Below are 53,946 nucleotides of genomic sequence, written 5' to 3' on the forward strand. Positions count from 1 at the left end.
GCGCAACGCCGGGGAGCGCTACACCTACGACCCCGACCGGTTCGACGACACCCCGGCCGCGCCCGCCGCGCCGCCGGTGAGCACCAGGAAGAAGGCCACGGTGCCCGCGCAGGCAACCGCGCAGGCGTCGGAGCCGGTGCCCGTCGCCGTCGAACCGGCAAAGCCGGGCCTGTCGGCGACCGGGAAGAAGGTCGTGGCGTTCCTCCAGCAGCACGGCAAGCCGGTCTCCCCGGCGATCATCGCCAAGAGCTTGGGGATGCCCGGCCCGCAGGTACGCACCGCGCTCAAGCGGATGAAGGACGACCCGACCATCCCGGTCGTCAACGTCGGCCACGGGGCGTGGGTTCACGAGGACCACGCCGCCGACTACATGGCCGCCGCCTAACCCCGCCCGCCCCACACCACGGTGAAGGCCGGCCCCGTACACACGGGGGCCGGCCTTCGCCGTGACCCCCCAACCCACCCTGGAGCCCCGCGTGAACACCGAGCAGCACCTGGTCGGCCAGGCGGCCGCCCACCCCACCCGCACCCCGGCCGTTCCCACCGCGATCTGGCAGCCCGCCGCGCCGGCCACCGCCCCGGCACCGGCTCTGACGCTCTACCAGGTGCCGGTGCCCGGCGCCGTCCAGGTCCAGTTGCCCGACGGCCGTATCGCCTGGGGCCGCCCGGTCGACCACCACCTGGACCCCGTGCCCGCCCAGGCCGCCCCGACCGAGGCGATGCCAGGCTGGGCCAAGGCGGTCTCCCTCATCGCCGGAAGCCTCACCGTCATGGCCCTGGGCAGCGCCACCGCGCTCCGGATCGCCGCCCCCGCCCTCGGAGGACTCGTGGACCTGCTCGACATGCTGTGGAAGGTCGCCCTGACCCTCGCGGTCATCCTTTTCGGCCTCTGCCTCACCGGCCGGTTCCTCTTCGCCGCCGCGCGCCGTACGGACACCGCCACCCCGGCCGACCAGCAGCAGCCGATGGTGTTCGCCCCGCAGATCGACACCGGCGGCACCCGGGTGTTCGGCCGCAGCGGCGACGTCAACATCCAGTTCGGCGACCGCAACCGGCCCCCGCCCCACATCGTCCCCGCACCACGGGGCCCGGGGCGGAGACCGGGCAGGCCGCCCGGCCCACCACCACCTGCCACGAAGGAGTTCATCCCTTGCCCCCCACCAGTCCTGCGGAGATCCGGTACTGCGAGCACGCCGCCCGCGTCATCCGCATCGAAGCGCCCGCCATCACCGAGCTCCTCGCCGCGATGGCCCACCTCGACAAAGCCCTCGCCGCCGACCCCGACCACACCACCAGCCACTACACCCCGCAGAACCGGCAGCACCTCGTCCCCGACTGGATCCACGGCAACGCCGACCAGATCCGCGCCCGGCTGGACGCCCTCACCAGCCGCTACCCCCGCCCCGACACCCCGCCCGCCTCCTGACCCGTCCGCACACCCTCACCGCACCGTCCGATCACCAATCCCCCTCGAAGGAGAGCAGTCGCTTTGGCGAAAGCCGCACCCAAGGTCATAGGCGTTCTGACCGCGCCCGCCCCGCCCACCTGGTGGGGCGCCAACCGCCCGCCTCCACCGACGCCGCGTCCCGCGAGGAGCAGCCGAGACCGGCCCACACCGCACCCGACACCCGCCCCACCACCCCGGAAGGCACCCGCCCATGAAGACGTCCACCCTCGCGGTCCTCGGCTGGCTCCGGGACCGCGCCGACGACATCAGCAGCGCGTTCACGCTCGGCTGGTCGCACACCGCCCTGTGGCTCAAGGCCGCCGCGGTCATCGGCGGCCTCGCCACGGCGGCCCTCTTGCTCGGCTGGGCCGGCGGCCTGGGCCTCCAGGCGGCCCACGCCCTGCCCTGGCCGACGCAGAAGGTTGCCGATCCCACCGGGCTGCTCGCCACGGTCGACCAGCCCGTACGGGACTACCTGAACACCCATACCGCGCAGCTGCCCGTCACCGCGACCACCGCTTACGCCCTGTGGCAGGCCATCGGGGTGCTCGCCCTGGTCCTCGGCTTCTTCCGCTCCAGCGGCGGCCGGATCCTCTGGCTCCTGTGGGGCGCCTTCACCGTCGCCGCGGTCTTCACCGCCACCCCGGCCCCGGGCCGGGAAGTTGCCGCCGCCATCGCCGCATTGGGCTGGGCCGGACTGAGCCTGCTCGCGCTGCGCGGGATCAGCCTCTCCCCGACCGCCCTCATCCACGTCCACGTGCCTGCCCCGCAGGCCCCGCCCGCACCGCAGATCCACGCCACCATCCACGTCCCCCACCAGGCCCCCGCACCGCCCGCCCTCAAGCCGTTCGACCCCCAGCAGCCCCCCTCCCTCAACTAACTCCGGTCGCTCCGCCTGGCCCTCGCCCACCCCACCCCGGGGCCGGGCGAGAGCCGGACAGGCCGACCGGCCTGAGCCCCACACCGAGAACCACCCCACGAACTGACCCGAGCTGGAGGAACCCATGGCACGCACCCGGCCCGTCGTCCACTACATGGCGACCCGCCCCGACGGCACCGTCCCGCCCACCGACGTGTACCTCGCCCGCTACTACCGCGACCAGGGCGAGACGATCCCGACCGTGAACCTCGCCGACCACATCGGCGAGACCATCGACCACCCCAGCCCCGGCCGGAAGTGGTACACCGACAAGCCGTTCGGCTACTTCCACATGTACTCCCGGCCCGGCGAGATCCTGGAGCGCATCGAGGACGGCTGGCCGGTGCGGTTGTTCGTCGTGGAGCCACTCGGTGAGACCGGCAACTGGGGCGGCGACTTCTACCCGTACTGGCTGATGTCCCAGCAGATCCGCGTCGTCAGGGAAGCCGAGGCGTGGCGTGCGTTCGGGCACCGCGGCTTACAGGTCCTGGCGGGTCTCGCCAAGCTGCCCGACCTGGGCCGGCAGTGGGCCGCGGAGTGGGCCGCCGACCCCGAGGGCACGCGCCGCATGTACGAGGCGTGGCAGAAGCGGGTGGACCGCACCCGGGCACTGACCTCCTGGGCGTCCTGCCGGGCCCAGTACTCCCGGCGCGAGGCCGGCCTCCAGGCAGCTGACCAGCTCGCCGGGGACGCCGCCGCGCAGGCCGCGACCGCAGCCGGTGCCGAGCCGGACACCGTCGCCATGATCCGGCTGCGGGCCCGCTGCCTGATCGCCGGACAGCTGATGTTCGACCGGATCCGCGCTGACGAGTACGAACAGTCGATCCGCGGCCTGCTGCTCGGTGACGGACTCGGCACCCCGGCCTCCATCCCTGCCTGACCTCCGCTCACCCCTGCCCGGCCCTCGCTCACCCCCGCCCGGGGGCTTGGGCAAGGGCCGGGCAGGCCACCCGGTCACCGCTACACCCCACGCCCCGTCCGTCGCTTCCCGCGCCGGCGGGGCGCAGCACTGCCCGCACACCCTCACCCGCCCGAACACGAAGGAGCCCAGCCGTGGCACTCATCGACCTGTTCACCCGCAGGCCCGCCGCACCCGCAGCACCGGCGGAAGACCCCGCGCCGAGGGCGTGGCCGGAGATCGGCGAGACGTGGAAGCCCGAAGGTCTGCCCGTCGCCGAGCGGTACTACAACCAGGCCCATGCCGTTGTTCTCGTCGCCAGCACCGGACAGGACCCCTACGGCACCACCTACTACCTGGTCGCCTGCCTGGGGTGTCACTTCCTGAGCACCCGCACCAAGTACCTCGACTCGCACATCCGCTACTCGCTGGGAAAGGCCGCGGAGACCGCCAACGCTCACGCGGGCACCTGCCGGGCGCTGCCCCGCGAGCTCCCGGCCCGCCCCGAGGAGAGCGCGGCCCGCCACCTTCTGTACTCCTGGGTGCTCGCCATGCCGCGCCGCCGGGACCCGCACCAGTACACCGACATTGACCTCAGCGACTTCGACTCCGGCCGCCTCGAGCTCCAGCGCACCAACGAGTGGATCCAGACCGAGCTGACCGCGCTCACGATCGAGCAGAGCGACCTCCTGACCGCCCGGCCCGACGAGCACACCGGCACCGTCCGTTTCCGGATCCTGCCCCAGCCGCACTGACCGGCCGCCCGCCGTACGAACCGCGGACACCGTCCGCACCGTGCCACCCCGCCCCGCCGACGCTCTTCCGTCGGCGGGGCGCCCCTCTGCCCGCCTTTCCGGAGGTCCCGTGTCCGTCCGACGCACCCTCAAGCAGGCCCTGGCCGCCCTCGCCTCTCCCGGCTGGTCCCGCGCCCACACCGACCCCGAGCAGCTGCACCAGGTGCTCGCCGAGCAGACTGCGGCCGCCAACCGTGCGGCTGCCCACCACGCCACCGGCGCCGCCCAGCTGAACGTCGACGAGCTGCACGTCCAGCCCGGCCTCCTGGAGGTCCGCCGCAGCGTCCTGACCGACGTCCACTACCTGGAGGGCCTGCTGATCGGCGCCCGCCACCGGAGCCTGGACACCGAGCTCATCGAGCGCCTGGCCGCCGCCGTCGACACCGGCCACGAACTGACTGTGCTCCTCGCCGACGCCACCCGCACCACCATCACCGCCCCGAGGACGTCATGAGTGCGACCGACCGCGAGGCGATGGTCCGCTACGACCAGCTGGTCACCCGCGTGTACGAGGAGCGGCGCATGCCGGCCGGAACCCGCGACCTGGTCCTCGCGCTCGGCTGGGCAACCCTCCGCGATCCCCGCCGCCACCACCCCGAGGAAGGCGTCTGGGCACGCACCCGCGACATCCTCAACGCCGACGACCAGCGCATGTGGCAGCTCCTCGCCGACGACGTGCCCCGCTACGAACACGACTGGCACGCCGAGCCCCGTGGCTGCCAGGCCCCCATGGTCCGCGCGGACCGGCTGTGCGGGCGCAGCACCGTCACCGGGTTCTGCGAGTTCGACCCGCACACCGGGTGGGCACGGTTCTGGGGGTTCTGCGGCAGACCACGGTGCCGCGCCTACGGCGAGCCGATCGCCGAACGGGCCCACCACAGCGCCACCAAGCGCCCCGAACCGATCCCGAACACCGGCGGCCTCCTCCCCCTGTTCTTCACCTGGAACTGGGAGGCCAGGTACGCCAAGGCCATGAACGTCATCAAGCGCAACCCCTCGTGGAAACCGCCCTCGTACGGCCTGTCAGCAGACGAGTGGCCCCCCATCCCGGGCAACGCCCCGGTCAAGGCATTCCCCAAGCTGCGCCTGGTCGTCTCCGACGGCCGCCCCCTTACCCCGACACCCCGCTGACCCCCGCACTCCAAACCCAGCTGCGCCCGACCGGAACACATCCGGCCGGGCGCAGCTGCTTCTCCCTGGAGGTTCCTTCGTGCTCATTCCCCGCCCGCGCCGCCGGATCGGCCGGCCCCGCCCGCAGCGCCCCGGCCCCCGCTACCCGCTGCCCCAGCGCCGCCTCCCCGGTACCTGGAACCGGTGATGCCGCGCACCCGCCGCAAGCGCCCTCGCAAAGTGGCGCGGGTGCCGCGCAGCGACGCGGCCCTGCCCGAGTTTGATCGTGGCGCCGTACCCGAGGGACTTGTCACCCGGCGTGCTCTTCGGGAGATGGGACTGAGCCCCGGCGACAACGAGGGCCCGGTCGCGATCCTGCGCTGCCGACTGTGCGCGACCCGGCCGACCTGGTCGTGCCGCCATCCGACCCGGGGCTTCCTCCTCCGGGTCGACCTGGCCCGCCCCAAGCGCGTCCCGACGCTGGCTCAGGAGCTCGCGCTGGACCGTGCGATGGCCGCCAGGAGCACCTGCTCCCGGTGCTCGCGCCGGTACTACTACTGCCTCCCCTTACGCACCGTGGGCTGCTGCGACCCCTGCGCCCGCGGATACGAGCCCACTCCCGGCACCTACGTCCTCACCACCACCACGCCGGTCACGCACCGGCTGGCCGCCTGAACACCCGCCTTGAGAAGGAGCGATCACACGATGACCGAGACCCTCATCCCGCCCGTCACCGGCTCCCCGCTGGCCGTTCTCTTCGACATCGTCGCCACCACCGCCCGCCTCACCCTGGAGGAAGAGCGGGACGGGGCGGAGACCGCGGCCGCCGACCACGTCTACGCCGCCTACCCCGACACCCTGGGCCGGGTAGTGGACCACGACGCGTGGACCGGCTACCCCGCCCTGCGCAACCACACCCTCCAGCCCAGCGCCGTGGCTCACCTCGGTGGCGGGCTGTGGCTGCACCACACCATCACCGCCGACGCCGACTACCGCGACGTCCTCACCCTCCTCGTGCCCTGCACCTGCCGCTACGGCTACGTCCCCTCGCTCCTCGAGGACGAGAACGACCTCCAGGAGCTCCTGGAGGAACTGCGCCCCACCGGCGGCCACGCCGTCCACCGCGGCGACACCGGCGGCCCGTACTGCGCCAGCACCCCGGCGGACTCGAGCAGCTGCGCACACCAGCCCGCTTGCTGATGGCGGCTGTACGCCGACCGGCACCGCATCCACCTCACGCCCGTCGCCCGCCGCTCCTGCCCCGACTGCCGGGGCGCGGGCGGCTGGTGGACCGGCGGTCCGTTCCCGGAGATGGAGGCGTGCGGCTGCTGGTCCGAGCGGCGCGAGCTCCGCATCCGGCTCCTGCCCGTCCCGGACCCGCCCGACGAGCCGCCGTTCTGAAACGACTTCCGCCCCGGCCGCACAGGCCGGGGCGGGAGCCGCACACGGGGCCGACCGCAGCATCGGCAAAGAGCCGGCCGCCCCGCTCCCATCACCCGAATCTGAGATCAGGAGAGACCCAGCATGACGCATCGCCCCGCCACCTTCGCCGCCCTGCTCGGACTGGCCCGCGCCGCCAGCGCCATCGGAGATTTTTGGATGCAGGACGATTTCTGCGCCCGCGTGAAGGGCGCCTCGGATGACCACCCGGTCACCTACGAGGACCCGGCCACGAAGGAGAAGACGACCCACGGCACGGCCGATGGCCGCAAGGCGTGCCTGACTCACTGCCTGACCTATACGGCCACGCAGGCGATCGTGGCCGGGGCCGGGGCTCGCGCGCTCGGCATCCGGGTCCACCCGGCCGCTGCCGCGGCCGCGCTCGCCCTCTCGTTCGGAACCCATTACGCCGCGGACCGCAGGGTTCCCGGCAAGGGACTACTGGAGAAGATCGCTACCAAGACCGGCAAGGGCGGCTTCTACCAGCTGGCCTCGCACGGAATCAACGGGGCGTTCCAGCTCGACTCCGCATGGCACCACGGCTGGGAAACGGCCGCCGCGCTGATCGCCACCACCAAGGCCACCACACGGTGACCGGCCGCACGCGCATCGACCGCGTCCGTGCCTCGGCTGGGATCGCCAAGCTCGCCCTCCAGCAGATCGAGGACGACCTCACCGGTGAGATCGGCGCCCAGGAGCTCGCCCAGGTCCTGCGCGAGCTCCACCACGAGGACCACCGCCAGGACGGCGTCTTCGGCTTCCTCGCGCAGCTGCTCACCGCCGCCGGGCAGGCCGCCGGACGGATCGAGCCGGACCGCGACGGCGAGATGTCCTGCCCGCTCCACGAAGCTGCCGCGCTCATCACCGAGAACGCCGGCCTGCAGACCTACTACGCCACCCGTGCTCTTGATCCGCAGGGAGAATCCGCATGAAGACCTTCCGCCTGGAAAACGCACTGCCCCTCGACACGACGATCCCGGAGCCCTCGTTGGTCTGCCTGATCGGCGCGGCCGGTTCGGGCAAGAGCACGTGGGCTGCCACCTGGCCCGCCACCCAGGTCCTGGAGCTCGACAGGTTCAGGGCTCTGGTCAGTGACGATCCGGGTTGCCAGGAGTCGACCGGCGACGCGGTGTTCGCGCTCCAGACCGTCCTGGAGGCCCGGCTCGCCCGTCGCAAGATGACGGTCATCGACGCGACGAATACCGAGAAACTCGTACGGGCCGACCTGATCGCGACCGCCCGACGCCACGGCGTGCCCACGGTCGCACTGGTCGTCCCGACCCCGCTCTCCGTGTGCGTGGAGCGTCAGGAAGGCCGGCCCGCGAACCGGCGCGTGCCCGAGCCGGTCGTCCGGGCGCAGCACGCCGCCATGGTCGACGCGTTCCCCGGTCTGCCCGGCGAGGGGTTCGACCACGTCGTCGTCGCGGAGAACCTCTACCGACTCCAAGCGCTGCTCCAGCCGCTCAGCGATGCCCGGCGTGCGGACCTCGGCTGGGACGACAGCGAGGGCCTGGGCGACCTGCTGCTGGTCCGCCGGTACTTCGGCTCCGAGATCCTGCCGGTGTGGCGCTGGCGCGACGGCTCGCAGCTCGCCGGCGGCGACCGCGTCGCGGAGATCCGGCTCGGAGCGGACCGCATCGTCCTGGCCCAGCGCAACGACGTCGACGGCGCGGGCGACGTCGGCTTCGAGGTCCTCGTGGGCTGCGCGGCCGACGACGAGTGCGAGGGCCAGGCGTGGGCCCCGGCCTACAACGTCACCGACCTCCTGCGCGCGCTGACCGGCGAGCTGATGAACGACCCCGACGTGCGCTGCACCATCCACGGCCACCACGGCGACGACGACCAGGACGACGACCTCGAGGCGCAGGCCCGGCAGGCGATCAGCGAATGACGACCAACGCTCCCGCGTGCGGCTGGGACCAGGCCGTCTTCCGGTGCGGGCGGTGCGGTTCGGTGCACGCCACTACCGAGGACGACTACCTCAAGGCCGTCGACGCCCACGGCGACGCCCACGCGGTGTGGGACCGGCTCAACCCCACCGAGCGCGACGGCCTCGCCTCGATCCTGCGCACGATCCTGGCCGCACCCGGACTCGCCGTGGAGCTCCTGGCCCTCGCCGACCGGCAGCAGGCGGACAGCCAGTGACCTGCACCGCACACCCTCCCCGCAGCAACCGACACCTCTCCCTGGAGGACCGCATGGCACGCAAGCCCAAGCCCGTCACCTGGTACATCGCCACCCCCGCCGACGGCGTCATCGAGAAGTCCCGCGCGGCGGGAACTTCGGTGAACCTCGCCGCGTCCGTCGGCGAGGTCGTCGACCACCCCCGGCCCTGCACCAACCTGTGGTTCGACGAGAGCGAGTTCTCGTACTTCCGCATGGTCAAGCGCGTCGGCGAGGCGCTGGAGGACACCGGCATCTGGCCCGTCACCTGGCCCGTGCGGCTGTGGATCGTTCAGCCGCTCGGGGAGACCGGCAACTGGAGCCAGCGTCACTACCCTTACCGGCTGCTCTCCCACCAGATCCGCGTCCTCGAGGAGACCGACGCCCACCGCGCGCTCGGTCCCGCCGGCCGCGCCGTCCTGAACGTCGTCCAGCAGGAGATCCCCGAGCGGGCCGCGCGCTGGGCTGCGGACTGGGACGCCGACCCCGAGGGCATGCGCGACCGGAAGTGGAACTGGGAACAGTGCGCCAGCCGCACCCGCGGCAGCGGCCGGTGGGCGGATTCCCTGGCCATGGCGGTCTCGCGCAACCACCGCGAGTCGGCCGCCCAGACCTGGATCGAGCACCTCGCCCGGAACACCGTCGACCAGGCGCTCGCCGACACCGACGCCAGCATGATGGCCCGCTGCTACGCCTACGGCCGTGCCACCGGCTGCGCGGTCGCCGCTCAGCACCAGGCCCGCTTCGAGCCGTACGTCCTGGACGCGTTGCGCGGCGTCGGCCTCGACTCCCCCGCTGCCCCGGCCGTGGCCGCCTGACCTGCACGAACAAAAAAGGCATCCTCAAAAGATGCCAAACGCTTGAAACGTATCCTTCGAGGATGCATTATCAGTTGTGCGGGGGCCGCCCGGCCCCCGCACTCTCCGACCAAGGAGCAGCCTTGAGCAGCGAGAAGATCCACGTCATGACCACAGATGGAGCCGTCGAGCTGGACCTCTCGGTCTCGGGCGGCACGGTCAACGTCACCGTCGACCCCAAGGCCGTCCACGGCCGGATCCGCGTACACACCTCCGACACCGAGGGCCCCGTCGCCGACGCGGTGAACGACACGAAGATCACCGAGCGCGGCAACGAGCTCACCGTCTCCGTCCCGGACGACGAGGTCGGCGGGATCAGCGGCACCAACGTGGTGCAGGTCAACGGCTCCAGGTACAGCTTCAACAGCGTCGTGAACACCGGGACCATGACCGGCATGACGATCAGTGGAGACCATCCGCTTCGACGCCCGCAACGGCTCGCTCCAGGCGGGCGGCGTCAAGGTCCTGGAGGCCGAGACCCACAACGGCTCCGTCCTGGTCGACACCGTCGAGACGGAGCTGGAGGCGTCCACGCACAACGGCTCCATCACCATCGGCGCCTACAACGGCCGCCGCGGCTCCGCCCGCACCCACAACGGCGACGTGACCATCAGCGCCACCCCGGCCGCCTCCGGCCGCCTCGCCGCCCGCACCCACAACGGCAACATCCGGGTGCGCGGGGCCGGCCACCTGGACCTCAAGACGTCCACCCACAACGGCCGCATCTGGTAGCTCCGCCCCGGGGCGGCCGCCAGGTCGCCAAACTCACCGGCCGCCCCGGGCCTCCCATCCCGCTCCAAACGGAGCGGGGGGCAGAGACATCGTCCCTCGTATCCCACCTGGAGCAAGCCATGTCCCCCCGACCCGATGAGCAGGCCCGCACCGAACTGCGGGACCTGGTCGCCCAGGCCAGCCAGCGCCGCGACGAAGAGCACGAGCGCGTCGAGACCGAGTTCTGGCAGTCGATCGACGTCCTGCAAGGCCGCTACCACGGCGCTCAGCAGGACATCGCCGACGCCCTGGACGTCAAGCGCAACCAGATCCTCCGGCAGACCAAGCGCTACCGGTCCGCCGACCAGCCCGCCAACGACTGAACCTCCAGGAGCCGTTCCGGCCCCGCCCTGCCGGGCCGGGGCGGCTCCACCGTCTGCGCCCCACGGCGACCTGACGGGCTTCCCCGCCGCCCTGCCCCCGAGGACAGGACGGCGCGGTGGCCCCTCACACACCAGGCACGGAAGGAGATGGGCGTCATGCCGAACCACAGGTTCTTCGAGGTAGACGTCCCGATACACAACGCCGCCAACCCGGCCCTGCGGGGGCTGCACGTCTTCACCGGCGAGGCGGACTCCCCCACCACGGCCCTGCGCCGCGCCCACGAGGTGTACGACGCCGCGCTCGCCGCGCACACGGCCGGACTCGAGATCCCCGACAAGCAGCCGGACAGCTGGGGAGCGCGCGGACTGCGGCCCGGCTGGGCGATGGAGTGGCCCGCCGCGAAGGCCGGCCCCTGGCGCAACCCCGCCAGCACGCTGTAGCTCCGCCCCGGGACGGCCGCCAAGGCCGGAAAACCAGTCGACCGCCCCGGGTCACCCATCCCGTACGAGACGAGAGGGAGATCCAAGTATGGACCCCATCACGCGCGTTGCGACCCCGATCGGACAGCGCGCCCTCCTCATCACCACCCTCGCGGTCCCGCTCACCGGCTGGACCATCCACGCGCTCACGCTCCACCGGCGCCTCGCGGCTGAACGCCGTGACCCGCTCACCGGAGCCCAGCGCCGTGCCGCGTTCGAGCGCCGTGCCCAGCGCCTGCTCGCCCGCCACCGGCAGAACTCCCTGCTCTGCATGATCGACCTCGACAACTTCAAGGGACTGAACGACACCCACGGACACGCGGCGGGCGACGCTGTGCTCGCTGTGACCGGTGAGCGCCTGGCCCGGTGGGCCGGACCGCAGGGAGTCGTCGGCCGCCTGGGCGGAGACGAGTTCGCCGTCGCGACCCGCGTGGACCCCCAGGCCGGGATGGAGCAGCGCCTGAGGGAACTGATGGGCGCCCTGCGCGAGCCCGTGCCCACAAAGGCCGGTCCGCTCACCGTCGCCGCGTCGGTCGGCACCGCCGTCCCCGACTACCTCGGCATCCACGCCCTGCCCACCCTGCTGCGCGGCGCCGATGTCTCGATGTACCGCACCAAGCACTCCGGCCAGTACGGCTGGGCGGAGATCGAGGACCTCCAGGCACCGACCGTCAACGGCCGCCGCGCCGGGCGCCCCGGCACCGCTCTGCTGGAGCGTGCCGCGTGACGACCGAACTGGAAGGCGGCGACTGGATCCGCGGCATCACGGTCCGTCAGCCCTGGGCGGCCTGCATCCTCGCGGGCAAGAGCCCGGAGAACAGGCCGCGCCCCTGGAGCTGGCGAGGCTGGGTTCTTCTCCACGCCGGGAAGGCCAAGCCGGAGCCCGCCGTGCTGCGCGAACCGCTGGTCGCCCGCACGATCCGTAACCGGGAGCTGACCACCGGGGCCGTGATCGGCCTCGCCCGCCTGGTCGACTGCCACCAGGACCCCAACGGCTCCCCGCCCTGCACGCCGTGGGCACAGGCCGGGGCCTGGCACCTGGTCCTCAGGGACGTCCAGGAGCTGCCGCTGCCCGTCCCCGCCGGCGGACAGCTCGGACCCTGGAAGCCGACACCGGACCTGGTGAAGCAGGCGCTCCAGCAGCTGCCCGACTTCCGGCCGTGACCCGCAAGCGAGACAAGAAGCCGCCGTTCGAGCCGGGTCTCATCCCGGCTCCCGGTGGCCTCCTCGACTGGCGCGACAGCCAGCACTACGACCACTGGCAGATGCGCCCCTGCGCGCTGTGCGAGCAGCCCACACCGCTGCGCTCCCACTCCGGGGAGCCCTCACACAAGAGCTGCGCCGAAAGCTGGATCGCCGCGAACCCCACCGAGGCCCGCCTCGGTCGGTTCGCCTCCGACACCCAGCCCAAGAGCCGGCGCGACGACCACCACGCCTGACCCACTCCGCCCGGAGGCTCCCATGAGCAGCACTCCGCAGGACGACATCGACCCCACCCTCGCCTACCCCGAGCCGCCCGCGTCCCCGCTCTGGCACCGCCAGGGCCCCAAGCCCCGGCCGATCACCCCGGAGCAGCAGCGCCGCAACCGCGAACTCCTGCTCCACGCGCAGCACACCCCCCGACCCCGCTCCCCCCGGACCACCAAGACCCTGGCGGAGGCCAGCTGATGGAGACCGCACACTGCACCGTCGACGGCTGGGTCGACGCCATCCCCGCCCCCGGCCCGCACGGCACCGCGACGTTCGACCTGACCGTCCGTCCCCTCGACGCGGACGCCCTCCCCGAGGACGCCCCCGACACCGTCGTCTCCTGCACCGCCAAGGACGCCGGAATCGTCCACGAGCTGCTGAACGGCGTACAGCCCAGCGACCTGCTGCGCGTCACCGGCACCCTGACCCAGCCCCGGACGCCTGGCGAGCCCGCCCAGCTCACCGTGCACGTCCTCGAGGTCCTCGCCACCGCCCTGGTCCCGGCCCTGCGCGAGATGGTGCTCGACAGGTTCGGCGACTACGTAGTCATCTTCGACGCCGACACCGACGCCGTGCCCGTCTTCACCGCGCGCGGGAAGTGGGTCGGCCTCGCGGACAACCCTGACGCCATCGCCACCCTGATCGGCATCCATGAGCGCGTGACCGGCGGCGACGCGTGACGACGACCAGCGCTCCCACCCGCACGGTCCTGGGACAGTTCCCCGCCGGCCACCCCCGCGGCTCCTGGCCCGCCGACGAATACGCCGCCGCCCAGCGCGACCAGGGCCGTGACGCCCACGTCGTGATGGACCTTGCCACCGACCAGTTCCTCGTGGTCACCGACACCACCCACTGACCCACCTACCCGAGAGGCGAACATGACCGAGACCGAGCCCGAGACCATCCGCTACACCGCCGACGTGGTCGTCCTGACCCCCGGCGGCGACACCCTGCTGATCGAGCGCGACTGGCCGCCGTACGAGGACGACTGGGCCATCGCCGGTGGTCACGTCGACGTCGGAGAGACGAGCCGTGAGGCCGCCGTCCGCGAACTGGCCGAAGAAGCCGGGATCCACGTGAGCGCTGGCGACCTGCGTCAGATCGGCGTCTGGGATCAGCCCGACCGTGACCCGCGCGGCCGGTACGTCACCGTCGCGTACGTGGCCACCGTCCCCGCCGACACTCCGATCGTCGCCGGGGACGACGCCCGCACCGCCCGCTGGTGGCCCCTGAAGAACCTGCCGGAGCGGCTGGCGTTCGACCACGCCGACATCCTCAGCGCAGCCGTGACCCTCACCCCCTGAAGACACCGGAGCGCCGCACCCGACCTTCCCGGCCGGGCGCGGCGCTCCGCCGTTCCCGCCCTTTCACCAGCAACCCGGAGGCACCTTCATGGAACCCATCCACCTGATCTCGTTCGGCTACCTGCACCTGCCCACCGGCCCGGACGGCCAGCCCGTCCCGCCCGCCGCCGACCGGATCGAAGACGTCCGCAACCGGCTCCGCGACCCGGCCGCCGCCCGCGACATCCTCGACCTCGACGGCTTCCACCCCCGCGTCCAGGACGTCGTCCTCAACACCCTCGGCGCCCGCGAACTGCTCGCCAACCTCGCCGACTACGCCGACCTGCCCGCCGGACCCCGCCGCATCGCCATCGGGTGCGCAGGAGGCCGCCACAGGGCATGCGGCCTCACCGAAATCCTCGCCCGCGAACTCCGTGACCGCGGCCGCCAGGTCGAAATCGAGCACCTCCACGCCCATCTGCCGCGCGTCCTCAAGACGCCCGCCGACACCCGCACCGCCCACCCCGAGCAGGAGACCACCCGATGATCCGTCGCATGTTCAGCCGCTGCGTCACCACATCCCGCGCCGTCGCCCCCGAGGACCAGGCCGTCGTCGACGGATTCCGCGCGATGCTCGCCGCCGTCCGCAACCCGCAGCCCTGGACGCCCGACCTCGCCCAGGACATCGCCGTGAGGGTCGGGACGTTCATCGAGCGCGCGCACCCCCGCCCCGGCGACGATCAGGGCACCGAGACGATCGCCGTCTCCCTGGTCCACCCCGACACCCCGCACGCCGCGGCCTACCTCCACGGCCACCAGCTCGGCTACAACGCCAAGGGCTGGCTGCGCTGCGAGACGACCGCGATCCTCGGAACCTGGCAGCCGGCCTACGCGATGCTCACCCACGCCGCCGCCAACCTGCCCCTGCCCGAAGACGTCGGCATGGACCCCGCCCACTACGGCGTCCACGTCGAAGCCCGCCGCGCCGACGGCACCGGCTACACGCTGCTGCGCCTCGGGCCGTACTTCCAGACCTGGGTCGCCTCCCACGACGCCGACCAACTCAACACCGAGCTCGCGGGCCAGGCGGCCACCGTCCTCCCCGGCTTCACGGTCACCGTGAAGGACACGCTGTTCGACGTCAGCGACCACGACAGCTACACCGACCCGTACCTCACCGACATCACCAAGCTCCTGGCCGACGCAGTCGAAGGAGCGACCGCATGACCACGACCCTGTACGAGATCGAGACCAACACGAGCGACGACGGCAACACCCACCCCGCCGAATGCATCTGGACCCCCGGCGAGGAAGCAGCGGAGACCGGCTTCGTCATACACCGCGGCCTGCGCATCGCCGGGATCGACGACGCCACCGACGACCACCTTTACCCGGTCGGCTTCCTGGTCCTTGGGCATCACCGGTGGGCTGATGCCATCGAGGGCGCAGCCGCGTACATGGCCCGAGTCCACGGCTGGCGGAACCTCCACCTCTACCCGGGCGACGACCCCTCGGAGCTCATCCCCCGCATCCCACGCGCCGTCCAGACATGGGGCGTCTTCTTACGGCACCCGCACCCGGACCACAGCTGCGGATGCGAGTGGGACGACACCTGGCGCATGGTCTGGGCACCCGCCACCGAACCCGGCGCCGTCCCGATCACCGCCCTACGTCACCCCGCCGCCCTGGCGACCGCCGCAGGCGTCCCCAGCCCCGACGAAGACGGCGCGTCGGCGACCTGGGCGGCCTGACACTGGCTGAACACCACGAAGGCCCGGCCTCCCGCATCAAGCGGAGAGGCCGGGCCTTTTTGTGTTTATTGCCCTCCCGGCGAGTCGGGAAGGCAAGGCCAGCGAAGGGGGCCTTTGCTGGCTTCGTGGACTCAAGGAACCTGATGGACTACAAGGACGAACTCGCTGATCTGATGCGTGAGCGGTTCGGCCCGAAGAAGGACCGTGAGCAGCCCGTGCGCTACACGGCTGCGGTCTACATGACGACTGCTATGGCCGGACTCCTCACGGAAGACGACTTCGGGGCCTTCCTGCAAGCAGCGCTCCAGGCTGAGCGCAGAAGCGAAATCAGGGGGCCTTACTGGGCCTTCACCCGGAACTACGTCGACCACCTCGCTCGCGAACTACACATCAAGTTCGGAGAACTCGACGCGGCCGACGGCCGCCTCGAGGCGTGGCACATCATGCTCGCCCTGTACGGAATCCTGTCGCCGGGCCTGCATGGCTCATTCATCAGCTGCGCGTCCGACGCTTGGCGGAACATCAACCACGGCACTTACCGGCAGCCAGCCGCGGTGTAGCGGCGTGGCGCAGCCGCTGACACCGAAGGCCCCGCCCGGCCTGCTCCGGGTGCTTGGGTTCGAGAGGCTTCGCTATTTGTACGTAGCTCGACGTGTCCACGAGGGGCGCCACCCCGCCCCCGAAGACCGCCGACCTTCCCAACCCCGACGAAGGCGCCCCCGCGACCTGGGCGGCCCTGACACCTGGCTGAACGCCACAGGCCCGCACCCTCAAGGATTGGGGGTGCGGGCCTTCCGTGTTTCAGTGCCGACAGCGGACAGGCGCACAGCTGACTGCTGTCGACCTCAAGCTCGTGGCTAGACCGAGGCCGATGCCCGCTCTGAGCTGTCACTGTCGCCGAGCTTGTCCAAGAGGAGCTCCGCGACCGCCGCCAGGTCCGCTGGTGCAAGGAAAGCGACCAGCGCATCCACCACCTCAGTAGGCGATGAGGCCGAAGCGAGCACCAGCCCTGGTGAGGTGTTGATCCCCGGGGTATTAACGGCGTTAACGGTTCCACGGGGCGCATCTCCATCGGCGTCCGCGCTCGCTTGGGTATTAACGGCGTTAACGGTTGCAGGGAGGAGCCCCCCCTCTGGAGTCGCGTGCTCCTGAGTATTAACGGCGTTAACGGTTGCCCCGCTGCCGACCTGTGAACGTTGCCCGCGCTGACGAGGCGTCTTAGGCGCCTCGATGACCTTCCTCGCTTCGGCGGCCTGCTCCGTCTTCGGCATCCTGCCGATGCGACGAGCAGGTTCGACCCTCAGCTCCCCGGACTCGACCTTCTGCTGCAAGTCCGGCGTGAGCTCCAGGAGGGCGAGGCGCTGAGACACCCAAGCAGGTGTTTTGCCGAGGCGCTTGGCGACCTTCCCTTGCGAGCCGTGGACGCCCACCAACTCCTGCAAGGCGTTGGCCTGATCAAGTGGAGCGACGTCCACGCGGTGCACGTTGGCGATCAGTGCGGATTCGAGGATGTCCGCCGCGGTTGTGGCCAGCGCGTCGTTGACGTCGATCCGCAGCTCATCGAGGCCCGCTGCGATAGCAGCGGCGAGTCGGCGGTTGCCGTCGATGACCACGTACTCGGCCTCGCCAAGCACATCTTCCTGACCAGGATGAGCCAAGAGGAAGGCTGCCCGGCGCACCACGGTGACGGGCTGGATCTGGCCGCGCTCCCGGAGCGACGCGGCGGTCTCCTCAATCTCGGTGAGCTCTTCCCGAGGGTTGAACGGGTTGTGCGCGAGCTCCTTGAGAGCCACGGCGGCCGGGGGCCGTTTTCCCTCGCCGTTGATGATCTGTTGCCGGGTCCGTACCCGCCGGGGGGCGGGCCTCCCGGCGTCCTTGCCGTCATCTTCGAGGCTGAAGCCCCGGGTGACCCGGGCCGGCTTGTCAGTGCTCATACCGCCAGTTCCTTTGCCAGATCGCGCATCGCCTGGGCGTGCTCGCTGTCCGGGGCGTACTCCAGCAAGGGGATCTCCCCATCAGCTGCCTCGCGCCCTTCCTTCAGATCGCCGATGACCGCCAGCACAGCGGGGGAGGTGCTGAGCTCCCACTGGTCCTTGTTCGCCTTCACCAGCTTTCCGCGCCGACTGTCGTAGGCGTTGACGACCAGACCCAGGTAGTCGACCTGGATGCGGCCCTTGCGGCACAGGTCGTCCTTCTGCGACTGGAGGAGCCGGAACGCGCGGTGGCTGGCCTTGTTCGCCCATACCGGCGTGATGACCCCTGACCGGTCGGCGAGCTCGCCGTCACGCCGGCGCACGTAGTACAGGGCGGTGTCCATGTTCAGACCGAGGCTGGGCGGCCCGTCGATGATGATGACGTCGTAGTCCGCTTCCAGAGGCTCCAGTGCACGCTCCAGCGCGGCCTCGCTGAAGGACACCTTCGACAAGGCCACATCCCGCAGAAACGCGTCGTCGGACGCGGGCAGAAGATGCAGACGCTCACCGAAGCGCTCGTGGTCCAGCGCGACCAAGAGCTCGCCGATGTGCCCCTTGGCCGTACCGTCCATGTGCATCAGAAGCGTCTCGACGTCGTCCTCATACATGACGTCCTCGAAGCCCAGCTCGGCCGTGAGGTGCCCCTGCGGGTCGTAGTCGACGATCAGGACCCGGTGGCCGGCCTCGGCCAGAGCCTGGGCCATGCCACTGGAGATGAAGGTCTTGCCTACTCCACCCTTCTGATTCGCCACTATCACCCGCACCACGGGCTGAGACACCAATGGCGCGGAGGGGGAGGGGTGGTTGTCGAGCCAGAGGGTGAGGGCTTGCGCCAGACCCTGGATGTAAGTGACCCCCCGATCCGAACAGGCGGCCTTGAACTTGTCCGGTTCGCCGACCGGGAGGAAGGTGCCCCAGGTCTTCGCCCCGTCCGTATTGGCCTCGGGCAAGTTCTCTGCCGAGTACCAGGCGTTGATCGCGTGCTCGGCCGCGTCCTGGATATCCATACCGTGCTCGAAGGCCCGGATCTTCAAATGCCTGCGCAGTTTGGGAGTGAGAGCAGTGATTAGCTTTTCTCGCTCGCCTCTGGGACTAGGGATGCTCATGCCGCCGAACATTACTAGGTGTCGGCTTGCGTCAACCGCAACCAGCAGCCCTCGCCCCCCGTGTCAGCAGGTCGGCTCCCCGCTCCTCGGGACAGCGCACTCAGCGATCTAGCGACCGACGAACTGCCACGTAGTTTCACGCTGGCCCTCGTTGACCGGCCTGCCCATGAGCCCTGCCAAGAGGTCGAGTGCCTCCTTCGTTACGTAGCGATCAGGATCGGACGTCTGCAGGTGACGACGGAGCAAGTCCTCATCAAGCCCCTGTTCCTGTAGGTGGCCAGCCAGGGCTCCCACCAGAAGGACGTTGTAGGCAAGGGCGTCCGTGAGCGCATACAGCACGAGGCGGTGCCAATCCTTGGGATGGTCGCCGTACTGCTGAGCCACCCGGACTGCGTCATCGAGATGACGACGGCCCCACCGTGTGAAGTCCTGGACGACGGCGACCAGCTCAGCCGGCACGGCATCGGAGGCTTCTGCGGCGTCTGACAGCCGTGCCGCCCTTCGGGCCTGCGGTGCGGGAGGGAGGGTGTTACGGATCTCCTGCAGAGCTGCCCGGCGGTTGAGCCCGGACAGATCCTGCTTCCGGCGGGCTGCGTTCTTACGCGCGTGCGATGCCATGGTGCGTCCTTCTGCAGCTGCCCATGACTGTGCGGACCGTGGATGGCCACGAACGGGTCTGCTGCGATGACGCGGTGCGCCTAGGGCCTACCAGTCCTCCGGTCATGGGCCGGACGAACACTCAGCCGGGCACCGTCGCGGCAGCGGAAGGCGGCACCGGCGACTTCAACGAACGGAACGTCTCGCGGTTACGCGCACAGTGATCGGACGCAGGGAATCCGCTCGCTCCAGATGCGGAGAGACCCCCGGAGCGCGAGGATCGACGTACGGGCAGCGGCCCGGCCGCGCCAGGCCCTTCCCGGGACCGGTTCTCCCTTCGGCGTTGCAACGGTCCGCTTCCCGGCCGCCCAGCCCGCCGGGGGGTGTGGAGGTCAGCATGCCGAGGCCCTTGTGGACCGGTGCCATTTCCTTTGGCCTGGTCACGATCCCGGTGAAGGTCGTCTCCGCGACCCAGGACCACTCGATCCACTTCCGGCAGGTCCACCTCGAGGACATGGGCCGGGTGAGGACGAAGAAGGTCTGCGAGCTGGACGGCGAGGCACTGTCGCAGGACGAGATCGGCAAGGGCTACGAGCTGTCGAAGGAGCAGTCTGTCCCGATCACGGACGACGAGCTCGATGAGATGCCGCTGCCCACAGCGAAGGCCATCGAGATCGTGGCGTTCGTCGACGCGGACAGCATCGACCCGATCCGGATCAGCGACTCCTACTACCTCGCGACCGACGGCCAGGTCGCCGCCAAGCCCTACGTCCTCCTGCGCCGGGCACTGGAACGCTCCGACAAAGTCGCCGTGGCGAAGTTCGCCTGGCACAACCGCGAACGCCTCGGCCTCCTACGGGTACGGGAAGGCGCGATCGTGCTGCACTCGATGCGCTGGCCGGACGAGATCCGCAGCCCCGAGTCCCTGGCCCCCCGCAAGGTGGAACTGGACGAAGACGAGATCGAGCGGGCGGTACAGCTGACCGACACCATGGCCCTGGACAGCATCACCGGATTCCGCGACACCTACCGGGACGCCCTGGAGGAGCTGCTCACGGCGAAGTCGGAGGGCAAGGAGCTCCCGGAGCCGGCCGAGGGCGGGGAGCGGGAGCAGGGACAGGTCCTGGACCTGATGGCCGCGCTGAACGCGTCGGTCGCGGCAGCGAAGGAGAGCCGCGGCGAAGACAAGGGAGAGGAAGCCACGGTCCACACGATGCGCCCCTCCAAGAAGGCCGCCGCGAAGAAGACGGCCTCCCCGAAGAAGACCACCGACCGGAAGAGCGGCGCGAGGAAGACGGCCGCGGCGAAGAAGACACCCGCTGGGAGCAAGCGCACGGTGAGGAAGCGGAGCGCCTCCTGACCGGGGACCCCTCTCGTGCCCTCTCTGCCTCGCATCGCGCCGATGCTCGCGACGCCCGGCAAGCTGCCTCCGGCGTCGGTGGACGACGCGTACGCGTACGAGGTGAAGCAGGACGGGCAAAGGTGCGTTGTTTACCTTCCCGGCGACGGAACGGTCGTGCTGCGCTCCCGGTCCGGCGCCGACATCACCCCTGCTTACCCCGAGCTCGCCGGGCTGGGGACAGCGCTGGGGTCCCGGCCCGCGGTATTGGACGGGGAGATCGTCGCCCTGGACGGCGAGGGGCGCAGCGACTTCGAACGGCTGCAGTCCCGGATGGGGTTGGCCGGCTCCCCGGCCAGGGCGGCCCGCATGGCCACGAAGATCCCCGCCCACCTGATGCTGTTCGACGTCGCCTTCCTCGACACCCACGATCTGACCCGCTCCCCGTACTCCGAGCGCCGCGCCGTCCTGGAGGCCCTGGGCTTGGCCGGGGCCGCGTGGTCGACCCCGGCGGCGGTCGTCGGCCACGGGCAGCAGGCACTGAAGATGACCGCCGCCGCCGGCCTGGAAGGTCTCGTCGCCAAGCGCCTCACCTCGCTCTACGAGCCGGGTGTCCGCTCCCGGGCGTGGATCAAGATCCGGCATGTGCGGACCGAGGACATCATCGTCGGCGGCTGGCTGCCCGGCCATGGCCGGCTCACCTCCCTGCCCGGCGCCCTCCTCATGGGCCAACCCGACCCCAGCGGGCAGCTCCGCTACGTGGGCAGCGTCGGTACCGGCTGGAGCGATGCCGAACGCACCACCCTCGCGACCCTCCTCCACGATGCGGCGTCCGATACTTGTCCGTTCACCGAGCGACCCGCAGCGTCCGGGGCCCGATGGGTGGCGCCTCGATTGGTCGGGGAGGTCCGCTACGCGGCCCGCACCAAAGCCGGGCGCCTGCGCCACCCCTCCTGGCACCGCCTACGCCCTGACCTGGCCCCCGACGACCTTGGCTGAACTCGAGGACGTCTCGGGCAGAGCGGTTTCGACTGCGTCGAGGTGCGGACGGTGTGGGCGCTAACGAAGATCAGGCCGCCTCGGTGTCCGGAGCCTCGTGCTGGTGCTTCAGCCGCATCCGCGCATCGACGACCTTGCCCTGCTCCACCTGCTCCCAGAACGGATGCGTCGACACGGTGATGCTCAGCTCCAGCAGCTCGGCCCTGAACCGTGCCACCTCTGCGTGCTGCTCCTCGGTGTAGCCGGGGCTGCCGGGTTTCGAGGACCGGAAGCCGGAGTGCAGCTGCTTCTCGGCCTCCCAGCCGGGCAAGGGCTCTGCCGACCACGGCAGAGCACGGGCGTACTCCTCGTACGCCGCGCGGGTCTGGTGAAGGGCGAGCTGGGCGTCGCGGAGGTCCTGGGGGAAGTCGTACGTGGCCACACTTGAATAGTACGACTGTTCGAATTCGGGAAGCGAGGTCACGCGCCGAGAACCATGGGCACCTCACCTGAACGGGCGCGATATACAGGCGCCCGGCTGCGCGAAGTGCGGAGAGCGCCGATCCCTTCCCGAGCTGTTCAGGGGCCGGTGAGGATGTCGTGGGTGCCGATGCGGCGCCAGATCACGTGCGGTGTGTTGGGGCGGAGCGCCGGACCGTACTGCCAAGTCGCGCGGCCTGCCGGGCCGGTGCCCATGGACCAGGTGAGCTCGTAGATGCCGGATGCGCGCTGAACGCGCTCGACGCGGAGGCCGGCGCGGAATCGCCCTCCGGAGCGCAGGTCCTCGACGAAGGCCGCCACGGTCCGGCGGAAGCGATAGCGCTGTTCTGGGGTGAGGCGGTCCAGATCGGTGGTGAAGCGGGGCAGGGCTTCGTAGGTCGGCACGTCGGTCCTCCAGGCAGCACGAAGCCCCCGGCGTTGCCGGGGGCGGTGGGTGTCTTGCTCGGGTGTGGAGTCGGTGGTGACGAGTGCGGGGTGAGACGTCCTTGGTCGTCATCCGGGGGAGCGGTACGTGAAGGTGCGCTGGATACCGCTGGAGTCGGTTACCTGGCGTTCTTGAGGCGTGTGAGGTGGGTGGGACTGGCTGTCGCGCAGCATTTGCCTGGCCCAAAGCGGTGTTCGCCTGGCGGGCAGGGCGTTGCCGCAGATGCCCGTCCGGCGGGATCGGCGGTGAAGTTCCGGTGAACCCTCCCGCCTCACGGGATCGGGCTTTTCTCGCAGGTCAAAGCCGTGTTCGCTGCCGGGATGCTGAGTGTTGCGAAGGCCCAGAAGCGAAATTCCTGGCGCTACTACGTACGCGGTGTCGCCTTCGGGGACGGCCGTCGTCCGGTCGACCAGTCCCTGAAGGGCTCCCTGGAGAAGGCCGGGCTACCGCCCGGGGTGTGGATGGGACGCGGCCTGGCCGCGCTCGGGCTCACCGCCGGGCAGACGGTGACCGAGCGGCAGATGGAGCTCGTCTTCGGGCAGCTCCGGCACCCGGACGCCGACCGGATCGAGCGCGAGCTCCTGGACGACGGCGCCGACCCGGAGACGGCCCGGCTGGCCACGGTCCTCGGGCAGCCGGTCGAAGACATCGAGCGACGCAAGGTGACCCCCTTGTTCGCGCTGGATTTCACCTTCCGGGCGCAGGCGTCCCTGATCGTGCTGTGGGCGCTGGGAGACGACCACACCCGGCGGGTCATCGAGCGGGCCCACGAGCGGGCCATCGACACCGCACTGCGCTGGCTCGAGGACGAGGTCGCAGAGACCCGGTGGTCCTCTGGCCGTCAGCGCGCGAAGGCACCGGCCCTGGTGATCGCGAAGTGGCGGCACTTCGACAACCGCGACGGCTTTCCTCTGCTCCACGACCACTGTCTGGTCCTCAACCGGGCGCAGCGCCCGGACGGCCCCTGGTACGCGCTGGACACGGTCCGCCTCTACCAGAACGTGGTGGCGGCCGGGACGTTGTACACCCTCACGATGACGACCGAGGTGTGCGAGGAGCTCGGGCTGGCGACCGTGCCCCGGGAGGTGACGCCGGGCCTGCGCCCCGTCATGGAGATAGCCGGCGTCGACCAGGAGCTCATCGACTGGTCCTCCACCCGCCGCGAGCAGATGGTGCCGGTGCTGGAGCGCATCACCGACAAGTACGTCAAGAAGCACAAGCGGCTGCCCGGGGAGCGTGGCCGTAACGGCCTGGGCTGGTGGGCGGCGCAGGACACCCGCCGGGAGAAGAAGAACCCCAAGCCCCTGGAGCAGCTGCGCGCGTGGTGGCGCACCTCCGCGATCCTGCGGTTCGGCGAGGCGATGGTCGACGGGCTGCTGGAGCGGTGCCGTGCGGCCGGGAAGGCGATCCGGGCCCGGGTGGGCCCGGTGGTGGACACCGCGCTCGCCGCCGTCGACGTCGCCGCCATCGTCTACACCGTCCGCAACTCCTTCGCCCGCCGCCACGTCCTGGCCGAAGCGCGCCGTCACCTCATGGAGACCCTGCGCGGCCGTGCGTTCACACGCGGCCTGGACGACTACATCGCCGACGCGGCCCTGTCCCGGCACTCCCGTCAGCTCACCGTGGAGCAGAAGGGCCGCCGGGCCCCATCCCCGGACCGGCTCACCTACACCGCCGACTTCGCCTGGCCGCACCGCTGGTGGATCGCTGGCACCGATGGCAAGCCGCCGCGGGAGTCGTCCCGGTACGAGCGCGCCCGGGTCGCCAGTCTCGCCCTGCAGAACGCCATCCGCGACGCCCGGATCCTTTCCTCCACGCCGGACGGAGCGCCCGCCGCGACGGCATCGGCCACCGCGCGTGCTGACGACCAGAACCACGACCAGGCGGCGCCGCACGCCGTCGACCACCCGGACCGGGACGCCGCCCTCACCCCGGCGCAGCAGGCCGCCGCCGTGCACGTTCATCAGCAGGCCGCGATGCCCGAGGAGTACCTGGAGGGCCGTACGACCGATCCCGCGACGTGGCTGTACACACCGAAGAACCTCGCCCGGCTGGCCGCCTTCACCGTGGCCTCCGAAGCCCGCAGCCGCATCATCGCGGACAGATCGCAGCCGAAGCAGCCAGCCGAGGAAGCGGCCGACCCCGCCCGCCAGCAGCAGCACCACACCACGCAGCCCGATCAGGGCAGGGGGCCGGGCCGGGACCACTGACGGATGCCAACCGGCCAGCGCGTGGACCGAGATCGGGCCCGACGATGCACCGCCCGGAGAGTGGGGCCCATCGTGGGGCGCCACCCAGTGGGAGTGGGCTCCACCGCGGAGCGTCGGGTCGGAGTGGACTCCACCCTGATGTCCATCGGATGAGAGTGGAGCCCACCGTGGCGTGCATCGAGTGGGAGTGGGCTTTACTCCGGTGAGCACTGGCCGGTGGGGGAGTGGCCCCCCGGCATCCGGCGCGCACGCGATGTCAGCGATGTACGACACCGCGCGCGCCGACGGTGTCGCGCACTGCCACCCGCCGCACCGGTGCGCTCCGGGCCACCGCACCGCGCGTGAACGGGAGCATGGATGGTGCGTTCCTACGGTCCGGCCGCGCGCGCACCGATCCCTCGCGCGGCGGCCCGGCGCACCGCCCCGTACGGGTCGATGCGCACAGGGGCGGGACGCCCGCCAGGGCCCTCGACTCTGGTCCTTCGACCAGCTTGCGGGTCCGGACCGGAACGGCGTTCAGTGATGCCGGTCACAGATAATTCGCCTATTCGGTACTGATCAATAGAAATCGATCGCCTTCGTCGGACTGCGGGCAAGGGGGTGTGTGATAGAGGGGCCCGGCTCTCTCTCACGACGGCAACGCCCACCGCCCACCGCCCGGACCGCACCGACCGCCGGGAGCTCCGTCCCTGGATGGCGCGTGCGCACCATCCGGGCCGCGCGCCGACCGCACCGATGGCGCGCGCCGACCGCACCGCGCCGACCGCACCACCGCACCGGTGGCGCGCGCGCCGACCGCACCACCGGTGCGGGAGTGGACGACATCGTGCGGAGCGGACCGCACCCGATGTCCGCCACCGCACCCGATGCGCGACATCGCGGTGGGAGTGCCCTGCATCGTCTCGGGAGTGCACGGCATCGCGATGGAGAGTGCACAGCATCCGATGCCCACTGCCGGGGCCAGGCCGGTGCATCGTTCCTTGACCGGGTCGGAAAGGAGGTGGCATCCGACCGGACCGGGACGGCGCCCGAAGGGGGAGAAGTCTCCGCCCCCTCGGGCGCCGTACGGGCTTCCGCTCGGCTCAGGACGCCACGGCCGCCGGCCGCCGTGCGGCGTCGCCGCGGACGTCGCACAGGAACTGGCTCACCTGGTCAACCTCCTGCATGACCTCGATCAGGAACCCGGCCGCGATCCACGCGGTGTGCGCGCCGCCGCCAGCGAGGCACCAGCGCTTGAGGTACCGGCTCGCCACCGCCACCAGCTTGTCCATGACGTACGCGGACTCGCAGTCGGCGTGTTCGGCGGGCACGGCGGTGATGTAGTCGGCCAGCAGCAGCGCGCCGAACTCACCGATCAGCCGCGCCAGCTCGGGTCCGTCGGCGTGGAACGCCGCGAGCGCGGCCTTCTCCTCCTCGCTGCCCTGCTCCTGCCAGACCAGCTCCACGTAGTCGGCGGCCCTCCGGATCTGCTCCGGGGCGAGCTGGGGCAGCTTCGGCGACGTCGTCTCCATGACGATTCCCTCTCCGTACGGGCCGGGCGCCTGCTGCGCCCGGCCTGCTGGTCATAGCCTCGGAGCGTGGGCCTGTGGACAGAGGACGGAGCCGACACCGGGGGCTCTGCCTGTGGTGTCGGTCACGGATGAATCGTCAAGGGCAAGGCGTTTCCAGGGCATAGGGGGCGCCGATCGGTGCTGAGCGTCAGACGGCGGTCAAGGGGTGATCGAGCAGGGTGGCATCGGTCCCGCACGCGAGACAGATGCGCGTGGGACGGATGAACCGCTGCCGACCCCGGCCCGGCCGGGAGGAACGAGGTCCTCGTGCCCGCACCCGCCCCTGCGCTGTCCCCGGCAGCCCCTTCCCGCACCGGTGCTGGCAGGGCACGATGGAGCCCTGCACACCGCGAGAGCGCCGCCCCGTGGGAGGCGCCCGCGACCGGCCCGCAGAGGTGGGCGAGCCCCGGTGAGCTCCTGCCACCGCCGCTTGCGTTCCCACTTCCGAAGCCACTTCCGTGCCCGACACCTGACCATTCGGCATATCCCCTTGTCAGAGCCGGCTTTCGCACCCGCCCCGGATTGTCACAACCCTCTTCTCTACTCCTGAACCTGAAAGGAAAGGCAGGGGAGGAGATCATCGGGTCCGGGGGGCCGCCGCCCGTGACGACACGGAACACGCCCCCGGCCGCTGTGCGGTCGCGGCTGCGGGGAGGGCGAGCCTGATGGCGGGGAAGAGGAAGACGAACGAGGCGGGATCGACCAACGACCTGCGCGCAGACGTGCTGTCCGTGCTCGGGGTGCTCAAGGTCGCGACCGCCGATCAGATACAGCGCCTGGCCTCGCCGCACCTGAGCTACCGCCACACCCTCAAGAAGACCCCGGCTCAGCGGAAGGAAGCGCGGACCGCGTCCCATCGCGGGGCGGCGAACGATCTGCGCCGTCACGGCCTGCTCATCGACGGCGGCCGCACCCGCGGCAACGAGGAAGTCCGCATCCTCACCGCGGCCGGGCTGGCCGCCGCCAGCCTCGACCTGGACCGTGAGTCGGAGGAGATGGGCGGCATGCCCAAGAGCGCCGGCCGCTCCGGCGCTTCCCACCCGATGACAGTGAACGAGACGGTCATCGCGCTGATCCGCCCGAAGCCCGACCTCGACCTGCTCGTCGGGCAGCCGGCCGAAGCGGTCGCCGCCGCGCAGGCCGCCGTCGACGCCCCGGACGGGATCGGCACCCTCACCTCGTACGCCACCGAGGTCGCGCTCCCGGTAAAGGGCACCTGGAAGAACCCAGCGATCGGCAGCGCGCGGGCCGACGTCGTCCTGACCGCCCCGGAGGCCGGGGTGCCGCTGCTGTTCATCGAGGCCGACAACTGCACCGAGGAAGCCGTCCTCATCGCCCGGAAGTTCGACAAGTACATGCGGTTCTTCCGCCGGCAGGAGAAGGACACCGACGGCAAAGAGAAGCCGATGTGGCGCACCCGCTGGTCCGCACCCGAGTGGGAGGAGTACGAGCGGGTGCACCCGCCGGTCCTGCTCGTCTTCCACCAGGGCGGCAAGCGCTCCGCGAAGAATCAGATGGAAAGGGTCGCCGACCTGACCCGCCCCCACTGGCAGGGCCGGTGGTACAGCGAGGCCGGCTACCACTCCTACGACGGCTGCATCCCCATCGTGGCGACCACCCTGGAGCGGCTGCGCGAGCACGGCCCGGCCGGGCCCGCGTTCTGGCGCTTCGGCCGCGACCGCCTGGAGCTGCTGCGGGACGCGATCGGCAACCGCCGCCGGGACACCTACCTCGCCCGCCGCCGCCAGGCCGCCAGAGAAAAGGAGCGGCGCCGCGAGGAAGAGCAAGCCGCGGCGCGGGAGGCGCGGCGTCCGGTGTGCGCGGACTGCGGGGCGAAGTTCACCGACGAGCGGTGGAGAGCGGTCGGGTACACCCGCAACCCTGAGTCGCACAAGCACCTGTGCGAGGACTGCCAGAGCCGGGCCGTCGCAGCGGAGCAGCAAGCGAAAGCCGACGAACGTGAGCGCCAGGAGCAGCTTCGTCGGCAGGCGGAGGAAGCCGCAGCCCGGGAGGCGGCCGAAGCGGAGGCGAAGAAGAACCGCGGCCTGTTCGGCCGCCGCCGGTAGTCGGCGCGCGAGCCGACGGCCGGAGGACGTCTTGTCCGCTACCGGGCCGGGACGGAAAGATCAGATGCGGACCATCCACGACCGAGGGGGAAGAACACGGTGAGCAACAAGCTGCTGGCACCGGACGGCTGGCTCGTACTGGGGCTGCCCTGGCCGGAGCAGACCCAAGATGGCTGGGGCGAGTGCGCGGTGGCCATCGCCCCGACGATGATCCCCCGCCACCTCGTCAGCAAGGGCGCCGGCATCGCGCTCGATCTCGCCACCGGCCTGGCCCGCGACCCGAAGGACGGGCCGGGCAAAGCGGTCTTCTTCTCCGACGTCACCCTCTGGCTCGACAAGCAGGGCAAGGACTGGGCGGACTTCGGAGCCGACTACGAAGCCGTCATCGACGAACTCGTCAAGGCACCGGTCCCGCAGCTCTACATGACGCTCGTGCAGAAGGCCCACGCCATCCTGTGCGACGCCAGCCGCGACGGGGTGCGCCTGTACTACCCGGGCGGCGACGTCGAACACGTCACCCCGCAGGTACGCGCCGACGTCCACGCCGCCATCACCACCAGCCTGGAACGGGACTGGCCGCCCTACATCCAGGGCCTCATCGACCGCGGCGCCCTCCAGACCCAGTAGTCGCGCCGCACACGCCACGGGCCCGGTCTCCGCCCAGGCCGGGCCCGCCGCTGTCCCCGGCCGCGCTGTCGGTGGCGGCTGGGAGGCTGGTCGGATGAACGCCGATGACGAGCAGCTGCTGAGAGGCCGGGTGTACGGCCACGACCACGACGCCCCCAACCCGGGCCCGCTCCCGCATCAGACATACGCCGTTCTCGTGGGTGGGCCGCTGGACGGACTGCTGCTCGACATCACCGGCTGGCGGCCGGAGGAGATAGAGGACGGTGTCGCTCTGACGACCGAGCTGGGGCGGTGGCCCGGCGGCCGGGCCCTGTACGACCCGCTCCCCGGCGAGCCGCGCCCGCCGGGCGGCCCGGGTGTGGTGTGCCGCTTCCACTACTCCGGCGACGCGCCCTGACCCACGCGGGTCAGCAGTCGCCGATGCGGCGCCGGCGGAAGCGGCTCGGTGGGGACCTGGTCGTAGTCGACGCCGTCGACCGGCCGCACGTGCTCGGGCGGCCATTGCCTCGTACTGCTTCGCGTGATCTGCCCCGGAGCGAGCCGGGTCGATGGACGACGCGCAAGCGTGGGGCGGGAGCGAGGCGCTACGACATGCTGCTGTAGTCCTGCGGCGCCTTGCGCAGGATCGCGACCATTTGTTCCTGGGTGAGCGAGCGGTGCACCGGAGCGGAGCAGCTGGCGATCTTCTGGAACAGGACTTCGGCCGGGATCGGGGGAACGTTCGCGAAGAGCGGGTGGTGGTCTGCCCCGGCGCCCTCGCTGAACTCCCGGTGCAGGAGCCAGATGGCCTCGGCAAACATGGGGTAGTTGCTTTCGTGCTTGGCCCAGAGGCATTTCAGCGACTCGAAGCCGGTGTCGCGCTTCACGAAGCCCCACCAGTACGACATTTCGGCGGTCTTGTCCTCGAACTTGTCGTCGCTCTGGAACTGAGTCCAGTCGTTGAGGATCTCCCAGCGCAGTGCGTTGACGATCACTCCGCTCGGTGCGTCGGTCTGCGCCATGTCGGACACGAACCCTTCATCAAAGGACATCCAGCCACCGTAGCCACTTCGTGAGTTGGCGACTCCCGATCCGTGACCTCCGCCGGTTCGGAACGCGAAGAATTTCAGGACCGCGCGATGCCTGACAGGTCAGGGCGTCACAACTTGCCCCTTTTCGGGATGGTTTTATCTCCGGGTTCGCGGTCTTTATCCACAGGTGAACCTTTCTAAGTTCTGGTCTGAGCGTTGGTGTCCGCTTTGCGCGACACCGTCACGCCCGCACGCACAACCAGGACGAAGGGCGGACAGCCGTGGCGCAGACGAAGTTCGACAAGCAGGTGGAAGAGACCGCCGAAGCAGTGGCGTTCGGCATCGGCCGGTTCCTGGCCGGCCGCCCCGTGGATGGGGAGCGGAAGACGGACGCGACGTTCTGGCGCAAGGGCACCCGCGTTCTGCCGAAGGTCGAAGGCAAGGTGTCCCGCTCTTCCTACCGGGCCGGGTGGCAGCGCCTGACCTTCCGCGTCAGTGGCCTGGCCGCGACGGGCGGGACCGGCTACTGGGCGCTGTGGGAGAACCAGGACTCCACCTTCGCCACCGCCCGCGACATCTGGGAGAACCCCGACCCCGCTTTGGCGACGCTGGAGAGCGGCGGCATCGCCGCCGCTTCGGCCGCGGCGGCCGGCGGCGTCGCCTACGGGCTGCTGACCCGCAAGCGCCGCGAGTTCATGCGCGAGTGGGTGACCCCGCTGCACGAGGCGCTCGCCGTGCCGCTGGGCATCTCCGAGCTGACCGACCCGCGCCGCTACCTCCACGTCCCCAGGGACTTCTCCGACGACGACGCGCAGATACGCATCGACGTGCCCACCCACATGAGGTTCAACGAGGACCTGGTCGCCGACCTCATCGTCAAGAAGCTCGCCCTGGAGAACGTCTCCTTCACCTGGCGCCGGGCGGGCAACGACACCCACGTCATCGTCAAGAAGCGCAAGATCCCGCCCAAGCTGCTGAGCCTGTCGGATCCCGGGGTGCGCGAGATCCTCGCGAGGATGCCCGAGTCCGCGCCGCTGATCGGTCTGGGCTCGGGCAAGAAGAAGGTCTCCGTCGACCTGGACCACGACTCCCCCCACGTCCTGATCTCCGCAGGCACCGGCGGCGGCAAGTCGACCATCCTGCGCTGCATCACCTGCCAGTTCATCCACAACGGCGCGCTCGCCTTCGTCCTGGACTTCAAGCGGATCTCCCACACCTGGGCCCGTGGCGTGCCCGGCGTCACCTACTGCCGCGACATCGGCGAGATCCACGACGCCCTGGTCCGCCTCGCCCAGGAAGGCCGGCGCCGACTCAGCCTCGCGGAGGACCTGGCCGACGACGTCCTCGAGAAGGAGCCGTGGCGGGTCGGTCCGAGGATCGTGATCCTCCTCGAAGAGGTCAACGCGACCATGGCGCAGCTCAAGCGGTACTGGGCGAAGATCCGCGAGAGCGGCGATTCGAAGACGTCCCCGGCCGTCGACGCGCTCGCCGAGATCCTCTTCATGGGCCGCCAGGTCCGCCTGCACGTGCTCCTGGTCGCCCAGTCCGCGACCGCCAACGCCGTCGGCGGCCCGGCGATGCGCGAGAACTTCTCCACCCGCATCCTGGTCCGCTACACCCTCAACGCGTGGCGCATGCTCGTGCCCGAAGTCAGTCCCATCCCGATGGCGAGCGACCACCACGGCCGCGTCCAAGTTGTCACCCGCGGCCGCGCGCAGGAGACGCAGGTCCTGAACCTGTCCAACGCGGAGGCCCGCGAGTGGGCGATGTCCGGCGTCCACGCCCAGGGCAAGACCGGCCCCACCCTGCACAAGACGCCGACCCCGGCCGCGGACCTGCTCACCGACGCCTGGAACACCAGCGCCCCCGAGCTCCCGCCCGCGCCCACCACTGATCCGGCCGCCGACCGGGACTTCCTCGCCGACGCCTGGAGCCTCACCCCGCCGACCCCGGCCCCTGCGGTCGGCCCCAGCGACGCCACGGTGCCGCCGTCGGTGAACCCGGCCCCGGCCCCGGCACCCGACCCGGATGAAGCGGTGGTCGGCCTGCGCGAGGCGTATGAGAACCACCTGTCGGACATCGTCGCCAGCCTCAAGGCGCTGCGCTGGGCCCGCCAGAACGACCCGGACTTCCCCGGCCCGGTCGACAAGCGCGGTGCCGAATTCCTCTACCGCGTCGGCGACCTCAAGAAGTGGGCCCGCAACCGGCCCCGCGCCCACGCCACCGACCCCGGCTGACCGTCCCGGCCCGCCGATGCCCGCGAACCGGCCCTGTCCGGTCCGCACGACACGATCCCCCCGCCTGGAAGAACACCCGGTTCACCAGGCACAGCACAGAAAAGGAACACCGCACCATGACGAAGAAGACCACCACCACGACCGCGACGCTGCGCCTGACCGACCCGGGCGTCCGCGAGCAGCTGGAAGCGCTGCCCGTCTCCCTGGTCCTGCTCGGCTTCACCACCGACGACGGACAGCCGGTCTGCGTCGACCTGGACACCGAAGGACCGCACGTCCTGGTCTGCACCGGCACCGGCGGCGGCGCCACGACCATCCTGCGCACCCTGACCGCCCAGCTCCTGCACCGCGGCTCCCACGCCCTGGTCCTCGACCTCAAGCGGGCCTCGCAGCACTGGGCCAGCGGCCTTCCCGGCGTCACCTACTGCCGCGACACCGCCGACATCCACGACGCACTGACCGGCCTGCAGGCCGAACTCCAGCACCGGCTCGCCCTCATCGACCAGCATGGCGACGTCGACGACCTGCCGCGCCTGACGGTGGTGTTCGAGGCCGCCGACGCCACCCTGCACCAGCTGGCCCGCTACTGGGACACCATCCGCGAGAAGGGAGACCCCAAGACGTCCCCGGCCGTCGACGCCCTCGAGTACGCGCTCTATGCCGGACCCCAGGCCCGCATCCACATCCTGGTCAGCACCCAGCTCGCCAAGGGCGTCCTCGGCGCGGGACGCGAGAACTTCTCCACCAAGGTCCTGGGACGGGTGACCACCCGCACCTGGCAGCACCTCGCCCCGGAGATCCACCCCACCCCGGAGCCCAACACCCACCCGGGCCACGTCCACGTCGTACAGGGCGGAAACGCCCACCCGACACAGGCGCTGCTCCTGACCGACACCGAAGCCGCCGACAGGGTGGCCGCCACCGGGACCGAAGAGGACTGACCGACCCGGGTCGGACACACCATGGGCCCCGGGGAGGATCAGCCACGGCACCCCGGGGCCCGGCGTGATGGAATCGTTCGGGTCAACGACGCGCCCAGCCGCAGCGTCATGGACCGCGCCGCGCGGCATCGGCCAGGGCCTTCACGGACGGGGTTCGAGTGAGGCGGGTGTCGAGTCACTCGGTGTCAGGATCGGTGTCGCTCGGGTGGACTCCGGTGATCTCCCACTCCAGCATCCGCATCCGTTCGACCTCCCGGCGTGCGAAGGCGACCAGCCCGGCGTCGAACTCGTGGTCGGGGCCGATGTCCGCGGCATTGAAGTAGGCGTCGATTCGGCTCGTGTCCCCGGTGGTGACGAAGTGTCGGCACGCGAGCCCGTACTTGATCCGGGCGGCGCTGATGTCAGGAAGGTGTGCGATCAGCGCCAGTGCGGCGTCATCGTCGTCCAGGTGGGCCGGAGCGCGGGTCAGGTAGAAGGCGCCGAGGTCCTGCTCGTAAAGGTGATTCACACGCGGTTCAACGCCGGAACGGGCCCGAAGGCCACCACCCATTCGGCACCTCCTGCCCGCCGTAGATCCTCGCTGGGTTGACGGTGGGCTGTTCCGCCGGGGCCAAGGGTGGGAGACTGCCGGCCGTGTCTGGGTTCGCGAGAGATCCGAAGTACTACGGCGACCGGCTCGTCTACGAGCCGCTGGAGCGAAAGTGGGCCGGGTACCACGCCCGGCACTGCGGGTGCGGCCAGGACTGGCTCGAAGCCCATGCCGTCCCGGCCGGGTTCACGGTGATCCCGCGGGGCAAGACCGGCTACTACGGGCTCGTCGGCCCAGGTCTGACCGAAGGCGTCGACGAGGAGAAGCTGACGGCAGACGCACTGTGGGAGGCGGTGACCGGCAAGCCGGGCACCCAGACCTGGTTCGAGGGCGTGCAGATCACCTGCCGCAGCCCGGAATCGGAGGCGGCCCGCAAGGAGCACTACAAGCAGATCTACGCCCCTGCGCAGGAACGGCGGAAACAGGCGAAGACCGAGCCGGCCACCGAGGCACAGGTGAAGTACCTGACCACGCTCGCGGAGAAGGTCGGCAAGGAGCGGTTCGACGCCGAGTTCACCAAGGTGATCAAGGGCAGCGACATCGCCCCGCGCGCTCCCCGGCAGCGATGCGCGACGGCCGCGAAGCGACTGACCAAAGCCAGAGCCCGCAAGCTCATCACCGCCCTGGTCGGCCACGACTAATCCGCTCCAGGCCCCGACGTTGTCGTCGTCCAGCGCCGACGCTTCTGGGTTGCGCAGTGGGCGCAGGACGTCGGCGGCTGGGGTGGACGTTGGCGAGCTTGCGCCGCGATCTCGCCGACAGCTGCCGCGACATCCGCCCATCCTTCCGACGGCCGGCCCCGGGCGGTCCGAAGCCTGAGCCGAGCCGGGTCGGCAGCCATTACACACATCGGGGGCGCGCTGACGGAGAGCTGACCGAAGCTTTCAACCAGCTCCCCGAACTGCCCTCGGGCAGCGGTCCCTGCGAGCCTCGGACCTTGCCGAAGCCCAGTAGCGGATCGGCAGGGACGCGGTGTGCTGCCGGTATGGGACCGGCAGCACACCGCAGGTCACTTTGACTTGGACGCACGCTGACGCCACGCCCGCACAAAGGCCCCGAGACCTCCGATCACGGCAGCCGCGACAAGGTCCGCGGGAAGCTCGGCCACAAGCCCATGAGCTGCGACAACCATCAGATTATGCACGGGATCAATCTCCTTCTCCGGCACCCGGCGGGCGCCCTGGAAGGACTCTTCATCAGGTCTTGGGGTCCCGAGCCAGTCCTGTCTGGGCACCTCCAGGCCCGGGACACCAGTTGCGTAGGGTCGGCCACCTGCCAGGTAGCCCTGTACAGTTCTGGATAGTTCTGGATACCTGATGGGGAGTGAAGCGATGGGACGGCCGGGCATTCTGAGGAAGCCTCAGATCGACGTGGGACCGCTGAGGGATCTCATTTACAGCCTTCACGACCTGCACATGTCGGTGGGACGCCCCAGCCTCTCCAAGATCTCCAAGATCTCGGGGACGCCGAAGGAGCCCGGTTACCTGAGCACCAGCACGATGAGCTACGTGCTGTCGGAGCCCCGGCTGCCGGACTCCGAAACGATGCAGCGACTGATCGCCCTGCTCGTAGAGCTCGCCCCCGCAGGCCGCAAACTGGACTTGGACGAGACCACCAGGCGTTTCCTCGACCTGTGGGAGAAGGCCGCGAGGGCGGAGGACCAGCCGCTGCCCAGCCCGCGGGTCCAGGCGCTCAGAAAAACGGGCAACGCCCACCTGCACCTCGCCAACGAGTACCAGAAGGCCGAGTGCATGGAGAAGACGGTGTTCTCAAAGAACACCGTCGCCAACCAGTGGGACTACATCGCCAGACTGGCCGGCGAACTCCTCGGCGAGGACCACCCTGATGCGGTCGAGGCCCGCGAGCGTGCCGAGGATCGGGAGGAGCAGCCCCGCCCGACCGGCGGCCAGCTCCGCTGAGCTAGGGGACCTCACCGCCCTGGTCGGTCACGAGTAATCCGCTCCAGGCCCACCAGATTCGGGCCACAGCACCGGGCCCGCGTTGACGGCGAGATGATCAGGGCACGTCGCCCTCCCACACCCACGGACCGCCAGGACGACTGAAAGTCGGCGCGTAAGAGGCCCGGCCCCCCGGCCCGAACGCACTGTGAGGGGTGATCAAGTACGCGCCGGTAGTGATCTCCTCTTCCGTCCAGCCGGAGACATCGAGCAACTGCCCGTCCAGCGGCCCACCGGTCAACTCGCGGTAGTCGCGACCGGGCTGCGGCCCGCACTCCGAATCATCACGCTCACTGCCATACACCCTCGGTACCTGTGACATCCGACCAGTCTGAAGTGACGCTGCACCCACCAGGACGGAATCGGCGCGACTTCACCGGGAAGAGCCCACGCAGCTTTTGCCGGCGCGGGTCAGCATCTGGGGCAGCGCACGGGGCCGGAGGCATAGCGCACATCCGTTCGGCGGTGCGCCGTCCTACGGGGCCGCCCGGGTTGCCCAACCAGTTGCTCAGCCGGTTGCCCTTCAGGTTGCGCAACCAGGTGCCCAGCCGGTTGCGCAGCGAGTTGCCCAGAGCGTTGGGCCAGGGACCGGTGCGCCCCAGGTCAACAGGGGTGGGTCAGCAGGTATCAGGTGCCGACACCTCTCTCTATTGAGAGAGGTCTTTTATTCGGTAGGGCACAGCACTGCCGGGCCCCGGGGCGCGACTGCCGTCCAGAGCGGGCAGCGGCGTCGCGGCCTGTTGCTGCCTGCAGTAATGGGCAGGGGCTGTCAGACTGATGGGCTCAACTCGCCTATATTGCTGCGGAGATCACCTGATGAACGCCACCCCCAAGGGAGCCGAAGAGCGCACTGGCGGATGCCTGTGTGGTCGGATCCGCTTCACCGCCACGGGCCAAGCGACATACCCGCACACATGCCATTGCAGCCATTGTGTGAAGCTCGGTGGGGCCCCGGTGATGTGGTGGGTCGGCTTCGAGCGGGTCACGTGGACGGGCAAGGGCGGTGAGCCGACCTGGTTCGAGACGTTCCCGGGCAAGGCCAAGCGCGGATTCTGCGGCGCATGCGGCACCAGAGTCGCGGCGGTCGACTGCGACGTCCCGGAGATTGGCATCAACGTCCCGGCCCTCGACGACACCAGCGGCGCAGACCTCACACCGGTCAACGCTTCCTTCCGCGAGAACGCGGTGCACTGGATGCCCCCGGTGTCCGATACTCAGCGCAGCCCCATTGGCTGATACCCGGACAGCTCACCGCTCCAGCTGCCGACGGTGGGCTGGTTATGGCGCCGGTCGTGCTCTTCTCATGGAGGCGGCCGGCCCCGTGGACTTGGGACCGGCCGACGCTCAGGGACTACGGGTTCAGCCGCGGCGGAGCTCCCCGCGGACGATGCCACCGACGAAGGCGTCGTACTCGGAGTCCGTGAACAGGTGCGGCGCCTTGTCGGGGTTCTTCGAGTCGCGCAGCGCCACGACGCCTTGATCGAGGAAGGCGACCTGGACGCAGTTTGTCCCGCCGCTGCTTTCGCTGCTGGTCTGCCACTGGGCGTCACGCAACTGGGACTCGACCCAGGCGGAGTCGAGTTCGTTCTTGTTCATTCAAGATCCTTGGCAATAGTGGCGAGAAGCGGCAACGACGCCTTCTGGGAGAGCGTCAGAGTTAAGCAGGTCACTCGTGGGCCCCAGCAGGGCGTGGGTCAGCGGTTGTTGCGGTAGGCGATGATCCCGCCGGCGACCAGGCCACGACCGCGAGCGGTCCTGAATTCCTCCAGGCGCTTGGCGTCGGTGTACTGCTGCGGTGTGCTGCCGGGTGGTGTGCGCACTCCGAGTTGCGGGCCGTAGAAGCACACCACGTACCCGTGATGCAGGGCGGCTGAGTACCAGTCGGGTGAGGCGGGGACGGTGATGCGGGAGTAGACACCGCCGTCGGGGGAGCGCAGTTCGATCCGGTTGTCGGCCAGCCGGTGCAGAGCCCAGCCAGGGATGGTCCGCAGATCGGCGAAGCCGCGAGGGAAGCGCCGCAGTCCGGCGGAGATCGCGCCTTCCACCTGGATCTCCGAGGTCTCGCCGCCGGGCAGACGGGACATCATCGCGCGTTCCGGCTCGAACAGGGCCACCGGCATCGGGTCCTCCCCGTCATCGGTCTCCACAGTGCCGGTGTCCGGGTTGATGCCGGTGGCGACCTGGCCGAGCCCGAGCGCGGGAGTGTCCATGTAGAGCAGCCGACCGTGGTCATCGACGTGGTCGCTCAGCGCCGCGCCCGCCGCCAGGATCTCCGCCTGGCCGACCACACGGTCGTCGATCCGGAACCGTTCCTGCCCGCCGCCCTTGTCACGCCGCGGCTTCTTCGCCTTGGACCGACCCATCGTGAACCCCCTTCGTAGTTGATCGGCCCCAGACTCAGACAGGTCACGCGAGCGCCACAAGGGCGCATTGAGGCATTCGCGGCACCTCACCGGTGGAAGACGGATGGAACTGATCAAGGCAGAAGGTGACTCCAGTGAGTTCATGCTCAGCACGGCCTCGGTGTTGCAGAATGCCCGCCGGTGAGCAGCGGTAGGCGGGAGGATGACGCTATGAACTCGTTATCCGAACCCGTGATGCAGCTGATACGCGCGGCCCTGCAGCCCCTGGCGTCACCAGCACGTGTCCGCGCTGACGACCCGGTGTGCCGCGTAGTGCTCACGGCAGTGAACGCTGATCTGGAGGCCGGCGGAATTGACCACGTCACTCAGCTCGTCACCGGCGCCGGGATGGCGGCGTCAGGTCTTACCTTCTGGCTCGCGAAGGAGCGCGAGGTAGAGGTGGAAGCCCTGATGTCCCAGCTCACGGTCGGGCTCCCGGAAGGAATCCCGGAGCGCGATGTGGTGAAGATGATCGAGACGATGCTCACCGGACCGCCCGGCGTGAAGCAGACCGCAGCCTTCCTGGCCCGCCTGTTCGACGAGGACGAGGAGCAGTACTACGACCTCATCGTCGCCCTCGGCCGCTACTCCGCCTCGTGCATCGGCATGTTGAGCGCTCTTGGTATCAGTAGCGAGGAAGACACCCTCGAAGACCTCGACGACACCCTGCAGGACTTCTACGCCAGCTGAATGCCACCTGGCTCCGGGTCGTCGTTGGCGGTGAGGTGATCAGGGTGTGTCGCCTTCCGCAGCACCATCGGCTAACAGGCTGTGGCACGGCGGGCGGTGTCCTTTCCCTGTCGGCCCTACGATGTAGCGGTGACTGAAGCTGCGGATGGCCGTGCTCCGTTCCAGGTACTGGTGCTGCCCTACCGGGAGGTGGAGGGGGATCTGCAGTTTGCCCTGTTCCGCCGCTCGGACGGCGCGTACTGGCAGGGTGTGGCCGGTGGCGGAGAGGCCGGCGAGTCTCCTTTGCTGGCCGCCCGGCGTGAGGCTGCCGAGGAGGCGGGCCTGGACGGCGACTTCGAGTTCGTCGAACTCGACGCGCGGGCGACGATTCCGGTGGTGCACGTCACCGGTGAGTTCACCTGGGGCCCGGACGTGCTGGTGATTCCTGAGTTCACGTTCGGAGTCCGTGTCGATACTTCTGAGCTGACGCTGTCGGACGAGCACACCGAGTACGGCTGGTTCGATTTCGACGCGGCGGTGAAGGCCGTGCAGTGGGACTCCAACCGATCGGCGCTGTGGGAGCTCGATCACCGTCTGCGTCACGGCAAGGTGCGCTCTGCCTGAGCGAGGAGGCCGGCCATTCCCGCAGTGAGTATCGGTGCGGCATCGTCCCCAGGGCTGAAGGCGGCCGCCGGTACACCAGCGGCGCATCGCTGAAGCCGCTGGTGGTGCGAATGGCCATGGTCCCGGTGGAGGCGGGAGTGTTCGTGAGGGTCGTCGAGCAGTCCGTCGGCCAGGTACGCGGCGTGCAGCGCGGCGACGCGTTCCTCCAGCGCGAGAGGGCGCCAGGCCGAATGGCCCGGCCCGCGGTATGCGACATCGACGAACGTGACCAGAGGCCCGCCCTCCGACTGGGAGACGGCGAAGGCCTCGGCAACACGTTGCGCCGTTAGATATGTCCGGCCTTCCCTGCTGTCCGCATCACGGGCAGCGCCGCTGTTCTGAGACACGGCTGCTGCCGGTGCCGCTCGGCTCAGCGCGGGGAAGAGACGGAGGGCCGGTCCGCGCAGGCCGACGGCTGTCGGCAGCGCGCGGACTTCCACCCTGCCGGCGGTTTCGGGGCTGAGGAAGACCTTGTCGTTGGCGACGAACGAGGCTGGACGGATGGCGTCGTCCAGCAGGCGCAGCATGGCCGTAGTCTTGCCGCCGCCCTGCCCACCGAGGAGGATCACCGCACCTGCCGTCGTGGTGACGCAGGCCGCGTGGAGAGGTACCCAGCCAGCGGCGAGCAGCGTGCGGGCGGCTATCGCCCGGACCATCCGCAGCAGTACCTTCTGCGAAGCGGAGTCCGCGCCCGGCAGGATCACGTAAGTGGTCCGGGGATTGTCGTCGCTCCAGAGCAGATGGCCAAAGCGCCGCCCGGGAGGAGAACCGGCTGACTTGCGGACCAGGTGGATTCCCTTGTGGACCAGGTGCGGCTCGCTGTGACGAGGACTCCCGCCGGCCGTGGTGATTACGTGCCCGACGCGCCGGGCCAGTGCCGTGTCGGAAACGACGACCTTGATCTCCTGCGAGGGGACGCCGTCCACCGTGTCGGAGGCCCGAAGGTACGGGGTGAGCGCCGCCACCAGCTGTGCCAGGGGCGGAGGGGGCGCGCAGTGCAGGTGCAGGTGCACTGGTCCACCGGACAGGACCGTGGCAGGTGCGGGGGCCAGGCCGGTACATGCGTCGACGACCTCCTTCAGCAGTGCGGCCGGCATCGGGGTTGAGGTCATGGGGACACGATGCCGGACCCCAGTCCGCTGGGGAACTGGGCGTCGGGGAGAGCTTGTTGGCGGTAGCGGAAACCTGTGCGAGTGACGGCCGTGCCTGCTTATAGTCATTGCTCCGCCACTGTGCGTGGCGGTGATCGGGAGGGGTGGGAGTCATGGGAGAGCAGGCGGCATCGTTACAGGGGGCTTTCCGGACTGATCTTCCGGGGCGTTTCAACGAGTTGGATGTGCTCAGGCGGCAGTGGCCGCTGTTCGCCGCGACGGTGGAGGGGCAGGTGCTGCCGCCGTACGAGGTGCTGATCCACCCTTCCAGCGGCTGCAATCTCCGCTGCCAGTGGTGCATCGGGGATCACGTGCCGCTGGAGATATGGGACGACGAGCGGGACATGCTCACGCTCGTGGACGCCTCGAAGGAGGCCCCGGACCGGCTCCCGGACACGCTCGGCTCACCCGTAGCGATGATGAAGCTCGTGCGCGACATCGTCGGGTACCGCAAGACCGGCAGCTACCGTTCCGGCGGCACGGACCACACCCGGGAGTTCCGGGTCCATAATGTGTCCTTTTCCGGCCTGATCGGCGAACCGCTGATCTCCCGCGCGGCACTCATGCCCGCCATCAGCTACCTCATCGACAACGACGTACGCGTTGGCATCTTCACCAACGGCGAGCTGATGGACAACAAGGTCATCGATGTCCTGGTCCACTCCGGCTACGTCCACGTGAGCCTGGACGCGGCAACCGGGCCCACGTACGCGGCACTCAAGTTCCGCGGCCACAAGGCGGGAGCGGTGAAGTTCGAGCGGGCGGTGGAGAACCTGCGGGCGCTGGCGGCCCGGCGCCGGCAGGAGCGGACGGATCTGGAGATCAGCGTCTCGTTCATCCTGTACCCGGAGAACTACCACGAGGTCTACGACATGGCCGTCCTGGCCCGCGACGCCGGAGCGGACCGGCTCCGCCTCAAGCGGGACATCTCCGGCGACAAGCTGCTCGACCCCGCCCAGGTGGCCCACGCGAACGAGCTGATCGCCCGCATCCGTGACGAGGTCGTCGACGAGAACTTCGAGCTGATCGAGGTCCACAAACTCGACTACGAGGCCGAACTGCCACGCCAGTTCTCGGTCTGCTCCATCACCGACATGTTCGCCGCGGTCGGCTCGGACGGGCACCTGTACCCGTGCAACTACCACCCCCGCCCCGGCGGAGCCAGCTACGGATCCGCCGTGGACACCTCATTCGCCGAAGTCTGGGAAGGCGCCGTACGCGCCCGCGTGCGGGGTGACCTGCCCGCGATCTGTCCCAAGGTGTGCGACCCGTTCAAGAACCGGTCCAACACCATGCTCCAGATCGGCAAGACCATCATCGCCACGCACGGTCTTGACCACCTCGAACGCGACGTCAACCAGCTCATCGACGCCCGCGCCTACGAGTCGGCTCACGGCCGCGAGCACCAGGGATGACCCTGCCCTCCCCGCCGCCCCAGCCAGCCTCCCCGGCCGTCTGGCCCGGGGAGCCGGGCATGGGCGGCTGGTACACCGAGGCCGAACACGCCGCGCTCGCCCAGGTGCTGGCCGAGATGCCGTCCTGGACCGACCAGTACACCCGCCGCCACCAGGAAGAGTTCGAGAAGGCGTTCGCCGCCTACACCGGCGCCGGCTTCGCGGTCAGCGTCAACAGCGGCGGCGTCGCCCTCGACCTGGCCATGACCTGCCTGGACGCCGAACCCGGGGCCGAAGTCATCTCCTGCGCGATCAACTTCCCCGGCACCCACCTCGCCGTCCTCGGCGCCGGGTTCCGCCTGGTCCTGGCCGAACCCGACCCGCACACCCTCAACCTCGACCCGGACGAGATCGCCCGGCGCATGACCCCGCGTACGACTGCTGTTCTGGTCACGCACATGAACGGGCAGCCCGCCGACCTCGTGGCCATCGAATCCGAGACCACCAGCCGGGCTGCAGCGCTCGGAATCGGGCCGCCCCGGATCGTTGTCGACGCCGCCCGCGCCGCCGGCGCGACCACCCCGCTGGGCCCGGTCGGCAGCGGCGGCTGGCTGACTATGTTCAGCTTCCACCGCAAGAAGCTGATGACCACCCTCGGCGAGGGCGGCATGCTCACCACTGACTGCGAGGCCACCGCCCACCGCATCCGGCAGCTGCGGTCCTTCGGCCTGGGACAGACTCTGGGCTCAAGTCACCGGATGACCGAATTTCAGGCCGCCGTCGGCAGCGTCCAGCTGAAGCGCCTGGACACCATGAACGACCAGCGCATCGCCCTCGCCCGCGAACGCACCCGGCTCCTGACCGGCACCCCCGGCCTGCACACCCCCGGCGAACGGGCGGGCTACCGCCACGTCTACTACCTCTACAACGTCCTGCTGGATGCCGCCCTCCCCGCCGGGACCCGCGACCGCCTCCGGGACGCGCTGCGCGAGGAACACGCGATCGGCACGGTCATCGCCAACCCGCCCACCTACCGGGTCCACCCGCTGATCGCGAAGGCCACGGCCGGCCAATGGCCGCTTCCCGTGGCCGAAGACGTCGCCAGCCGGCTGCTGTGCCCCGCCCTGCATCCGCTGATGAGCCCCGAAGACAACACCCGTACCGCCGAAGCCCTCACCACCTGGCTGCGTACCGCGGGCGCCGCGTGAACGCACCCGCCGCGATCCTCGCCCGCTATCCGCAGCTTCCCCACAGCGGGCAAGTCATCACCAGACTTCCCGCCGGGACCAATACCGCCCCCTGGCTCATCAGCACCACGCACGGCCGATATGTACTGCGCCGCCTGCCCGAGTACTTCACCCCGGAACGAGCCCGGTTCACCGCCGCCGCCCACGACCACGCGGCCCGCACCAGTGGCCTCGCCCCCGCCGTCCTGTCCAACAACGACGGCCACCTCACGACCGAGCACGGAACGCACCACTACCTACTGACCCGCCACGCCGCCGGAAACCATCCCCACACCGACGCGGCCACACCAAGCCAATGCCACGATCTCGGCACCGTCCTCGGCCGGATCCACCAGCACCTGCGCGAACTCCCGGTGCCTGCCACAGCTCCCCGCCAGGCCATACCCGCAGACCCCACCGCCGGTATCCGAGCGGCAGCAGCAGCCCACGCCGGTCCTGACTGCTCTCACCGACACGCCCGTCGCCTCCTGGCGGCCAAACTCCGTCGTGCTCAGGCCCTGACCACCGCCGACCTCGACGAACTGCGGTCCCTGCCCCAGGCGCTGATCCACGGCGACTTCCACCCCGGCAACGTCCTCGTCCTCGATGACAACCGCATCAGCGCGGTCCTCGACTTCGACCTCGCCCGGCTCGCCCCACCCGCCTACGAACTCCTGCGCGCTCTGCTCTACTGCACACAGCCGGCCGGACCGCCCACCGTGTACGCACCGCGCGTCATCGCCTTCCTCACCGGATACCTCGACGTAGCCCCGCTGAGCCACCGTGAGCTGACGACCATGACAGCGCTGTACGAAACCACCCAGCTCCTGGACACCTACGGCCTCGCCGTCTGCGACAGCGCCCCGCCCGCACTGCTCAGCTTCGGCCACGCCCGGTTCGCCCTCCTGTACTGGCTCCGCCGCAACGCCCGCACCCTCACCGGCCTCGCCCTGCAAGCCCATCACCACCCCACCGCCTCGAAAGGCACCCGATGACCACAGCCACCGGCCGCCACCGCGGACCCGTCGCCGTCATCGGACTCGGCTACGCGGGACTGCCACTCGCGGTCAACGCCGCGACCGCCGGCTACGACGTACGGGGCCTGGACACCGACCCCCTGCGCGTCGGCCAGATCACCCAGGGCGTCCCTCCCGTCGAGACCGTCACCACACCCGACCTCGCGGCGGTCCGGCACCGTCTGCGCGCCACCACCGATCCAGCCTGCCTGACCGCCTGCGACACGGTCATCCTGTGCGTCCCCACCCCGCTGGACAGCCACGGGCGCCCCGATCTCGGCCCCCTCACCAGCGCCACCACCACGGTCCGCGACCACCTCCGCGCCGGGCAGCTGGTGATCGTGGAGTCCACCACCTACCCGGGAACCACAGACGGACCGGTCCGCGAGATCCTCCAGCAGACCGGCCTCACCGCGGGCATCGACTTCGCGCTGGCGTACTCACCCGAACGTATCGACCCCGGGAACACCGCCTACAACCTGGCCAACACTCCCAAGCTCACCGGCGGCCTCACCGACCGGTGCCTGGACCGCGCCGCCGCGTTCTACACCTCGCTCGGGGCGCCGGTCCACCGCACGCGAAGCACCCGCGAGGCCGAGGCGGCGAAGATCCTTGAGAACACCTACCGCCAGGTCAACATTGCGCTGGTCAACGAATTCGCCCAGCTGTGCCACCACATGGGCATCGACGTCTGGGACACCCTCGCCGCCGCCGCGACGAAACCCTTCGGATACACCCCGTTCCGGCCCGGGCCGGGAGTCGGAGGCCACTGCATTCCCGCCGACCCCATGTATTTGGTCCACCGGGCCGGCGAAATGGGCCTGCCGTTCCACCTCGCGCAGACCGCGCAACAGATCAATCTCGGCATGCCCCTGTGGATCGCCGACCGTATCTGCAAGCACCTCGACGACAGCGGCACCCGCCCCACCGACGCCGACGTCCTGCTGCTCGGCGTCACGTACAAGCCGGACGTCGCCGACATCCGCAACACACCGGCCCTGCCTCTCATCCGGGAACTCCATGCCCGGGGCGTGCCGGTCCGGTTCCATGATCCGTACGTACCCGAACTGGACACCGGGACTGCGACGCTGCGACGGGCAGAGGACCTGCCGAAGGCGCTGACGAGCGCCACGCTCACTGTCCTGCTGCAACGGCACCGGACATACAGCGCCAGGACGCTCGCCGGCTCACGAAGACTGTTCGACACCACCGGCCCCGCGCACGGCACCGAGAGTTTCGCCCTGTAGGCACACTGACATTTCTCGTGCAGGGCAAGCCAGGACCGCCACAACAAACCTGAGCGTCATGCCCGGCTAGCCGCAGGCCGGGCGCGTTCTATACGAGGTTGTGCCGACGGCTCGGCGCTGCGTCCAAGAGGCCCAGTACGCGCTCCGGGGCGTGCAACAAGCCAGCGTGAGCCGCGAACAGGCGAGCCCGTCCGAGGTAGTCGCTGCCTTCTTGGCCGTGGGCTGAGCCGACCGCTCGAGCGAAGTCATAGGCGACCCCGGGTTCACCCCAGGTAGGAAGCGGGCGACGATAGCTTCCTTGAGTTCCTGAATGAGGCTGTAGGCGAGGCCCTGCCGTTCCTCGGACGCCTCGGTCCCTTCGTTCCTGTGCTCGAGGTCCTCGATGACGTCAAGAAGCTCTGACGGCAAGTGGCCATCGAGGTTGAGGGCGCCGGGGACTGGGAGGGTCTGGATGTCGGTGATGACGTGTGGGCGGACAGCCAAGACGACCCGGGGCCATCCCCTCGGGGCCGCACCGTTCAACGAGGCTGCTGCCCCGCCGTCATGCGGTGGCTGGCTGTGGTGCCGCTAGCACCCCGGCGACCTTCCGGGCCAGCTCCGCGACGTGAGGTGGCAGGTAGCTGTCCAGCGCGTCGACGTCGTCGCACAGCCGGGCTCGCAGCCCGTGCAGACATGCCTCGGTGAACAGCCGCTGCTCATCGGCCTCGGCCATCAGCCCGCCCTGCGTATACCCCTGACCGCACGAGAAACTCCTCTGCGCGTCCTGGTCGTCCTTGGGAGGAAGCGGCGTGCCGAGCATCCCGGCGACCTCGTACCGGTCCGCATCCCTCGGGCCGGTCGCCCGGCTGCGCTGCTGCCGGGTCTGGAGATACGAGGCGAGGGTGTCCATGGCCATGCCAGTGCGCTGGCAGTACGCGGCGATCAGCATGGACGCCATGTCCATCGTGTCGGAGGCATCCGTGGCGCGGATCAGCGTCATGCGTTTCCAGTCGCGCGCGATGTCCGGCTCGGTGTACCGCAGCACCTCCTGGCAGTTCATGACCACTTCGGAAACGAGGTGGTGAACCATCTGCCGCAAGGGTTCGGGCATCGGGGTGTGTTCCATGGTCGCAAGGTAGAGGAACTGCATCCCGGGACACCGTAGTCGCGGCGCTCGCACACCCGGACGGACCAGAAGCTGTCACCCTGACCGCCGACCAGCACGGCGGCGAGAGCTCTTGACGTTGACTCCGGCCTGCGGGACTGTCGTTGCGCAACTACACGCAACTGGCTTTCTTTGGAGGCGGTTATGGCGTTACTTTTCTTCGGTACGGACCCGAACTCGGGCGGGGGGAACTGCCCTGCGGTGTGGGTGGACACCGACGCTGCTGAGGGGCCGGAACTCGTATTCCAGGGCAAGGCCGCCGACGCGGTGACCCGGGCTGCTTGCAGTCAGGACAGTCCGCCGGCGGATGACGAGGCGGCCATCCGTATCTCGGTCCGGATGGCGGATCAGATCAGGAAGGCGTGTGATGCCGCAGAAGCCGCCGGCCCTCAGCTTTGAGGACCTGCTCGACTCCGCCCGACAGCACGCCCTGCACCTGGAGCTGCGCGACGTCTATGCCGTGGGGGAGGAGCGAGAGGTCTACGACGCGTTCCTGCGGGACGGGAGCGTGCCCTCGGACGACTCGGAGTACTGGAGTGGCTGGCTGCCGCTGGTGGAGCGGACCGTGGGCCGCGGGGTGAAGGTCCTGCGGGCCAGGGTCGTGTCCGAGCCCGTCACCGACTACATCCGCTTCGAGCACGCCATCACCGACGCCAACCTCCGTGCCGGAGAGGACGTCCGCTGGCTGCCCCGCCGCCGCGCCTCCACCCTCTCCCTGCCCGGCAACGACTTCTGGCTCATTGACGACCAGGTCGTGCGGTTCAACGTCTTCTCCGGTGACGGCGAGGCCCTGGAGCCCGACCACACCGACGATCCCAGCGCGGTAGAGCTGTGCGTGGAGGCGTTCCGCTCGGTGTGGGACCTGGCCACCCCGCACGCCGAATACCGCATCTGACCCACGCACACCCAAGGGCCACGCACCTCATGACGACCACCTCTCCCTCGTCCAGCGCCCAGTCGGCCCGCGAGGCGCTCGCCGTGCGGCTGCAGCACCTGCGCAAGGACGCCGGCCTCACCGGGAAGGACCTCTCCGCCCGGTGCGGCTGGCACCCCGCCAAGACCACCCGCATCCAAAAGGGCGCGGCCCTGCCCTCGGACGCGGACATCCGCACCTGGTGCGCAGTGTGCGACGCCGACAACCAGGCCGACGACCTCATCGCCACCGCCCGCGCCGTCGACTCCATGTACATGGAGTGGCGCCGCCTGCACCGCAACGGCATGCGCCAGGTCCAACAGGACTGGTACACCCTCCACCAGCAGACCCGCCACTGCCGCGTCTACCTCTCCAACGTGCCGCCCGGATTCCTCCAGACCCCAGCATTCGCGACCGCCCTCATGAACCAGATCACCCGCTTCCAGGGCACCCCCGACGACGTCGCCGAAGCCGTCGCCGCCCGCGTCGCCCGCTCCCGATTCCTCTACGAAGGCGGCCACCGCTACGTCGTCCTCCTCGAGGAATCCGTCCTGCGCTTCCGCACCGCCGACCCCGACGCCATGCGCGGCCAGCTCCGCCACCTCCTGACCGTGATGCCGCTCGCATCCCTCTCGCTGGGCATCATCCCGTTCACCGCGCAGCGCACCGTATGGCCGCTGGAAGCGTTCTACGTCCACGACGACACCAGCGCCGTGGTGGAGACACTGACGGCGGAGATCAAGGTGACGCAGCCGCGCGAGCTCGCCGACTACGCGAAGGCGTTCGCCGGCCTCGCAGAGATGGCCGTCTACGGCGACGACGCCCGCGCCCTCATCACAGCAGCGATCGACGCCCTGGAGTGAACTTCCGCAATTACCCGCAATCTCATTGAAGAGCGGACCGCCGTATCCGTAGCGTCGAACGACACCGACGCACCCCAGCAACGGAGGCGGTGCCCATGAGCGCACCCACACCCGCCGGCCCCCAACCGGAAGCCCCCGGCCTCCAGCCGCCCGACTTCGGCCGGCCTTCCCCGGCGCTGCTGGAGCGAGCCGTCCGCGGCTACGCCCGCTTCCTCGCCGTCCAGGCCCCGGGCGCCGACACCGGCGACCACGACCAGGACGACAACGTGGCAGGCGCCCGATGACCGACACCCGCGTAGTGCTCTACGACCCCCTCGGGCTGATCGAGGCCGAACTCCCGCTGGACCGGGAGCTCCACAAGGGTCTGGTCAAAGCCGTGCTGAGATGGACCGGCGACCCCGGCCTGCCGTCTGCGGACTTCCAGCAGATCACGCTGCTGCTCACCGGTGCCGCCCGCGCCGTCGCCGCCGACGTCCGCCGCGCCGCCACCCTGCTGCCCCAGGAGCACGCCGCCCGCGTCCTGGCCGACGTCGTCCTCGAGGAAGCCGACCGGCGCCTGTCCGTCCCAGCGGAGGGCACCGCGCGTTGTACCCAGCGCCACGCCCGGCTCGTACGCGCCCTGTACGAGCGCCTGGACCGCCTCGTCAGCGCCACCCCCGAACCAGCCAAGACCCCCTGAGACCGCCGCGCACCCGGGCGCCGCCCCAACGACCCCGGGTGCGCGGCGCACGGCACCACACCCGTTCCGACCCGGACGGGACGAGCACCACTCGACACCGAGAGGGGCACCACCATGAGCACCGCAACGACCGAGCTACGCCGGTTCCTGACCATCACCGGCCAACGCTTCAAGAACGGCCAGAGCGCACCCGAGATGTTCTCCCCGGCCGTGGACAAGGAGTGGCACGAGCAACTCGGCACCCCCGCCTACGCGGCCCTGTGCCAGGAGACCGCCGGGCAGCCCATCCGTCACGTCGCGAACAACGGCCACGGCCCGATCGCCTGGGTCACCGCCTACGAAGAGGCGCACGGACCGCTGCCCGAGATCTGGTTCACCGACGCCCACGGCAACGTCGACCAGGCCGCCATCGCCCGCTACCAGAAGACCGGCACCGTGGTCGCCGAATGGGACTGCGGCCCCGCCGGCGGCGACATCGTGCCCGACCAGCCGGAGACCGCCCGCCGGTGACCACCAGCAGCAGCGCAGCGCCCCGGCCCACCGCCGGGGCGCTGCGCCTCGTTGAGGCCAGCACCACCCGACCGAGCTCCGTGGACATCAGCGACTACGCACGCCGGATGACCGCCCACTGCCCCTACCTGGCCCCCTCCCTCCAGCAGGGCCTGACGACCTGGACTGTCTACCGCGCCGACGGCGACGCCGAAGCCGTCCAGGCGGAGCTCTTCCACGCGGGCGCCCAAGCCGCGGAGTGGCTACGGCCCTTGCTGAAACGGCCCCACGGCCTCCTGCGGTGCGAGAACATTGTCCTGGTGGGCGAAGTGCCCGGCACTGGGCACCGTGACCTGCTGGGCTGGCCGCACTGGGTGCTGAAGAACCTCTACGGGCCCCTCGGGGTGATGTTCGGCAAGTTCTACGCGGGAGAAGAGGAAGTCACCGGGCCCGGCCACCGAATCCCGGCCGCCCCTGCCTCGTTCCTCCCCGTGAGGGCCGCCGTCGCCGCGACCCACGCTTCCTGAGCGCGACCCCCGACCTGGCCGCAGTCCTCGCCGCGGCCGACGACGACGGCCGCGACGTGTTCGCGCACCTCCCCACCCAGTGGAAGGACATCCGCACATGGGCCAGGAACCTCCTCCCCCCGGCGAAGCCGTCGCCCTCCTCACCGCCCACACCGGCGAACCCACCACGATCCGGCTCCTGAGCGACCGGCGCGGCTCCCGGGCCTGGAAGGTGCAGGGCCCCAAGGGAGCGGTCGCGGTGAAGGCCAACACCCCCGACGCCGACAACGCCCACGAGAAGGCCGCAGAGATGGCCCAGGAGGACGACCACCTCCTTCGCCTCACGGCCGCCGACGCCCTCAGCCCCGACTACCGGGTGAGCGCCGGGACGTGGGAGGGCGGCCGGTGGCTGGCCGTCAACTGGATCGACGGCGCACCCCTGTGGCGGGCATTCGCCCTCGCTCGCGGGCCCGAAGGAGACCGCGCCGCGGTCCGATCCTGGCTCACGGGCATCGCCCGCAGCTGGACACAGCACCTCGCCCGGATGCACGCCGCAGGCTGGGCCCATGCCGACGTCCAGCCCACCAACACCCTCGTCACGAACGACGGCCACGCGGCGGTCATCGACTACGCCCTCGCCTGCGGCCCCGGCGACGGCCGCCCCGTTCCGTACCGGGGAGCCCTCACCCACACCACCGCCCCCGAGATCGCCACCGCGATCCTCGACACCCCCGCCGACACCCACATCCAGGCACAGCCGGCCGCCGACATCTGGAGCCTGAGCGCCTCCCTCTTCTGGTGCTGGACCGGCCACCGCCCCGTCCCCTACGACAACGACCTCGACCGCCTGGAGAAGCTGGCCGCCATCGCCCAGGGCACCACCACCGCGTTGCGCGATGTCCGGCCGTGGCCGTTCCCCGCGTTCGAGAAGGCCATCACCGCGTGCCTGGCCCCCGATCCCGCCGACCGGCCCACCGCGAAGGAGCTGACCGCCGCATGGTGACCCTGCGCGCCCTCCGCCCCGACGACGCTGCTGCCCTCACCCGCATCTACAGCGGCGCCTCCATCCGGCACACCACCGGCAAGCCCCTCACCCTCGAACAGGCCCACGAGAAGATCCGCGCAGCCCTCGCCCGAGCCGCCGAAACCCCGCGCGCACAGTGGAGCTGGGGCATCCTCACCGCAGACGAGATGATCGGCCTGATCTCCCTGCGCCGACGTACCCCGTCCATGGGCACCCTCAGCTACATCCTCCGCGAAGACACCTGGGGCCACGGCTACGCCACCCACGCCGCCCACCACGTTGTTTCCGTCGCCTTCACCGCTGCCGACCTCAACCGGCTGGATGCCATGCACCATCCCGACAACCCCGCCTCCGGCCGGGTCCTGGCCAAAGCTGGGTTCACCCGCATCGGCACATCCGACCGGCACACCGACGACGGGACCACCGTGCCGTACGAGCTGTATGCGTTGGAGCGCGACAGCACCTGAGACAGCCACGGCCAACGCATCAGAATCTGAAAACCGGCCGAATACGGCTGGACAGGCTTGCTGACGACGGGGCCTCGCGAGACTGACAGATCACCTACCTGTGGAGGACTCATGATTCCGGCGACCGTGCCCACCGAAGCCATCTTCGACCGCGGCCACCTGCCCGATAAGTCTCTCCCCGTACACGCCTGGAACGATGACGGCGAGCCATTGGTGCTGTGGCGCAATGAGCTGCGACGCGCACAGAACATTGAGGGTTTCAAGGAAGTTCGTGAGCGCCGCCAGATCGTGGGCGTTGTCCCGGGTGGGGGCTGGATGACGAAGTGGCAAGACCCGAGCGAGGGGACCTCGTTCGCTGATCCCGTGGTGGCGTGGGCGGTGTACTCCGACGGAGATGCCAGAGCGATCGACACCGACGCCGACGGCGAAGCTGCGCTGCTGTCTTCCATCTCCAAGCACCGGCGGACCTACCACCCGGGCCAGATCCCAGAAACGCCGCTGCCCGGCGAGGAAGTGCCAGGTGTAGCGGCAGGAGACAGGTGAACATGACCTCTGGTTAAGCCTGCCGCAAGGGTGGGCCCAACCGGAGAAGGCGACGTCAAGCCGCTCAGCAGAGCCCGAGCGCGCCGGCACGGCGAGCTTGCCGGAGGGCAGCGGCTCGGCGGCTCTTGCTGCTGGACGCTCCGTTTCAGAGTGCGTGTCCGTGGTGGTCGATCGCGGTGGGGAGGGTGCGGAGTCGTTCGGTGAGTTCGGCTCCGGGCCCGGAGGGCAGCGCGGTGGCGAGGTCGTGGAGGCGGGTGCGGGCGGTGGAGCGGAGCCGGGCGGCGGGGACGTGGTCCAGGACGTGCAGGGCACGTTGGACAGCGTCCTGCGGGGAGTCGGCCGCTTCGGTCTGGGCGAGGACGAGGGTGGCGGCCGTCCAGCCACCCGTGCCGTCCGGGCACGATGCTGCGGATACTTCGGCGCGAGCTCGGGCCTGCTGGTGACGTCCCAGAGCGAGGTGGGCTTCGGCCTGGTGGAGGGCGAGTTCGGGTTCGTCGAACCCGAACCTGCCCGGCGCGGTCCCTGACGGGTCGGCCTCCAGCTCCGACAAAGCTGTACGTAGAGTCTGGTCAGCGTCATCGGTGCGTTGCAGGCGGGCAAGCGCCGGCAGCAGCGCCCAGGCATGCAGCTGCGCCCGGACCAGGCCGGCCGGGGCGAGGCGGGCGCCGCGTTCCGCGTGGGCGAGAGCGGTGTCGTAGCGGCCGGTGGTGCGGGCGACCATGCTGTGCGCGCCCCACGCCCACGCGGCCAGACGGACATCGCCGGTCCGTTCACCCCAGGCCGCGGCCGCGGACAGATGGGTACGGGCTCCGGTCAGATCGTCCAGGTGGAAGGCCAGGTTTCCCAGGAGTGCCGAGAGCCAGCCGACCTGCCGCTGGACATCGACCCCGTACGAGGTGCCGGAGCCGGTCTGGAGGACCGGGGTGAGGAGCTGGCGGACCTGGCGTACTTCGTCGAACAGGATCTGCGGCGGGTGCTTGGAGTAGTTCAGCGCGTAGTGCTCGACGGCCGCTTCGACCAGCTCAGCCATGCCGACGCTGCCCTGTGGGTCGGCGAGCAGGGTGAGATGGAGTGATTCTCGGACAGCGGGCAGACCGGCTGCGGTAGTCATCGGCTCCATCCCTTCCCACGAACCCTTCGGGTACGCGGTCATCTCGGGCCGACCGTACCGGATCACCGCCCGGCCGAAGAGGGCATCCGTGTGCGGCGCGAGTCCGCGGACCAGACCGAGTTGCTCGGGGCTGGCGCCATAGGCCCGGCACAGCATCACCGTGTACTCCGGGCCCGGCCGCTCCGCCCCGTCGTGTTCCCACCGGCACAGCATCGGCTCGGAGAGCCCCGGCGGGAGGAGCCCGTCCGCGCGGTAGAGCCCGGCGACCTGGGCGACGGTCTGGGAACGGGACCATCCCAGGGCGAACCGCCATGCCTCCAGCGCGTTCACCTCGCCCAGCGCGTCCTGGATGGTGGCGGCGATGTGGGCGGTGTCGTGCTGCCGGCGCTGTCCGCGCATACGGATCTGGGCGGCTTCACGCTGAATCTGGGAGCGTCTCGAGCGGGTCACTGTGGCCATGGGCGTACCCCCGTACGAATGGCGAGTCAGCCTGTCCACGCTACCGACCCGCAGCCCCGCACGGGAGGGCGCCGTATTGCGGACGACCCGCAATGACGGGCCGCGAGCGCCTCAATGACGGCCCACCAGGCCCGGCGTGAAGCTGGAGCACAGGCCGCCCGCTGCCTT

General features: G+C 70.2%; 68 protein-coding genes and 1 pseudogene. 54 read left to right on the top strand and 15 right to left on the bottom strand.

Going from position 1 to position 53,946, the window contains the following annotated elements; genetic code table 11:
• The 14 genes from IG90_RS39995 to IG90_RS0132710 all read left to right on the top strand — a co-directional run.
• Window positions 1-385 (top strand): helix-turn-helix domain-containing protein (locus IG90_RS39995; RefSeq protein WP_033894855.1); only part of this gene is annotated, 385 nt, incomplete at its 5' end.
• A 765-nt stretch (window positions 386-1,150) separates the two neighbouring features.
• Window positions 1,151-1,426 carry a hypothetical protein gene (locus tag IG90_RS0132645; protein ID WP_030592834.1) on the top strand — a complete coding sequence of 92 codons (276 nt, stop codon included), beginning with the start codon at window positions 1,151-1,153 and terminating at the stop codon, window positions 1,424-1,426.
• Window positions 1,427-1,658: 232 nt separating this feature from the next.
• Complete coding sequence (locus IG90_RS0132650) at window positions 1,659-2,327, top strand: hypothetical protein (RefSeq protein WP_051860349.1); 669 nt, start codon at window positions 1,659-1,661, stop codon at window positions 2,325-2,327.
• Window positions 2,328-2,451: 124 nt separating this feature from the next.
• Entirely contained in the window at window positions 2,452-3,246 is a 795-nt protein-coding gene (locus tag IG90_RS0132655) for a hypothetical protein (protein ID WP_051860350.1), read from the top strand.
• 173 nt (window positions 3,247-3,419) lie between these two features.
• The gene (locus tag IG90_RS0132660) at window positions 3,420-4,019 is read left to right on the top strand and encodes a hypothetical protein (RefSeq protein ID WP_051860351.1); all 600 of its coding nucleotides are present in this window, start codon (window positions 3,420-3,422) and stop codon (window positions 4,017-4,019) included.
• Between the two features lie 109 nt (window positions 4,020-4,128).
• Window positions 4,129-4,512 carry a hypothetical protein gene (locus IG90_RS0132665; RefSeq protein ID WP_030592844.1) on the top strand — a complete coding sequence of 128 codons (384 nt, stop codon included), beginning with the start codon at window positions 4,129-4,131 and terminating at the stop codon, window positions 4,510-4,512.
• Entirely contained in the window at window positions 4,509-5,189 is a 681-nt protein-coding gene (locus IG90_RS0132670) for a hypothetical protein (RefSeq protein ID WP_030592847.1), read from the top strand. Before IG90_RS0132665 ends, IG90_RS0132670 begins: the two co-directional genes overlap by 4 nt.
• A gap of 186 nt (window positions 5,190-5,375) precedes the next feature.
• Window positions 5,376-5,843 (top strand): RRQRL motif-containing zinc-binding protein, encoded by a 468-nt coding sequence (locus IG90_RS0132675; RefSeq protein WP_030592850.1) that lies wholly within the window; start codon window positions 5,376-5,378, stop codon window positions 5,841-5,843.
• Window positions 5,844-5,873: 30 nt separating this feature from the next.
• Window positions 5,874-6,368 (top strand): hypothetical protein, encoded by a 495-nt coding sequence (locus IG90_RS0132680; RefSeq protein ID WP_051860352.1) that lies wholly within the window; start codon window positions 5,874-5,876, stop codon window positions 6,366-6,368.
• A gap of 324 nt (window positions 6,369-6,692) precedes the next feature.
• On the top strand, window positions 6,693-7,202 hold the full coding sequence (locus tag IG90_RS0132690) for a hypothetical protein (RefSeq protein ID WP_030592859.1): 510 nt from the start codon (window positions 6,693-6,695) through the stop codon (window positions 7,200-7,202).
• A complete protein-coding gene (locus IG90_RS0132695; RefSeq protein ID WP_030592862.1) occupies window positions 7,199-7,540 on the top strand; it encodes a hypothetical protein in 342 nt (113 codons plus the stop codon). The genes IG90_RS0132690 and IG90_RS0132695 overlap by 4 nt, the downstream gene beginning before the upstream one ends.
• The gene (locus tag IG90_RS0132700) at window positions 7,537-8,499 is read left to right on the top strand and encodes an ATP-binding protein (RefSeq protein WP_030592865.1); all 963 of its coding nucleotides are present in this window, start codon (window positions 7,537-7,539) and stop codon (window positions 8,497-8,499) included. Before IG90_RS0132695 ends, IG90_RS0132700 begins: the two co-directional genes overlap by 4 nt.
• Window positions 8,496-8,753, top strand: coding sequence for a hypothetical protein (locus IG90_RS0132705; protein WP_030592868.1), 258 nt, complete (start codon window positions 8,496-8,498; stop codon window positions 8,751-8,753). The genes IG90_RS0132700 and IG90_RS0132705 overlap by 4 nt, the downstream gene beginning before the upstream one ends.
• A gap of 53 nt (window positions 8,754-8,806) precedes the next feature.
• Window positions 8,807-9,589 (top strand): hypothetical protein, encoded by a 783-nt coding sequence (locus IG90_RS0132710; protein WP_030592871.1) that lies wholly within the window; start codon window positions 8,807-8,809, stop codon window positions 9,587-9,589.
• Between the two features lie 70 nt (window positions 9,590-9,659).
• Here the strand turns inward: IG90_RS0132710 and IG90_RS0132715 are convergent, their stop codons facing one another.
• Window positions 9,660-10,025, bottom strand: coding sequence for a hypothetical protein (locus IG90_RS0132715; protein ID WP_030592874.1), 366 nt, complete (start codon window positions 10,023-10,025; stop codon window positions 9,660-9,662).
• An 8-nt stretch (window positions 10,026-10,033) separates the two neighbouring features.
• Between IG90_RS0132715 and IG90_RS0132720 the strand changes: the two genes are divergently transcribed.
• From IG90_RS0132720 to IG90_RS0132785, 14 genes are all read left to right on the top strand, one after another.
• Window positions 10,034-10,360 (top strand): DUF4097 family beta strand repeat-containing protein, encoded by a 327-nt coding sequence (locus IG90_RS0132720; RefSeq protein ID WP_030592879.1) that lies wholly within the window; start codon window positions 10,034-10,036, stop codon window positions 10,358-10,360.
• A 119-nt stretch (window positions 10,361-10,479) separates the two neighbouring features.
• A complete protein-coding gene (locus tag IG90_RS0132725; RefSeq protein ID WP_030592882.1) occupies window positions 10,480-10,722 on the top strand; it encodes a hypothetical protein in 243 nt (80 codons plus the stop codon).
• 156 nt (window positions 10,723-10,878) lie between these two features.
• Window positions 10,879-11,163: a hypothetical protein gene (locus IG90_RS0132730; protein ID WP_030592885.1), complete on the top strand. Its 285-nt coding sequence runs from the start codon at window positions 10,879-10,881 to the stop codon at window positions 11,161-11,163.
• 88 nt (window positions 11,164-11,251) lie between these two features.
• Window positions 11,252-11,929 carry a GGDEF domain-containing protein gene (locus IG90_RS0132735; protein WP_030592888.1) on the top strand — a complete coding sequence of 226 codons (678 nt, stop codon included), beginning with the start codon at window positions 11,252-11,254 and terminating at the stop codon, window positions 11,927-11,929.
• Window positions 11,926-12,366: an ASCH domain-containing protein gene (locus IG90_RS0132740; RefSeq protein WP_030592890.1), complete on the top strand. Its 441-nt coding sequence runs from the start codon at window positions 11,926-11,928 to the stop codon at window positions 12,364-12,366. Before IG90_RS0132735 ends, IG90_RS0132740 begins: the two co-directional genes overlap by 4 nt.
• Window positions 12,363-12,641 (top strand): hypothetical protein, encoded by a 279-nt coding sequence (locus IG90_RS0132745; RefSeq protein ID WP_030592892.1) that lies wholly within the window; start codon window positions 12,363-12,365, stop codon window positions 12,639-12,641. The genes IG90_RS0132740 and IG90_RS0132745 overlap by 4 nt, the downstream gene beginning before the upstream one ends.
• Before the next feature lie 22 nt (window positions 12,642-12,663).
• Window positions 12,664-12,870 (top strand): hypothetical protein, encoded by a 207-nt coding sequence (locus tag IG90_RS0132750; RefSeq protein WP_030592894.1) that lies wholly within the window; start codon window positions 12,664-12,666, stop codon window positions 12,868-12,870.
• Window positions 12,870-13,352 (top strand): hypothetical protein, encoded by a 483-nt coding sequence (locus IG90_RS0132755; protein ID WP_051860353.1) that lies wholly within the window; start codon window positions 12,870-12,872, stop codon window positions 13,350-13,352. Before IG90_RS0132750 ends, IG90_RS0132755 begins: the two co-directional genes overlap by 1 nt.
• Window positions 13,349-13,528 carry a hypothetical protein gene (locus IG90_RS0132760; protein WP_030592899.1) on the top strand — a complete coding sequence of 60 codons (180 nt, stop codon included), beginning with the start codon at window positions 13,349-13,351 and terminating at the stop codon, window positions 13,526-13,528. The genes IG90_RS0132755 and IG90_RS0132760 overlap by 4 nt, the downstream gene beginning before the upstream one ends.
• Before the next feature lie 22 nt (window positions 13,529-13,550).
• Window positions 13,551-13,976, top strand: a complete 426-nt coding sequence (locus tag IG90_RS0132765) for an NUDIX domain-containing protein (protein ID WP_030592903.1) — start codon at window positions 13,551-13,553, stop codon at window positions 13,974-13,976.
• Window positions 13,977-14,064: 88 nt separating this feature from the next.
• Window positions 14,065-14,502 (top strand): RapZ C-terminal domain-containing protein, encoded by a 438-nt coding sequence (locus tag IG90_RS0132770; protein ID WP_106973008.1) that lies wholly within the window; start codon window positions 14,065-14,067, stop codon window positions 14,500-14,502.
• Window positions 14,499-15,182, top strand: a complete 684-nt coding sequence (locus IG90_RS0132775; RefSeq protein WP_030592909.1) for a hypothetical protein — start codon at window positions 14,499-14,501, stop codon at window positions 15,180-15,182. The genes IG90_RS0132770 and IG90_RS0132775 overlap by 4 nt, the downstream gene beginning before the upstream one ends.
• Window positions 15,179-15,706: a hypothetical protein gene (locus tag IG90_RS0132780; protein ID WP_030592911.1), complete on the top strand. Its 528-nt coding sequence runs from the start codon at window positions 15,179-15,181 to the stop codon at window positions 15,704-15,706. Before IG90_RS0132775 ends, IG90_RS0132780 begins: the two co-directional genes overlap by 4 nt.
• A gap of 143 nt (window positions 15,707-15,849) precedes the next feature.
• Window positions 15,850-16,266, top strand: a complete 417-nt coding sequence (locus IG90_RS0132785) for a hypothetical protein (RefSeq protein ID WP_030592914.1) — start codon at window positions 15,850-15,852, stop codon at window positions 16,264-16,266.
• 297 nt (window positions 16,267-16,563) lie between these two features.
• Here IG90_RS0132785 and IG90_RS0132790 read toward each other — a convergent pair whose 3' ends face one another.
• From IG90_RS0132790 to IG90_RS44490, 3 genes are all read right to left on the bottom strand, one after another.
• Window positions 16,564-17,640 carry a ParB/RepB/Spo0J family partition protein gene (locus IG90_RS0132790; RefSeq protein ID WP_030592917.1) on the bottom strand — a complete coding sequence of 359 codons (1,077 nt, stop codon included), beginning with the start codon at window positions 17,638-17,640 and terminating at the stop codon, window positions 16,564-16,566.
• Window positions 17,637-18,785 carry a ParA family protein gene (locus IG90_RS0132795; RefSeq protein WP_030592920.1) on the bottom strand — a complete coding sequence of 383 codons (1,149 nt, stop codon included), beginning with the start codon at window positions 18,783-18,785 and terminating at the stop codon, window positions 17,637-17,639. Before IG90_RS0132795 ends, IG90_RS0132790 begins: the two co-directional genes overlap by 4 nt.
• A gap of 108 nt (window positions 18,786-18,893) precedes the next feature.
• Window positions 18,894-19,403 carry a hypothetical protein gene (locus IG90_RS44490; RefSeq protein ID WP_030592923.1) on the bottom strand — a complete coding sequence of 170 codons (510 nt, stop codon included), beginning with the start codon at window positions 19,401-19,403 and terminating at the stop codon, window positions 18,894-18,896.
• Window positions 19,404-19,779: 376 nt separating this feature from the next.
• Here IG90_RS44490 and ku point away from each other — a divergent pair, with 376 nt between their 5' ends.
• Complete coding sequence (gene ku, locus IG90_RS0132805) at window positions 19,780-20,742, top strand: non-homologous end joining protein Ku (protein ID WP_030592926.1); 963 nt, start codon at window positions 19,780-19,782, stop codon at window positions 20,740-20,742.
• 15 nt (window positions 20,743-20,757) lie between these two features.
• Window positions 20,758-21,720: a non-homologous end-joining DNA ligase gene (ligD, locus tag IG90_RS0132810; RefSeq protein ID WP_033894856.1), complete on the top strand. Its 963-nt coding sequence runs from the start codon at window positions 20,758-20,760 to the stop codon at window positions 21,718-21,720.
• A 70-nt stretch (window positions 21,721-21,790) separates the two neighbouring features.
• Here the strand turns inward: ligD and IG90_RS0132815 are convergent, their stop codons facing one another.
• Both IG90_RS0132815 and IG90_RS0132820 read right to left on the bottom strand, forming a co-directional pair.
• Window positions 21,791-22,141: a hypothetical protein gene (locus IG90_RS0132815; protein WP_030592932.1), complete on the bottom strand. Its 351-nt coding sequence runs from the start codon at window positions 22,139-22,141 to the stop codon at window positions 21,791-21,793.
• Window positions 22,142-22,278: 137 nt separating this feature from the next.
• Entirely contained in the window at window positions 22,279-22,584 is a 306-nt protein-coding gene (locus IG90_RS0132820; protein ID WP_030592935.1) for a hypothetical protein, read from the bottom strand.
• 360 nt (window positions 22,585-22,944) lie between these two features.
• Here IG90_RS0132820 and mobF point away from each other — a divergent pair, with 360 nt between their 5' ends.
• On the top strand, window positions 22,945-24,834 hold the full coding sequence (mobF, locus tag IG90_RS42790) for a MobF family relaxase (RefSeq protein WP_030592938.1): 1,890 nt from the start codon (window positions 22,945-22,947) through the stop codon (window positions 24,832-24,834).
• A gap of 1,082 nt (window positions 24,835-25,916) precedes the next feature.
• Here mobF and IG90_RS0132830 read toward each other — a convergent pair.
• Window positions 25,917-26,345, bottom strand: a complete 429-nt coding sequence (locus tag IG90_RS0132830; RefSeq protein WP_051860355.1) for a hypothetical protein — start codon at window positions 26,343-26,345, stop codon at window positions 25,917-25,919.
• 704 nt (window positions 26,346-27,049) lie between these two features.
• On the opposite strand from IG90_RS0132830, the gene IG90_RS0132835 reads away from it, so the two are divergent.
• The 3 genes from IG90_RS0132835 to IG90_RS0132845 all read left to right on the top strand — a co-directional run bounded on the left by IG90_RS0132835 (window position 27,050) and on the right by IG90_RS0132845 (window position 29,474).
• On the top strand, window positions 27,050-28,450 hold the full coding sequence (locus IG90_RS0132835) for a replication-relaxation family protein (RefSeq protein WP_078585491.1): 1,401 nt from the start codon (window positions 27,050-27,052) through the stop codon (window positions 28,448-28,450).
• A 99-nt stretch (window positions 28,451-28,549) separates the two neighbouring features.
• The gene (locus IG90_RS0132840; RefSeq protein WP_030592947.1) at window positions 28,550-29,077 is read left to right on the top strand and encodes a hypothetical protein; all 528 of its coding nucleotides are present in this window, start codon (window positions 28,550-28,552) and stop codon (window positions 29,075-29,077) included.
• Between the two features lie 94 nt (window positions 29,078-29,171).
• Window positions 29,172-29,474 carry a hypothetical protein gene (locus tag IG90_RS0132845; RefSeq protein WP_030592951.1) on the top strand — a complete coding sequence of 101 codons (303 nt, stop codon included), beginning with the start codon at window positions 29,172-29,174 and terminating at the stop codon, window positions 29,472-29,474.
• A gap of 187 nt (window positions 29,475-29,661) precedes the next feature.
• On the opposite strand, the gene IG90_RS45010 is transcribed toward IG90_RS0132845, so the two are convergent.
• Window positions 29,662-30,108, bottom strand: coding sequence for a hypothetical protein (locus IG90_RS45010; protein ID WP_167345019.1), 447 nt, complete (start codon window positions 30,106-30,108; stop codon window positions 29,662-29,664).
• Between the two features lie 260 nt (window positions 30,109-30,368).
• Here IG90_RS45010 and IG90_RS45015 point away from each other — a divergent pair, with 260 nt between their 5' ends.
• Together IG90_RS45015 and IG90_RS0132860 are read left to right on the top strand one after the other, a co-directional pair.
• The gene (locus IG90_RS45015) at window positions 30,369-32,324 is read left to right on the top strand and encodes an FtsK/SpoIIIE domain-containing protein (RefSeq protein WP_033894857.1); all 1,956 of its coding nucleotides are present in this window, start codon (window positions 30,369-30,371) and stop codon (window positions 32,322-32,324) included.
• A gap of 116 nt (window positions 32,325-32,440) precedes the next feature.
• Complete coding sequence (locus IG90_RS0132860; protein ID WP_030592958.1) at window positions 32,441-33,265, top strand: hypothetical protein; 825 nt, start codon at window positions 32,441-32,443, stop codon at window positions 33,263-33,265.
• 175 nt (window positions 33,266-33,440) lie between these two features.
• On the opposite strand, the gene IG90_RS0132865 is transcribed toward IG90_RS0132860, so the two are convergent.
• On the bottom strand, window positions 33,441-33,773 hold the full coding sequence (locus IG90_RS0132865; RefSeq protein WP_030592960.1) for a hypothetical protein: 333 nt from the start codon (window positions 33,771-33,773) through the stop codon (window positions 33,441-33,443).
• Between the two features lie 125 nt (window positions 33,774-33,898).
• Here IG90_RS0132865 and IG90_RS46360 point away from each other — a divergent pair, with 125 nt between their 5' ends.
• On the top strand, window positions 33,899-34,495 hold the full coding sequence (locus IG90_RS46360; RefSeq protein WP_233436147.1) for a DUF3072 domain-containing protein: 597 nt from the start codon (window positions 33,899-33,901) through the stop codon (window positions 34,493-34,495).
• Between the two features lie 774 nt (window positions 34,496-35,269).
• Window positions 35,270-35,773: a hypothetical protein gene (locus IG90_RS0132875; RefSeq protein ID WP_157846371.1), complete on the top strand. Its 504-nt coding sequence runs from the start codon at window positions 35,270-35,272 to the stop codon at window positions 35,771-35,773.
• 97 nt (window positions 35,774-35,870) lie between these two features.
• Here the strand turns inward: IG90_RS0132875 and IG90_RS46365 are convergent, their stop codons facing one another.
• Window positions 35,871-36,134 carry a hypothetical protein gene (locus IG90_RS46365; protein WP_030592966.1) on the bottom strand — a complete coding sequence of 88 codons (264 nt, stop codon included), beginning with the start codon at window positions 36,132-36,134 and terminating at the stop codon, window positions 35,871-35,873.
• 494 nt (window positions 36,135-36,628) lie between these two features.
• Here IG90_RS46365 and IG90_RS0132885 point away from each other — a divergent pair, with 494 nt between their 5' ends.
• Complete coding sequence (locus IG90_RS0132885) at window positions 36,629-37,048, top strand: GFA family protein (protein WP_030592968.1); 420 nt, start codon at window positions 36,629-36,631, stop codon at window positions 37,046-37,048.
• Window positions 37,049-37,171: 123 nt separating this feature from the next.
• Here IG90_RS0132885 and IG90_RS0132890 read toward each other — a convergent pair whose 3' ends face one another.
• On the bottom strand, window positions 37,172-37,408 hold the full coding sequence (locus IG90_RS0132890) for a DUF397 domain-containing protein (protein WP_030592971.1): 237 nt from the start codon (window positions 37,406-37,408) through the stop codon (window positions 37,172-37,174).
• A gap of 98 nt (window positions 37,409-37,506) precedes the next feature.
• A complete protein-coding gene (locus tag IG90_RS0132895; protein WP_030592974.1) occupies window positions 37,507-38,175 on the bottom strand; it encodes a hypothetical protein in 669 nt (222 codons plus the stop codon).
• Between the two features lie 234 nt (window positions 38,176-38,409).
• Between IG90_RS0132895 and IG90_RS0132905 the strand changes: the two genes are divergently transcribed.
• Window positions 38,410-38,904 carry a hypothetical protein gene (locus tag IG90_RS0132905; protein WP_157846372.1) on the top strand — a complete coding sequence of 165 codons (495 nt, stop codon included), beginning with the start codon at window positions 38,410-38,412 and terminating at the stop codon, window positions 38,902-38,904.
• A gap of 129 nt (window positions 38,905-39,033) precedes the next feature.
• Window positions 39,034-39,507: an NUDIX domain-containing protein gene (locus IG90_RS0132910; protein ID WP_030592980.1), complete on the top strand. Its 474-nt coding sequence runs from the start codon at window positions 39,034-39,036 to the stop codon at window positions 39,505-39,507.
• Here the strand turns inward: IG90_RS0132910 and IG90_RS0132915 are convergent.
• Window positions 39,483-40,658, bottom strand: coding sequence for a phosphoenolpyruvate carboxykinase (ATP) (locus IG90_RS0132915; RefSeq protein ID WP_157847098.1), 1,176 nt, complete (start codon window positions 40,656-40,658; stop codon window positions 39,483-39,485). The genes IG90_RS0132910 and IG90_RS0132915 overlap by 25 nt on opposite strands.
• Window positions 40,659-40,882: 224 nt before the next feature.
• Between IG90_RS0132915 and IG90_RS0132920 the strand changes: the two genes are divergently transcribed.
• The 4 genes from IG90_RS0132920 to IG90_RS0132935 are packed head-to-tail and all read left to right on the top strand — an operon-like array spanning window position 40,883 to window position 45,580.
• Window positions 40,883-42,112 carry a radical SAM protein gene (locus IG90_RS0132920; RefSeq protein ID WP_030592986.1) on the top strand — a complete coding sequence of 410 codons (1,230 nt, stop codon included), beginning with the start codon at window positions 40,883-40,885 and terminating at the stop codon, window positions 42,110-42,112.
• On the top strand, window positions 42,109-43,299 hold the full coding sequence (locus tag IG90_RS0132925; protein ID WP_078585493.1) for a DegT/DnrJ/EryC1/StrS family aminotransferase: 1,191 nt from the start codon (window positions 42,109-42,111) through the stop codon (window positions 43,297-43,299). Before IG90_RS0132920 ends, IG90_RS0132925 begins: the two co-directional genes overlap by 4 nt.
• Complete coding sequence (locus IG90_RS0132930) at window positions 43,296-44,312, top strand: phosphotransferase (RefSeq protein ID WP_030592992.1); 1,017 nt, start codon at window positions 43,296-43,298, stop codon at window positions 44,310-44,312. The genes IG90_RS0132925 and IG90_RS0132930 overlap by 4 nt, the downstream gene beginning before the upstream one ends.
• A complete protein-coding gene (locus IG90_RS0132935) occupies window positions 44,309-45,580 on the top strand; it encodes a nucleotide sugar dehydrogenase (protein WP_033894859.1) in 1,272 nt (423 codons plus the stop codon). The genes IG90_RS0132930 and IG90_RS0132935 overlap by 4 nt, the downstream gene beginning before the upstream one ends.
• A 541-nt stretch (window positions 45,581-46,121) precedes the next feature.
• Here the strand turns inward: IG90_RS0132935 and IG90_RS0132945 are convergent.
• Window positions 46,122-46,685: a hypothetical protein gene (locus tag IG90_RS0132945; protein ID WP_233436148.1), complete on the bottom strand. Its 564-nt coding sequence runs from the start codon at window positions 46,683-46,685 to the stop codon at window positions 46,122-46,124.
• Between the two features lie 406 nt (window positions 46,686-47,091).
• Between IG90_RS0132945 and IG90_RS0132955 the strand changes: the two genes are divergently transcribed.
• The 9 genes and pseudogenes from IG90_RS0132955 (at window position 47,092) to IG90_RS0132995 (ending at window position 52,208) form a co-directional block, all read left to right on the top strand.
• A complete protein-coding gene (locus IG90_RS0132955; RefSeq protein WP_030593007.1) occupies window positions 47,092-47,619 on the top strand; it encodes a DUF6879 family protein in 528 nt (175 codons plus the stop codon).
• 29 nt (window positions 47,620-47,648) lie between these two features.
• Window positions 47,649-48,500, top strand: coding sequence for a helix-turn-helix domain-containing protein (locus tag IG90_RS0132960; RefSeq protein WP_033894861.1), 852 nt, complete (start codon window positions 47,649-47,651; stop codon window positions 48,498-48,500).
• A 95-nt stretch (window positions 48,501-48,595) separates the two neighbouring features.
• A complete protein-coding gene (locus IG90_RS0132965; protein WP_030593012.1) occupies window positions 48,596-48,784 on the top strand; it encodes a hypothetical protein in 189 nt (62 codons plus the stop codon).
• A complete protein-coding gene (locus IG90_RS0132970) occupies window positions 48,781-49,179 on the top strand; it encodes a hypothetical protein (RefSeq protein WP_030593015.1) in 399 nt (132 codons plus the stop codon). Before IG90_RS0132965 ends, IG90_RS0132970 begins: the two co-directional genes overlap by 4 nt.
• A 114-nt stretch (window positions 49,180-49,293) precedes the next feature.
• Entirely contained in the window at window positions 49,294-49,689 is a 396-nt protein-coding gene (locus IG90_RS0132975; protein WP_030593016.1) for a hypothetical protein, read from the top strand.
• Window positions 49,686-50,377: pseudogene (locus tag IG90_RS40010) on the top strand (DUF6875 domain-containing protein). The gene IG90_RS0132975 and the pseudogene IG90_RS40010 overlap by 4 nt, the downstream one beginning before the upstream one ends.
• Entirely contained in the window at window positions 50,293-51,177 is an 885-nt protein-coding gene (locus tag IG90_RS0132985; protein ID WP_030593019.1) for a protein kinase domain-containing protein, read from the top strand. Before IG90_RS40010 ends, IG90_RS0132985 begins: the two are co-directional and overlap by 85 nt.
• A complete protein-coding gene (locus tag IG90_RS0132990; RefSeq protein WP_030593022.1) occupies window positions 51,171-51,665 on the top strand; it encodes a GNAT family N-acetyltransferase in 495 nt (164 codons plus the stop codon). Before IG90_RS0132985 ends, IG90_RS0132990 begins: the two co-directional genes overlap by 7 nt.
• Window positions 51,666-51,776: 111 nt before the next feature.
• Window positions 51,777-52,208, top strand: coding sequence for a hypothetical protein (locus IG90_RS0132995; RefSeq protein WP_030593025.1), 432 nt, complete (start codon window positions 51,777-51,779; stop codon window positions 52,206-52,208).
• Window positions 52,209-52,353: 145 nt separating this feature from the next.
• On the opposite strand, the gene IG90_RS0133000 is transcribed toward IG90_RS0132995, so the two are convergent.
• Window positions 52,354-53,778 carry an NsdA family TPR-like regulatory protein gene (locus tag IG90_RS0133000; protein ID WP_030593028.1) on the bottom strand — a complete coding sequence of 475 codons (1,425 nt, stop codon included), beginning with the start codon at window positions 53,776-53,778 and terminating at the stop codon, window positions 52,354-52,356.
• Between the last annotated feature and the right edge of the window lie 168 nt (window positions 53,779-53,946).

Origin of the sequence: Streptomyces anulatus, from assembly GCF_000721175.1 — a bacterium.
GTDB classification, from domain to species: Bacteria; Actinomycetota; Actinomycetes; order Streptomycetales; family Streptomycetaceae; genus Streptomyces; species Streptomyces anulatus_C.

Coding starts and splice junctions, on each gene's coding strand:
- IG90_RS0132650 (WP_051860349.1), top strand. CDS start 1,659: ATGAAGACGTCCACCCTCGCGGTCCTCGGCTGGCTCCGGGACCGCGCC.
- IG90_RS0132655 (WP_051860350.1), top strand. CDS start 2,452: ATGGCACGCACCCGGCCCGTCGTCCACTACATGGCGACCCGCCCCGAC.
- IG90_RS0132670 (WP_030592847.1), top strand. CDS start 4,509: ATGAGTGCGACCGACCGCGAGGCGATGGTCCGCTACGACCAGCTGGTC.
- IG90_RS0132675 (WP_030592850.1), top strand. CDS start 5,376: ATGCCGCGCACCCGCCGCAAGCGCCCTCGCAAAGTGGCGCGGGTGCCG.
- IG90_RS0132680 (WP_051860352.1), top strand. CDS start 5,874: ATGACCGAGACCCTCATCCCGCCCGTCACCGGCTCCCCGCTGGCCGTT.
- IG90_RS0132690 (WP_030592859.1), top strand. CDS start 6,693: ATGACGCATCGCCCCGCCACCTTCGCCGCCCTGCTCGGACTGGCCCGC.
- IG90_RS0132700 (WP_030592865.1), top strand. CDS start 7,537: ATGAAGACCTTCCGCCTGGAAAACGCACTGCCCCTCGACACGACGATC.
- IG90_RS0132705 (WP_030592868.1), top strand. CDS start 8,496: ATGACGACCAACGCTCCCGCGTGCGGCTGGGACCAGGCCGTCTTCCGG.
- IG90_RS0132710 (WP_030592871.1), top strand. CDS start 8,807: ATGGCACGCAAGCCCAAGCCCGTCACCTGGTACATCGCCACCCCCGCC.
- IG90_RS0132715 (WP_030592874.1), bottom strand. CDS start 10,025: ATGCCGGTCATGGTCCCGGTGTTCACGACGCTGTTGAAGCTGTACCTG.
- IG90_RS0132725 (WP_030592882.1), top strand. CDS start 10,480: ATGTCCCCCCGACCCGATGAGCAGGCCCGCACCGAACTGCGGGACCTG.
- IG90_RS0132730 (WP_030592885.1), top strand. CDS start 10,879: ATGCCGAACCACAGGTTCTTCGAGGTAGACGTCCCGATACACAACGCC.
- IG90_RS0132735 (WP_030592888.1), top strand. CDS start 11,252: ATGGACCCCATCACGCGCGTTGCGACCCCGATCGGACAGCGCGCCCTC.
- IG90_RS0132750 (WP_030592894.1), top strand. CDS start 12,664: ATGAGCAGCACTCCGCAGGACGACATCGACCCCACCCTCGCCTACCCC.
- IG90_RS0132755 (WP_051860353.1), top strand. CDS start 12,870: ATGGAGACCGCACACTGCACCGTCGACGGCTGGGTCGACGCCATCCCC.
- IG90_RS0132765 (WP_030592903.1), top strand. CDS start 13,551: ATGACCGAGACCGAGCCCGAGACCATCCGCTACACCGCCGACGTGGTC.
- IG90_RS0132770 (WP_106973008.1), top strand. CDS start 14,065: ATGGAACCCATCCACCTGATCTCGTTCGGCTACCTGCACCTGCCCACC.
- IG90_RS0132775 (WP_030592909.1), top strand. CDS start 14,499: ATGATCCGTCGCATGTTCAGCCGCTGCGTCACCACATCCCGCGCCGTC.
- IG90_RS0132780 (WP_030592911.1), top strand. CDS start 15,179: ATGACCACGACCCTGTACGAGATCGAGACCAACACGAGCGACGACGGC.
- IG90_RS0132785 (WP_030592914.1), top strand. CDS start 15,850: ATGGACTACAAGGACGAACTCGCTGATCTGATGCGTGAGCGGTTCGGC.
- IG90_RS0132790 (WP_030592917.1), bottom strand. CDS start 17,640: ATGAGCACTGACAAGCCGGCCCGGGTCACCCGGGGCTTCAGCCTCGAA.
- IG90_RS0132795 (WP_030592920.1), bottom strand. CDS start 18,785: ATGAGCATCCCTAGTCCCAGAGGCGAGCGAGAAAAGCTAATCACTGCT.
- IG90_RS44490 (WP_030592923.1), bottom strand. CDS start 19,403: ATGGCATCGCACGCGCGTAAGAACGCAGCCCGCCGGAAGCAGGATCTG.
- ku (WP_030592926.1), top strand. CDS start 19,780: ATGCCGAGGCCCTTGTGGACCGGTGCCATTTCCTTTGGCCTGGTCACG.
- mobF (WP_030592938.1), top strand. CDS start 22,945: ATGCTGAGTGTTGCGAAGGCCCAGAAGCGAAATTCCTGGCGCTACTAC.
- IG90_RS0132830 (WP_051860355.1), bottom strand. CDS start 26,345: ATGGAGACGACGTCGCCGAAGCTGCCCCAGCTCGCCCCGGAGCAGATC.
- IG90_RS0132835 (WP_078585491.1), top strand. CDS start 27,050: ATGGCGGGGAAGAGGAAGACGAACGAGGCGGGATCGACCAACGACCTG.
- IG90_RS0132845 (WP_030592951.1), top strand. CDS start 29,172: ATGAACGCCGATGACGAGCAGCTGCTGAGAGGCCGGGTGTACGGCCAC.
- IG90_RS45010 (WP_167345019.1), bottom strand. CDS start 30,108: ATGTCCTTTGATGAAGGGTTCGTGTCCGACATGGCGCAGACCGACGCA.
- IG90_RS0132860 (WP_030592958.1), top strand. CDS start 32,441: ATGACGAAGAAGACCACCACCACGACCGCGACGCTGCGCCTGACCGAC.
- IG90_RS0132875 (WP_157846371.1), top strand. CDS start 35,270: ATGTCGGTGGGACGCCCCAGCCTCTCCAAGATCTCCAAGATCTCGGGG.
- IG90_RS46365 (WP_030592966.1), bottom strand. CDS start 36,134: ATGTCACAGGTACCGAGGGTGTATGGCAGTGAGCGTGATGATTCGGAG.
- IG90_RS0132885 (WP_030592968.1), top strand. CDS start 36,629: ATGAACGCCACCCCCAAGGGAGCCGAAGAGCGCACTGGCGGATGCCTG.
- IG90_RS0132890 (WP_030592971.1), bottom strand. CDS start 37,408: ATGAACAAGAACGAACTCGACTCCGCCTGGGTCGAGTCCCAGTTGCGT.
- IG90_RS0132895 (WP_030592974.1), bottom strand. CDS start 38,175: ATGGGTCGGTCCAAGGCGAAGAAGCCGCGGCGTGACAAGGGCGGCGGG.
- IG90_RS0132905 (WP_157846372.1), top strand. CDS start 38,410: ATGCAGCTGATACGCGCGGCCCTGCAGCCCCTGGCGTCACCAGCACGT.
- IG90_RS0132915 (WP_157847098.1), bottom strand. CDS start 40,658: ATGACCTCAACCCCGATGCCGGCCGCACTGCTGAAGGAGGTCGTCGAC.
- IG90_RS0132925 (WP_078585493.1), top strand. CDS start 42,109: ATGACCCTGCCCTCCCCGCCGCCCCAGCCAGCCTCCCCGGCCGTCTGG.
- IG90_RS0132935 (WP_033894859.1), top strand. CDS start 44,309: ATGACCACAGCCACCGGCCGCCACCGCGGACCCGTCGCCGTCATCGGA.
- IG90_RS0132945 (WP_233436148.1), bottom strand. CDS start 46,685: ATGGAACACACCCCGATGCCCGAACCCTTGCGGCAGATGGTTCACCAC.
- IG90_RS0132955 (WP_030593007.1), top strand. CDS start 47,092: ATGCCGCAGAAGCCGCCGGCCCTCAGCTTTGAGGACCTGCTCGACTCC.
- IG90_RS0132960 (WP_033894861.1), top strand. CDS start 47,649: ATGACGACCACCTCTCCCTCGTCCAGCGCCCAGTCGGCCCGCGAGGCG.
- IG90_RS0132965 (WP_030593012.1), top strand. CDS start 48,596: ATGAGCGCACCCACACCCGCCGGCCCCCAACCGGAAGCCCCCGGCCTC.
- IG90_RS0132970 (WP_030593015.1), top strand. CDS start 48,781: ATGACCGACACCCGCGTAGTGCTCTACGACCCCCTCGGGCTGATCGAG.
- IG90_RS0132975 (WP_030593016.1), top strand. CDS start 49,294: ATGAGCACCGCAACGACCGAGCTACGCCGGTTCCTGACCATCACCGGC.
- IG90_RS0132985 (WP_030593019.1), top strand. CDS start 50,293: ATGGGCCAGGAACCTCCTCCCCCCGGCGAAGCCGTCGCCCTCCTCACC.
- IG90_RS0132990 (WP_030593022.1), top strand. CDS start 51,171: ATGGTGACCCTGCGCGCCCTCCGCCCCGACGACGCTGCTGCCCTCACC.
- IG90_RS0132995 (WP_030593025.1), top strand. CDS start 51,777: ATGATTCCGGCGACCGTGCCCACCGAAGCCATCTTCGACCGCGGCCAC.
- IG90_RS0133000 (WP_030593028.1), bottom strand. CDS start 53,778: ATGGCCACAGTGACCCGCTCGAGACGCTCCCAGATTCAGCGTGAAGCC.